Consider the following 57671-nt stretch of genomic DNA (forward strand, 5'->3'; position numbering starts at 1 on the left):
GCCGATCTCCGGCGGCGAGCACTTCCACAACCGCTACGAGTACGCCCGGCTGTTCGCCACCGACGCCGTCGACATCATCCAGCCCGACCTCTCCATGGCCGGCGGGTTCACCGAGGTACGCAAGATCGCCGCCATCGCCGACGAGCACGCCATGGTGGTCGCCCCGCACAACTCCAACTCGCCGCTGTGCACCACGGTTTCCGTGCACGCCGTCCTCGGAATGCCCAACTTCAAGATTCTTGAGACCTTCGACGGGCTGCTGGAGGACTACGTCTTCGACGCGGTGCGGGGCGCCCTGCCGGTGGTCGACGGGCACATCGACCTGCCCACCGGCCCCGGCCTCGGGGTCGAACTCGTGGACGAGGTGTTCGCCGAGCACCCGCCGAGCCACGGCTTCTGGAACATGTTCGCCGAGGGCTGGGAGAAGCGGGACCGCAGATGATCGTCGACGTGCACTCGCACCTGTTCGACTGCCCGGACCACGTCGGTGACCCGTTCGCCGCCGAGGCCTCGCGGGCGCACGGCGGTGAGGTCGACCTGACGGTGCGGTGGTCGGAGTACGCGGCCACCGCACCGGCGGACACCCGCACGATCGTCGTCGGAGGGAAGGCCCGCCGGTCCGGGCTGTGGGTGGACGACGCCGCGGTGGCCGCGTACGTGGCCGCCCGGCCGGACCGGCTCATCGGGTACCTCGCCCTGGACCCCACCCAGCCCGAGTGGCGCGACGAGCTGGAGCACGGGCACCGCGACCTCGGGCTGCGCGGCATCAAGCTGATGCCGATGTACGCCGGCTTCGACCCCGCCGACCCCGCCCACGACGACCTGTACGCCTACGCCGAGCGGCACGGCCTGCCGCTGCTGGTGCACACCGGCACCACCTTCGTCTCCGCCGCGCCGCTGCGCTATGCCCTGCCGGTGCACCTCGACGAGGTCGCCATCCGCCACCCCGAGCTGCGCATGGTGCTGGCCCATCTGGGCCACCCGTACGAGGGGGAGTGCATCGCGGTCATCCGGAAGCACCCGCACGTCTACGCCGACGTCTCCGCGCTGCACTACCGTCCCTTCCAGCTCTGGCACAGCCTGCGGCTCGTCCAGGACTACGGCGTGTGGCACAAGCTGATGTTCGGCAGCGACTACCCCTTCACCACGGTCGACGCCTCGATCGAGGGGCTGCGGGCGGTGGGCCGAGTGCCCGGCATCCCCGGCCTCGACCCGCTCGACACCGAGCAGGTCGAGCAGCTGATCCACCGCCCGTCACTCGACCTGCTGGGGTTGGCATGACCCGCGTCACGCCCTCCTTCGACCTGTCCGGCCGGCTCGCCGTGGTGACCGGCGCCGCGCGAGGGCTCGGCGCCGCGTTCGCGGTCGGCCTCGCCTCGGCCGGTGCCGAGCTCGTGGTGGTGGACCGGCCCGGTGTCGACCTCGGCCCGGTAGTGGCCGCGGTGACCGAGCACGGCCGACCCTGCCACCCGTACCCGTTCGACCTGTCCGACACCGCGGCGATCGCCGCCTGGGTCGACGGGCTACGCCGTGACCGCGGCCCGGTGCACATCCTCGTGAACAACGCCGGCGTGGCCCGGTTGGAGCACTTCAACGAGATCACCGTCGCCGCGTGGCGCGAGGTGATGCGGGTGAACGTGGATGCCGTCTTCTTCCTCGCGCAGCGCGTCGCCGAGCACATGATCGCCGACGCGGTGGCCGGCCGCATCGTCAACATCTCCTCGAAGAACGGGCTGGTGGCCGAGGCTGGGCTGGCTCACTACAACGCCTCGAAGGGCGCCGTCGAGCTGCTCACCCGATCGCTCGCCGCCGAGTTGGGCCCGCACGGCATCACCGCCAACACGATCGCTCCCGGCATGATCGCCACGCCGATCGACGGCGACTTCCCCCTGGACCGGCAGGCGTTCGAGGCCGCCTGGCAGGAGCGGATCCCGTTGCGCGGTGGCTATGGCACACCGGCCGACTGCGTGGGCGCGCTCCTGCTGCTGGCCTCCGACGCCGGCCGCTACATCACCGGCACCCATCTCGTCGTCGACGGGGGAGTGCTCGCCGACCAGATGCCCCGGCTGCGGTTCATGCCGCCGTACCGCAGCACACTCTGACCTCCCGCCACGCCGCGTCGGAGGTGCCCGCCCGTACCGCTCGGAAACCCGGTTCTGCCCTCTGGGGTGTGGTTCTGTGCGGCCCAGCCAGCCGACCGCGAGGCGTGGTGGCGGGCATGTTCCTGTCCTTCGGGTACCTGGTCTTGTGTCAGATCCTGCGGCTCGTGGGGCAAGGCCTGCGTCGCGAGCGGTCCAAGGATCTCCAGATTCTTGTGCTGTGTCATCAGGTCGCGGTGCTGCGCCGACAGGTCGCACGTCCGGACCCCGAGCCCGTCGACCGGTTGGTGCTGTCAGCCCTGTCGCGGCTGCTGCCTCGGTTCCGCTGGTCGACGTTCTTCGTTACCCCCGCCTTGCTGCGGTGGCCTCGGGCGAACGCGTACGCGGAGCGGTGGGCTCGCGGAGGGTCCACCTCTCACCGGTGCGGTGGTGGTTGCGGCCAGGGCCGACGGTGCAGGGGCAGGCGACGGCGTCGGTGAAGAGGTGGCGGAGGTGGCAGCGGTCCCTGGCCACCGCTGACAGCATGTTCGGTATTCCCTTGTCGGCCAGGTCGTCGGGCGCGTCGAGAAGGTGACATTGACGTAGGTGTCGGGTTCCCATTCCCAGCGGGCCTCGTCGTCGGTGTCGGCTTCGTAGTAGCCGTGGGTGCCGGGGCGGACGGTGACGGCGTACCCGCGTTGGTCGTACAGCCGGGCGGTGGACAGGCGCGGGTTCGACGTCGGCTGCGGGGTCGCGGCGGTGCGGGCGGCGACCTCGTCGACGGCGGGATCACCGGCCAGGACCAGCCGGAACTCGACGCCCATCGCTGCCCTCTCCTCAGTCTCGCCGGATGATCTGGTGGATCGTGCTGTCGGGTCTGACCATGACCAGTTCCTTCAGCCCGTCGATCGGTGTACGGCAAAGGACCGCGAAGAAGAAGCCGAGTTGATTGGCGAACCGCCCCTTGACCTACGGGAGGCGCTGCTCAAGCTCGGTAGGCACCCGAGCCGATCTGCACGTGCTCGATGCCGACGCGGCACCGACCGGTGCTGAGCCGTCCCACCGCTTCCTGTGCCGGGCACGCCGACCGCCGGTGCCGTCGGCCGGCGTCTGAAGCGGTCAACGGCCCGGGGCCGCGGGGAGGTGGTTACCGGCTATGCCCAACCGTAGACGGAGGTCGACGCCGGGAGCCAGCGGTGCTTCGTATGCGCCGTCCTCGGTGAAGAGGGCGGCGATCGCGTCCGGGTTCCGGGTGACCGCACCGGCGTGGACGTACCGTTCGAAGACTTGCTGGTGTATGAGTGCCACTCTCCAGTTTAGCCCGGTTACCCGTCGGACGGGGTGCAAGCGATTCTGATGATGGTTGAAAACCCGATCGATGCCGCCCCACTCGGTCGCCGCCCGGATCGCTCAGTGTCCGCCGCGGATCAGGTCGAGGGGGGCGGTGCGGATGCCGAAGTGCTGCCGCAGGGCGCGGCCGGCGGCGTGCAGCCCGGACATGCCGTGCACGGCCGGGCCGGGTGGGGTGGAGGCCGAGCAGAGGTACACGCCGGGCAGCGGGGTCCGGTACGGGTCCCAGCGGGCCGCCGGCCGCATCACCAGCTGCCACCCGGTGACCGCCCCGCCGGAGATGTCCCCGCCGACGTAGTTCGGGTTGTGTGCGCCGGCCTGTGCCGCCGGCACCACGTGGGTGGCCAGGATCAGGTCCCGGAAGCCGGGCGCGAAACGTTCCACCTGGGCGACGATCTGGTCGCTGACGTCGCGCGGGGAGCCGTTCGGCACGTGCGCGTACGTCCAGAGCACCTGCTTGCCGGCGGGTGCGCGGGTCGGATCGACCACGCCGGGCTGCACCGCGAGCACGTACGGGCGTTGCGGGTGCCGGCCGCGTACCACAGCGGTTTCGGCGATCCGGGCCTCGGTGGCCGAGCCGATCAGGTGCAGGGTGCCGGCGCGGGCGCATGCCGGCTCCGCCCACGGCACCGGCCCGGAGAGCGCGAAGTCGACCTTGCAGGCGGCCCCGCCGTACCGGAAGGAACGCAGACTGCGCACGTAGCCGGCGGGTAGCCGGTCGCCGGCGATGCGCAGCAGGCCGGCGGGGGAGACGTCGAGCAGGACCGTGCGGGCCGGCGGCAGCTGGGCCAGGTCGTCGATCCGGTCGCCAGTGACCACCCGGCCGCCGAGTTGCCGTAGTCGGTTCACCATCGCGTCGGTGATCGCCCGGCTGCCACCTGCGGGGACCGGCCAGCCGACCGCGTGTCCGAGGGTGGCCAGCAGCAGGCCGGCCCCGGCCGGGGCGAGCCGGCGCGGCGGGGCGATCGCGTGCGCCGCCACCCCGGCCAGCAGCGCGGCGGCCTCCTCGGTGCGGAACCGGGCCGCCGCGGCCGGGGTGCCCTGTTCCAGGGTGCGGATCCCGAGCAGCAGTGCGGCGAGCGGGTCGCGGGGCACCCGGCGCAGGTCGGACATGGCCGTGTCGACCACTCCCGACCAGCGTCGGACCAGCGGCCCGAGCAGGGACCGCCAGGCCGCCCCGTCGCGACCCAGCCCCTCGGCGGTGCGGTCCAGGTCCCGCCAGGCCAGCGCCGCCCGCCCCCCGTCGAGCGGATGGGCGTACGGGATCTCCGGCTGCAACAGCCGTACGCCGTGCGCGGCCAGGTCGAAGGCGCGGAAGAAGGGCGAGCCGAGGGCCATCGGGTGCACCGCCGAGCAGACGTCGTGCCGGAACCCGGGCAGGGTCAGCTCCTCGGTCCGGGTGCCGCCGCCGGTGGTGTCGGCGGCCTCGTGAACCTGGACGCTCAGCCCTGCCGAGGCGAGCACCAGTGCGGCGGCCAGCCCGTTCGGGCCGGAGCCGACCACCACCGCGTCCAACCCGCCGGCTGCGGTCTGCGCTCCCATGGTGTGCCCTCCCGCCTCAGACCAACGCCTGTTCCGCAGCCAGACTGGCGTAGAGCGCATCGGTGCGGACCAGCTCCGGATGCGAACCCACGGAACGGGCCGTGCCATTCTCCAGCACGACGATCTTGTCGGCGGCGAGGACCGTGGAGAGCCGGTGCGCGACCACGACCACTGTGGTCCGGCGGGAGACCTCCTGGATCACCTCGCGCAGGGCGGCCTCGTTGGCGGCGTCCAGTTGCGAGGTCACCTCGTCGAGCAGCAGCAGCCGGGGACGGCGCAGCAGCGCGCGGGCCACCGCGATCCGCTGCCGCTCGCCGCCGGACAGGGAGAGCCCCCGGTGCCGGATCGGGGCGTCCAGGTCACCGCCGAGCCGGTCCAGCAGGGTGCTGAGCCGGGTGGTCCGCAGCACCGCCCGGATCTCCTCGTCGGTGGCGCCGGGGGAGGCGTACGCGACGTTCTCCCGCAGCGTCCCGGCGAGCACCGCGACGTCCTGCTCGACGTACCCGATGGCGGCGCGCAGCTCGGCCAGCGGCCAGTCGGCCAGCGGCCGGCCGTCGACGAGGATCCGGCCCTGCTGCGGCTCGGTGAAGCGTTCGATCAGGGCGAGCACCGTGGTCTTGCCGGAGCCGGAGGGCCCGACCAGGGCGGTCAGCCCGCCCGCCGGCACGGTCAGGGTGAGGTCGCGCAGGGCCGGTTCGTCCCGGTCCGGGTACCGGAAGCAGACCTCTTCGAACACCACCTCCGCCGGCCCGCGGGCCGACCCCGCCCCGGTCGACGTGCTGGTCGGCCCGCCGGCTCCCGCCGGGGCACCGGTTCCGGTGGTCGCCGGGCTGGCTGCCCTGACCGGCGGCGCGGGGGGCAGGTCGATCGGTTCGGTGGGCAACGCGTCGATCTCGGCGATCCGGGTCAGCGCCGCCCGCCCGATCTGCAGGTAGGTGCCGGCCCCGACGAGCTGCATCACCGGGTGGCTCAGGTAGGCCACGTAGAGCAGGAAGGCCACCAGCGCCGAGACCGGCATCGCGCCGCTGGCCACCCGCGCGCCGCCGACCCCGAGGACCACCAGGAACGCGACCTGGATGGCCAGGCCGGCGCTGGTGCCCGCGACCGAGCCCCAGCGGGCCAGGCTCACCCCTTGCCGGTACGCGGTCAGCGCCGCCGCGTCGATCCGGGCCGCCTCGGTGGCCTCGGTGCCGGAGGCCTTCATGGTGGTGAACGCGCCCAGCGCCCGTTCCAGGGCGGCACCCATGTCGCCCACCGACTCCTGGGAGCGCAGCGCGGCGGCGCGGATCCGGGGCATCAACAACCCCATGATGACCACCAGCAGCACCACCACGACCGCGGTCACCCCGAGCAGGGCCAGATCGACCACCGCCATCAGCAGTACCGCGCCGAGCAGCATGACGCCGCCGGTGAAGATGTCGATCAGGGACTGGCTGGCGATCTGCCGCAGCAGCATGGTGTCCCCGGCGACCCGGGCCAGCAGGTCGCCGGGGGCCTGCCGCTGCAACGCCGGCACGGTGAGCCGCAGCAGGTGCCGGACCAGGCCGCGCCGCCCGTCCAGGGCGACCGCCTCGGCGGTGCGCAGGATCAGGTAGTTGCCGATCCCGAGCAGTACGGCGGCGATGATCACCAGCCCGGTCAGCACGACCAGCGCCCGACCCACCCCCTGACCGGCGGTGAGGCCGTCGATCAGCGCCTTGGCGGCCAGCGGCTGGGCCAGCCCGAGCAGGCTGGAGAGGAGCAGCAACACGGCGGCGGCCACGAACGGCCCCCGGTGTGGCCGGACGTACCCGGCGATCATGCGCAGCCAGTGCCGCTCACCGGCGGCCGGGGTGCTCACCGGTCACCCGGGGCGCGGTAGACGGTGACGTACATCGGTTCCGTGCCGGTGAACTCGTTGCCGGCCCAGTCGCTGTGCCGGGCCAGCGGGGCCAGTCCGGCCTGTTCGGCGTACCCGTCGACCTCGTCGGGGGTGGTGAGCCGGCTCAGCTCCGAGGCGATCCGGGACCGGCCCCCGGAGATCCAGATGTGCGCCAGGTGCCAGATCCCGTTCGCCACGTCGATGGTGGAGTACGACAGCAGCCCGGTGTCCTGGCCGGGGTAGGGCACGAAGAAGGAGTCCCGGGCCCGGCCCTGGTTGAGCACGGCCAGCGCGAACTGCGGGTTGTGGGTCTCCACCACGAGGATCCCGCCGGGGGCCAGCCGGGCGGCGGCGGCCTGCACGACCCGTTGCTGCTCCTGCGGGTCCAGCAGCATCGACAGGGTGCCGCAGACGCAGTAGACCAGCCCGTACCGGCGGTCGTCGGACCAGTCGCGGATGTCGCCGTGCACCGGCGTGACCGGGCGGGGCCGGTCGGCCAGGGCGGCCCGCAGCGCGTCGAGCATCTCCGGCGACGAGTCCACCCCCACGATCTCGCCTACCCGGTCGGCCAGCGGCAGGGCGATCCGGCCGGTGCCGACGCCGAGCTCCAGGGTGGGTGCTCCGCCGCCCGGGTGCAGGCCGGCGAGGTAGGCGACGGCCGGCTCCGCAGCCGTCCCGCCGGGGAAGAGTTGGTCGTAGAAGTCGACGAACTGGCGTCCGTAACCGCTGTCGGCGATCTCAGTCATCTCGGGGTGCCCTCCGGCAACGGTTCGAACGGGGAGACCAGCAGGTAGTCCGGCTGGTGGGATTCGTCGTAGCCCGCGCTGCGGGCGATCACGAACTGGAATCCCCGGGGTACGTCGGCCCCGGCGTACTGCCGGCGTACGGCGTGCGCGACGAAGTCCCGCAGCACCTCGTACGGCGCGGTGGCGGTGATCTCGACGCCGGGGGTGCCCAGGTGCACGATCAGATCGGCGCAGATGTCGAAGATCGCCTTGTCCTGCCGGCGTTCCGGGAACCAGACCACCTGCCGCCAATGCCGGCGCGGGATCTGGGTGGTCTCCACCCAGCGGGTCTGCGTGCCGTCGGCGGTGAGCACCCGGTGCAGGACGTGGAAGTCGTGCTGTGCCGGTTCGGGGGCGAAGAAGCGCCAGTTGCCGATGAGCAACCCGGGCACGTCGTAGCGGCGGAACCGGTCGAAGACCTGTTGCGGGTGCTGACTGAGCACGGTCACCCCGAACCAGCCGACCAGGCCGGCGGTGATCGCCGTGGTCAGTGGGCGCAGGTCGGAGCCGACCCGGCGGCTCATCGCCGGACCTCCGGCCCCGGCCCGGTGACGTCGTCGACGAACGCGGTGAGGATCTTGACGACCTCCGCGGACCGGTCGGCGTCGGTGAGGATCTCGTCGTGGTCGGCGTCGGCGATCAGGTGCCGCTCGGCCCGGGGTGCCGCGGCGGCGAACTCGTCGTGCAGGTCGGCCTGGACGGAGTCGGTCCGCGCGGTCCGTCCGGCCGTCACCACCACCAGTGGTACGTCGATCCGGGGCAGCCCGGTGCTCTCGTCTTCGAAGCGTTCCTGCACCACCCGCCACTCCCGCCGGGCGGCGGCCCAGAGTTCCGGGTCGCGGTACTGGGCCAGGGCGAGCGGGCGGACAGGCTCGGGCAGCCGGTCGATCCAGGGGGCCCGGGGCAGCAGCGAACCGAATCCGGCCCGCAGGGAACCGGGCATGATGGCCAGGGTGCTGGTCAGTGCCCGACCGCCCTCGGCCTGCCGCAGGGAACGGCGTAGTTCGGCGGGGTGGCTGGAGTCGACCAGGGCCACCCCGCGTACCTGTCCGCCGAGTTGTTCGGCGGCGAGCAGGGCCAGGTAGCCGCCGAGTGAGTGGCCGACCAGGACCACCGGGCGGTCGCCGGCCACGTGCCGGGTCAGCTCGACCAGGTCGTCGACCATGGTCTCGAACCGGTACTCCCCGGTGCCCCGGTAGCGGCTGGCACCGTAGCCGGCCCGCTGGTAGGTGACCGTGGTGAACCGGTCACCGAGCGGACCGGCGATCCGCTCCCAGTGCTCGGCGGTGGCGGCCATCCCGCTCTCCAGCACCACCAGCGGCCCGTCGCCGGTAGCCCCGCCGGACCGCCCCCCAGCCCCGCCGGACCGCCCCCCAGCCCCGCCGGACCGCTCCCCGGCAGGGGTGGTCCGGTCGGGTGGCGGGTTGCCGGCGTACCGGTAGGACAGGACGTTGCCGGCGGCGGTGGTGAAGGTGCGCTCGTCGCCGCGCCCCCGCTCGATCAGCCGACGCCGCCGGATTCGGGCGACCTGGCCGGCGGCGAAGAGCACCAGCCCGGCGGCCGTCGCCACGGCGGGCAGGGTGTCGTCGCGCCGGAAGCCGGCCGCGTCGCCGGTGCGTTCCCGTGGCCGGGTGGTGTAGGCGACCGCCGGATAGGTGGAGGTGAACGCCCAGAAGAACCGGCCGAGCCCCATCACCCGCGCGTTGACCAGGTGAAACGCCCCGGCGGTGGCGAGCAGGTACGGCGCGGGGCGGCCCTTCGCGGCGTAGGCCAGCGGGAAGGCGCACTCCATCGCCAGCACCCCGTGGGCGGCGAGTTTCGTCAGCCGGGGGTAGCGGCGCATCAGCTGCCAGACCTGCGGGTCGCCGTAGGTGAGGGTCCGGGTGATGCCGGGCAGGGCGCGTCCGCTGCGCCAGGTCTCGCTGGGCAGCTTGGCCCACCCGGAGACCGTGTACGACAGCACCGACTGCAGGGCGACGAACCAGAGGCAGGCGTCGACCACGGCGGGTCGGCGCTGGCCGGCGCGGGCGGCGGTGGTGAGCGCCTGGACCAGGAAGGAGACCTGGTCGGCGCCGTCACTGCCGTAGAGGTGCTGGGCGTGCAGCGCGGCCTGGCTGCCGGTGAGCATCGCGTTCGCGGCGACCCGCTGCCGGCGGTTGAGCGGCAGCCAGAGCGCGGCCGCCGCGACGGCCCGGCTGACGTGCAGCGCGGTGGCCACCCGGTCGTTGGCGGCCAGGTCCAGCGCCCGGGTCAGGCGGGGGGCGTGCTCGTGGAAGGTACGCCGGTTGACCGCCCAGTTGTTCGCCCCGCCCCGCTGCCGGTCCCGGCTGCGGGTGAGGTACTCCAGGCTGGCGAAGAGGTGGGTCACCGAACTGATCCGCTCGGTCCAGTTCAGCACGGCGGAGCGGTCGAACGTGGCGGGCGGCCGGAGCCGGCGGTGCCAGGGTGCTCTCTTCATGGGTCAGCGCTTCCTGATGGTGCGGGGAGGACCGGGGCGGGACGGGTGGGCCGGTGGACCGCCGCGGCGGTCCACCGGCCCGGGTACTGCTACCGCGATCGCGTCATCACTTCGGGACCGGCCTGGTCCCGCCGAGGTTGCGCCCGGCGACGTAGCCGGCGCCGAAGAGCGCCGCCACCGAGCCGACCAGGCCGACCCCGGCCGCCACGGTGACGATGGTGGCCGGAGTGGCCAGCACCGGCATCCCGCCGACCTGGTTGTATGCCTCGTCGCTGTGGATCGGGATCGTGGCGAGGGCGGGGTCCGCGTTCACCCTGTTGGCGAGAACGGACATGGATCACCTCCTGACTGGCGGTACGGGTTGTCGGGCGACTACTTCGGCTGGGGCCTGGTGCCCTCGGCCATGTTGCGGGCGATGCCCACCATGTAGCCGGCGTGGAACGCCACGGCGCCGACGGCGACGCCGAGCGCCACCGCCGTCGGGGTGGCGAGCACCGGGGTGAGCCCGGCCAGCCCTTGGGCGGTCCGGTCGGCCTCGGTGAGCTCACCGAACATCTCCAGGGAGATGTCGTTGGTGTGGTCGACAAGTGCGGTCATCTGGTTCACCTCCCTCGAAAGCTCTCAGCCAGTGTGAAAGGCGGCGCGCAGGCCGTTCATCTCAGCTAAATTCCTGAGTCGCTAGGATGTCCGAGGGGGTCGCCGCCGTCAACCACGGAGAACGGGGTCCACCCGATCCGGCGAGGGGAGGTCACCACATGGGCCACCCGACCACGGGCACCCTCGCCGAGAAGATCAACAGACTCTTCGCGGTGATCCGCCGACCCGACCGGGAGCAGTACCGCAACGAGGAGGTGGCCACCGCCTGCCGCGAGGCCACCGGGGAGAGCTTCTCCACCACGTACCTCTGGCAGTTGCGCAACGGCCGACGGACCAACCCCACCAAGCGGCACCTGGAGGCCCTCGCCCAGTTCTTCCAGGTGCCGGCGGCATACTTCTTCGACGACGAGCAGAGCGCGCGGATCGTCGAGGAGCTGGAGCTGCTCGGCGCGCTGCGCGACAGCGCCGTCCGGCAGATCGCGCTGCGCGCGGTCACCCTCTCCCCGGAGGGGCTGGACACCATCAGCGACATGATCGAAGCCATCGGGCGGCGGGAGGCACGCCGCGCCGGGCCGGCCGGCGTGGAGCTGCCCGGGCCCGGTACGGGCGGTCCGGTGGAGCGCGATGGCGGTTGATCGGGGCATGTGGCGCCGGTGCCAACGGATCGTCGACGCGCTGTCGATCCCGACGCCGTTCGAGCCGACCCGGTTCGTCGACGCGCTGGCCCACCAGCGGGGCCGGCCGGTCGAGCTGGTGCCGATGCCCGGTGGGGCCAGTCAGTGCGGTGCACTGGTCACCACCGACCAGGCCGACTACCTCTTCTACGCCACCAGCACCACCCGGCTGCACCAGGAGCACATCCTGTTGCACGAGGTCGGGCACCTGCTCTGCGGCCATGTCGACGACCGCTCGCTGGCCGCCCTGCCCGCCCTGTTGCTGCCGAACCTCTCCACCGACCTGGTCCGCCGGGTGCTCGGCCGTTCCGACTACTCGGCCGCCCAGGAGCAGGAGGCCGAACTGGTCGCCTCGATGATCGCCCAACGCGCCCGCCGGGGCCCGACCGGCGGCGCCGGTCCGGTCACCCCCGAGGTCGCCGACGGGCTGGCCCGACTCGGCTCGATCTTCGACACCGGCTGACCAGGGCCGGGCACCATGCTGACCTGGCTCAACTTCACCGCCCTGGCGCTCGCCATCGTGGTCGCCGCCTACAAACTCATCCCGGTACCCGGCCGTCGGCGCGCCGCCGGCACCCGGTACCTCTCCGCCTTCTTCCTCTGCATCGGCCTCGGCCTGGCGGTGATGGCCCACCCGGTCCTGATCGCGATCAGCCACGTCGAGCCGGTGCCGAACCTCAGTCGACTGCTCGGCAACGGCCTGGAGATGCTCGCCGCGTACTTCCTCGGCGCGCTCGGTCAGAGCATCGCCCGCCCGGCCGGCACCCGGCGCTGGCTGCGCCGGCACGGTGTCCTGCTGGTCGGCGCGGTCCTGGCGATGGCGGTGCTGCTGGCGAACGCCGACACCACCTTCACCTTGAACTTCGTCAACGCGTACTCGCGGGATCCGGTCGTCGTCGGCTACCTCGTGGTCTTCTTCAGCTACATCGCGGTCTGCCTGGTCACCTTCATCACCAGCGTGGGCGGCTACCTGCGCCACGTGCCGGCCGGCGTACTGCGGACCGGACTCAGCTTCGTGGTCACCGGCACCGCGCTGGGCATCGTCTGGGCGGCCTGGTCCGGGGTCCGGCCGGTGATCACCCTCCTCACCGGCCGATCCCTGGCCACCACGCTGCCGATCGGCGCCACCCTGGGCTCGGTCTGCATGCTGCTCTGGCTGATCGGGGCTACCCTGACCGCCTGGGGCGACCGGATCACCGCGCCACTGCGTTGGCTGCGTGCGCTACGCCGGCTGCGCCGGATCGACCCGCTCTGGCGGGCGCTGCGGGCCGCGCTGCCGCAGATCGACCTCAACACCAGCGGCGGCTGGCGGTTGCCCGGCGCGGAGTTTGCGCTCTACCGGCGGGTGATCGAGATCCGCGACGCGCAGTTGACGCTGCGCCCGTACGCCCATCCGGACGTGTCGCGCTGGGTCGGCCCGGCGGCGGACCCGGCCACCGTGGAGGCGGCGGTGATCGCCGCCGCCCTCGTCGGTCACGCGCACGGCCGGGACTACCGTGCCGAGCACCCGTTCCAGGACGTGGACGCCTCACTGGCCTCGGAGAGCGCCTGGCTGGCTCGGGTGGCCCGGCAGTTCGCCAGCTCGGCGGAGGTGGCCCGGGTCCGCCAACTCGCTGCCGCCGAAGCCACCAGACCCCAGAACGCCGACCAGGCGTAGCCCCCTGGCAATCGGGTTTCGGCTGGCCGGTGAAGCTGCGCTGTCCCTTCGCCCGGGTCAACCTCGGCGGTCCCCCGGGCGCACCGGGCAGAACCGACAGCCCCGGTTTGCCGTGCCGCCAGCGTGGCTGCCTGATCACAAGACGCATCGCCAACGGTGACTGCACGCATCGACCGAGCACTGTCCCGGCCTGATCGCCGCGACGGGATTCGCTGATCTGCCGCCGTGCTGCCATCGGCCGCCTCGTCGAACATGTCGCACTCGCAGAGGTGTGCGTACTGGGGCATCGGGCGAGCACCAGCGGACCTGCAACTCCTGATAGATCGATTGCAACACCAGCCCGCCGACGTCGGCGAAGGACCGTGTCGAGGACGGCAGGGCCAGGGAGTCCCGGCACACCGGTCACCCGGACGTACGGCATCGGGGTCGCACGGCCCTACGCGATGTCGAAGAGTTGCTTCAGCCGGGCCTGGATCAGCGGTTGGCCGGCGGTGGAGACGTCGTAGTGGCCGGCTCCTTCGAGTACGGCGAGGTTGACGTCGTTGTCGTTGATCAACATCGTGTTGACGGTGTGGTAGGTGACCGTGGCGGGGCTGGTGATGTCGTCGGTCCCGTACAGCCAGAGGATCGACCCCGGCAGTGTCGAGTTCTCCAGCCTGCCCTGGTTCTCCGCGTAGAACCGCCTGTTCTCCGGCAGGGAGTTCGGGGTGTCGCCACGGATGCCTGGATAGGTGGTCAGCCGGTGCGTCGGGGACGCGTTCAGGTAGTTCTGGATGTCCCGTTTGACCAGGGCGTTGAGGCCGTCCAGGCAGGTGCGCCAGTTCTCGCGGTAGAACCTCAGCATGTTGGGGCCGTAGATCGTGGCGGGGTCGATGTCGTAGCCGGCGTAGCGTGCGGTCCTGGTGAAGTAGATGGTCTCCGCGTTGGCGAAGACGAGTTGTTCGATCTGGTGCTCTGTCGGCGGGAGTCCGGATCGCGCGGCCGTCTCGATGTCGTTCCACAGGACCCCGTTCATCGCGGGCACGTCCGGTACCGGGGCGAGGGTGATGGTGCCGCGGTACTTCAGGTCGGGGTCCGCCATCGTGGCCCGGTCGGAGTAGTACGCCGCGGCCAGAGCGGCGAAGCCCCCTTCCGACCAGCCGGCCGGCACCCACTGACCCGACAGCCGGTCGCCGAGGAGCCGCTGTGCGGCCACCGCGGCGTAGACCATCGAGTTTCCCTCGCTCGACAGCTCGTAGTAGCCGTGCCCCTCCGTTACACCGTCTGCCACCGGGCCGAGTCCCTCGTAGTCCGGGGCGACCACGGCGATGTTCATGCTCAGGATGGACGCCAACAGGGCGGCGTTCGGCCCGTCGGCCCACCGGCCGTGCTCCTGGAGTTGCACGCTCGGCGCGCACTCCGGGGCCCACCCGACGGTGCCGTGCCCCCACACCACCAGTGGCCACCCGCCGGGCGGGGGCGCCTGCGTGGGCAGGAACAGCATGGCGGTGGCGTTGATCTGGCCACCCCGGATGCCGGGCATGCGGTAGACGACGAGTTGACCGTCGGCCACGTCGGCGATCACCGACGGCACGTTCCGCAGCGGCGTGGGCGTGCCGACCACGTCCCCGTCGGAGGACACCTCGACGGCGCCGGTCGGACCACCGTCGGCACCCCACGCCGGGGCGACGGGGATCAGTAACCCCACCAGCAGCGCGACGACCGGGAGTCCGCGCCGGACGCGACAGCGCCGTCCGCGTGATCCGATGGGGCAGCTGATCATCGTGCTCCCGTCGTCGTGAGTTCCCGAGACCGCTCCCGCAGGAGGTCGTGCCCCACCGCCACCGACGTGACCCGTCGCGTCGTCCGCGCACCACCGGCAGGCCCCCGGCGGTCGGGAGGACTGCCGTCACGTGTGACGGGTCCGCGGACCTGATCCCTCCGGTGCCTACGGGTCGAGAATATGCCGGTGCGGTCGGGTCAGAGGGGTTTTCCCGGGCCGGCCCGAGGCAGGCGGTGACGACCGGCCCGTCCGACTCCATGACCATCCACCGCGCAGTGGGGTACTGCCGGTAGCCGTCGGGGCTGAGCTCGTCGAGAGCCAGCGAGCCGGCCTGTAGCGCCCTGCCGATGCAGCTACTCGCCTACATGGCCGCTGTGTCGAGAGACGACGACTCCCGCCCCTGGTTCGGGCGGGGCCACCACGCCCTCGCCGAGTTCGCCCTCGGCCGCGGGAAGGTCGGACCCATCACCCGGGCCGACATCAAGGCCATCGAGCGGGCCATCGGTGCTGGTCGCCGCCGGAGCGATCAGCACCGACCGGAAGGCGTCCATCCGGCGGGACGGCACCCACACCGTCCGGTACCGGCTCCACCTCGACATCCCCCACGTCCCCCGGAAACCGGGTGACAGAGGAACCAGGAGGAACCACGAGGAGCGAGACCACCCAGGAAGAAGACATCGCCGTTCGTACGGACCTTGCTGTGGGGCGCGCACGCGACGCCGGCTGCCCGAGAATCAGCCGGCGAATGACACCGGCTTCGGCAGGGAGCGGGCCCGCGCCTACGCCCGGACGCCATCCGCCGTGCACAACCCTCCGTCCACCGCCTCAAGCAATGGCGTGGCCTGGCCATGAGCACCGGCAAACCGCCATAACCCTGATCTTTCAACCTCTTGCACGAAGTCCTACCGACCCGGGTCGCTCCGTTAACCGGCTTGGCGCTGAAGCCGATGGTCGTCGGCGGTGGTGAGCCAAGAGCCGTCGCCGAACGGTTCGTAGTCGTACTGTTCCCCAGGCAAGGGGGCCAGCTGCCCTCGGACCGCGCCGGTTCGCGGATCGACGATGTACCGCTCGAACCCCTCCTCCTCATCGTCGGCCTCGCCGACGACTGTCACAACGGCGGTGTCGTCGCCGAGGTAGCAGCCAACCCACTCGACGAACACGCCGTCGCGATCACGTCCGAGCGACTCCGCCGTTACTCGCGCGACGACTGCGCCGTCGGGATACGCATGGAAAGCGGCATCATGCTGATCGTGGTCCACAGTCATGAAATGGCGGCCGTCCGGCGCTACGGCGACAAGGACGCGATCCGGCCATGGATACTCGGTCAGCTCGATCCGACCGTTCTCGAAGCGACCCCGGTAGATCAGCGAGCCATCCTGTCCTTCCCCCACACTCAGCAGCATGTGCCTGCCGTCTGGATGGGTGAAGTGTCTGCCCCCGTGACCGGCCGAACACAAGTCCACCTGCGCCACCACCCGGCCGGTGCCCGCGTCGACGGCCAACCACTGATCGGCGCCGGTACCGCGCGCCATCGCGTCAGGTCGGAACACCCACACGATCATTCCGTCCAACGAGTAGGCGCAGCAGGTATGGGCGATGGGCCACGGTGCCGCAGCGGGGATGAAGTCGAGTTGCCACAGCCTCCGTCCGGTACGGTCGATACACGTCACGTGGTCGGGCATCGCGTACACGGCGCGGCTCAGGTCGGGTGCTATGGCATGGTCGTCCAACTCCATGTGCGCCCCAACGGGAAAGGTCGCCGCGGGCACCACGTCCGACACCGGCGCTGAGCCGACAGGAATCTCGTAGGCCAGCACAAGTCCATCCCGGTACCGGGAATGCACACGAGATCGCGTCATGGCGCAGGACGGTAGCCGACCCGAAGGCGGGACTCGTGACCGACGTACCAGCCCAACCTCGCTGGACTTCGATCGTCGAGGCGGGGGCCCTCTCAGCGGCACGACCGGCCCCTCCTCCCACGCGGCCGCAACCTGATCCAGTTCGGGATCATGGGCGGTGTAGGACGCAGATGACCTTGCCGAGGATCGTCGCGTGGCCGCCCGGTAGTGGGGGTTGCGGGGGACGAGTTCGGTGCGTCCGTTGCGGGTGCGGTACTGCTGTGATGCTGCAAACCCACGCAATGATCCCATCCATCGCTTTCTCCATCGCGTCAGATCGAGCGACCAACAGCCATACGGGTAACCACGCCTTGCCAGGGCCGAGCATCGCTAACCCGCTGCGCCCCCAGCCGCAGGATCGCCTCGTGCGGGACCACCACGCCCTTCGGCGTCCCGGTGGAGCCGGAGGTGTACATGACGTACGCGGGATGCCGGACGGTCACCGGCACCGGCGCGGCCCGGTCGGCGGCCCCGGCCAGCGCGGCGGCCAGGTCAACTGTCGGCACCCCGGCCGGCATGTCCTGCACACCCCGGCTGGCACAGGGCGGAGCCGCACGCCGCTGTCGCGCAGGATCGTCCGGCTGCGGGCGGGCGGCTGGGCCACGTCGACTGGCACGTACGCCGCCCGGCGCGCAGCACGGCCAGGAACGCGGTGACCGCGTCCGCGCCCCGCTCGGCGGTCACGGCGACCCGTCCCCGGCCGTACCCCCGCCTCGACCAGGTGCCCCGCGAGCCCGGCGGCGGCGTCCAGCTCGCCGTAGCGCAGGCTCTTCCCGCCGTGTCGGACGGCGACCGCCTCCGGGTAGGCGCGCTTGAGCGCGGCAATCGCTCGCTCACCGCGCGCGGTGCCTGCGTGTGATGCCGGCCGACGCAGGTGGGTCGAACAGGATTAGCCACCTCATGAAAGCCGTCGCTGACACTGGGGCGGGTGCCCTTAAGCACGTTGGCCCGTACCGTCCTGCCGACGGACGTGTCCTCACCTCACCCGTGAGCCTCCCCATCACCTCGTACCGGCCCAGTGCTCTGTCATCGACCGGCCAGCGCCGGGGGCAGACCGGCAGCCCCCGCCCCCGGGCTCAGGCTCCCTCGTCACCTCGTCAGGACGGCAAAGTCCTCGTGCGGGTGGTCTGGGTCGATCTCCGCGTACCACTGGGCGCCGGTCACCCGTATCCGCCTCGACTGCTTGCGGTTCCACTCCACCCGCATGCCGTGCCTGCGGAGCACCGGAAAGGCGACCTCGTCCAGGAACCGTTCCAGGTCGGCCTGGTAGCCGGCCTGCTGCTCGGCTTCGGACAGGGCGGCGTAGGCGTCCTCGTCGAAGTCCGCCGGTGGGTAGACGCCGTAGCCGAGGTAGACCTCGCCGTCCTCGCTCGCGACCAGCGACTCCGTGTCCTGCTGGTGATACCAGAGGTATCCCTGCCAGTGCCGGGAGTCGTCCCGCTCGTCGTGGATCTCCGCCGCCGCGCAGGTGCCGCAACAGCTGAAGTCCTCCCTCGCCACCACGCCGAGCGCGGTGAGCTCCGCGAAGGCGCTGGTCAGATTGCTGCGCACCTCGCCCCAGCCACGCTGCTGTTCCCGCCGAACGGCCACGGCGGTGGCGTACGCCGCGCTGAGCTCCTCGTCGGTCGCACCGTGGCGCTGCTCGTCATCGTCGAAGTAGTCCAAGAACTCGTCGGCGTCGTCCTCGCCGCGCACCACGAAAGCCCAGATCTCGTCCTCGATCTCCGCCCGGCCCGGCTCCGCGATCCGCTCGGGCAGGAACCTGACGCCCTCGGGACGATCGTTGTAGATCCACTCAGTCACAGCGACGATCTTCACACGGACCTGCGACAGTGCCGCACTGGCACCTGCGCTGTCGTGCCCTGCGGTACGAGCCCACCCACGCCTTCGACCGACGACCCACCCCAGCCGACGCCACCGCAGTCGAACCCGCCTCAGCCAGAATCAACGTGGCGCCTTCGCTGGGGGCGTTCCGAGCGGACCACCGGCTGACGAGTCAGTTGGGCGGAGGAGGACACTCCAGCACCGCGATCGAGTTTCCGGCGGACAGCCCCAGGTGCGGGTGCCCGGAGAAGATCCGGACCGCCTCGTCGTGCGAGGCCGCTCCCACGATCGTGTAGCCGGTCGTGGCGTCGACGAGGTCCTCGATCCCCTGTGCCGTGACCAGCTTCTTCGCGTTCACCGGAGCGCCAGGGTCGACGAGCGCCTTCTCGTTGGCCTGTGCCCATGACGCCCAGGCGTGGAGGAACTCAGTCTGCTGCTGCTACCCAAGTACAACCTGGCTCAGCGTGCATACACCAGTATCGAATTGTGGAGGTCTTTGTCTTCCTCGACCGGCGATCTCCTGGCGGTCGGCGAGTGTCGAGCGATGTTCTGCTGTGCATCGGGTGTCCGCCTTTGGCGGTTGTCGGCGAGGTTTCAAGTCGTGGAGTGTGCGGCGTGGCTTTCGCCGCTGTGCTGGCTGTCGGCTCTGGGTGCGGGGGCGGTGGGTGATGTTCGGCAGGGGTTCAGCCGTGGTGGGTGGCGGGTCGTCGTCGGCGTCGTGGGCCGTCGTCGGGTGTGGTGGGGATGCCGAGGCGGCGTTCGACGATGCGGCGGCGGATTGTGCCTGCCGACTGTTGTATCTCGTCGGCGAGGGTGGTGTTCCGGTAGCGGCTGTAGCGGTAGAGGACGGTCAGCAGGCTGCTGGCGAGGAGGGCGATCACCAGGGTGGCGGCGGCCATGAAGAGCCAGGCGCTCCGGCGTCGGTCCGACAGGTGGGGGGAGACGGCCACCGCTGTGGCGGTCAGGGTCGTCACCGCCCAGCCGAGTACGAGGGTGGTGGTCGTGCGGTGTTCCCGTAGCCATCGGCGGGGGTCACGGTCGCGGCGTTGGCGCAGGGCCGGTAGGACATGGTCCAGCAGGAGCGTCAGGGCCCGGTCGAGCGCGGCCGGGTCCGCCTGTTCGGCCTCGGTGTGCTGGTGGACGACCCGGCGGAGGGTGCTGCGGATCTTGACGGGGTCGTTGGCGGGGATCTCGTCCGGTGGCCACTGCTCGTCGAACCGGCGTTGCCGGACGCTGCGGATCGCGGCCCAGGTGACCATGCCGGCGGGGATCGGCATGCCGAGCAGCCAGCCCAGGTATCCGGGCCAGCCGGCCTCCTGGGTGGCGGTGTTGATGCCGTAGCCGCCCACCGCGGCGACGAGCACGGCGGCGACCGGCTGCTGGACGCTCCTGACGTATTCGTGCTCGCGCATCCCCTGGACCAGTGTGTTCACCCGTTCGAGCCGCTGCCGCAGCAGGTAGGTGACGAAGGTGCTGACGAGGACCGTGGCCATCACCGCCACCGACCACACGGCGGCGGCGAACAACACCGGCGGCTCGTCGGCGGACGGCGCGGCCGCCAGTGCAAACCAGGTCACGTACGCCGATGTTAGGCGATCGGACAAACCGGCAACGCCTGCTGCTGACGGTGATCCGCTTGTCGGTCGTGCCCTTACCGCCCGGCATCCGACAGAATCAGGCCTGCCTCCTAGGATGATCTAGGCGATGTGCGGTTCAGGTCATCCCGGGTCGGGCGGCGTCTTGGCTGTGCTGAGGGGGTGCGGTCCCCGCTGATGTCGGCGTGGCTCCCGCCGGGCCGCTCCGCCGCGCGGCCGGTGTCGCCGAAGGACGACTCCTCGGCCGCTGACCGCCGGGCGAACGCCCGCAGCAGGCCCCGCAGCTGGAACACGATGTGGCCGTCCTGCCGCTCGACGTCCAGGAGCCCGGCGTCCAGCAGTTCGGTGAGCGCGTCCTGTGCGTCCTGCTCGGCGACGCCCAGCAGGGGCGCGCACATCCAGTCCTGGAAGCGCAGGTCGTCCAGCCGGCTGACGCGCCGCAGCAGGCCCCGGGCCAGCGGGGTGAGACCCTGCCAGATCTCGTTGACCATCGCCACCAGGTCCAGACCGCCGTAGGACAGTTCGGTCAGCCGGCGGTGGTCGTCGTACAGGCGGACGATCAGGTCCCGTACCGGCCAGTGCGGTTGGCTCTTCAGCCGCCCGGCGGCCAGCCGTAGCGCCAGCGGCTCACCGGCGCACAGGTCGGCCAGCAGGGCGATGTCGGCCGCCTCGGTGTCGACCCGCTCCTGGCCGACCGCCTTGGTGAGCAGTTCGACCGACTCCCGGGCCTCCAGTGGGCCGATGGTCAGCGTGGTCGCGCCGCCGAGCGCGGCCAGCCGGGTCCGGCTGGTCACGATCACCGAGCATGTCGGGCCGCCGGGTAGCAGCGGCGCCGCCTGCTGCCCGCTGGCCGCGTCGTCGAGGACCACGAGAAGCTGGCGGTCGCTGAGCAGGTTGCGGTACATGTCCGTCCGTTCCTCCAGGGTGTCGGGTACGGCCCGGCCCGGCACGCCGAGCGCGCCGAGGAAACGGGCCAGCACCCCACCGGTGTCGGCCGGGCGGGCGGTGCCGCCGAGCCGGGCGAACAGCTGGCCGTCCGGATACTCCTTGTCGAGGGCGTGGGCGACGTGCACAGCCAGGGTGGTCTTGCCCAGCCAGGGCCGGCCGGCGAGGATCACGATGGGCACGGCACGGGACCCGGCGTCGCGCGGTCCGCGCAGCGCCGTGCGCACCCGTTCGATCAGGTCCCGCCGGCCGGTGAAGTCGCCGATGTCAGCCGGTAGCAGGCGGGGCACGGCGGCCCGCACCGGTATCGGACGGGACGCCTCCTCCGGCTCCAGCAGGTCGGCCAGTTCTCCGGCGAGAATCGCCCGCTCCAACCGGTGCAGCTCGGCCCCGGGCTCCAAGCCGAGCTGCTCCACGAACAGCTGCCGGCCGACCCGGTAGGTGTGCAGCGCCTCGGCCTGCCGTCCGCTGCGGTACAGCGCGATCATCAACCGTGCCCGCAGCCGCTCACGGAACGGGTTCGCCGCGACCAGTTCGGCCAGCCCGCTGGCCAGCTCGTGGTGCTGGCCGAGCCGCAGTCGCACGTCGACGTATTCCTCGATCACCGCCAGCCGCCGTTCGGCCAGCTGGGTGCCGATCGACTGGACGAGTTGGCTGCGTACGCCGACCAGCGGGACAGCACCCCGCCACAGCCGCAGGGCGTCACGGAGCGCGTCGACCGCGTCGTGCGGCCGGCCCTGGCCCAGTAGCCGCCGGCCGGTAGCGACCAGATCGTTGAACTCCAGCAGATCCAGTTCCCGGTCGGTGCACTGGATCGAGTAGCCCGGCGGGCGGGTCACGATAGCGTCGGGCCGGCCGCCGGCGGTCATGGCCCGCCGGATGGCCGAGACGCAGATCCGGACCTGCTCCTTCGCGGTCCGTGGTGGCGTGTTGTCCCAGACGGCGTCCACGAGGCGCTCGACGGTCACCACCCGGTTGGGTTCGAGTAACAGCATGGAGAGAACGGTCCGCTGCCGAGGCGGGAACGACAGGTGGCCGGTCGTGCCGACGACCTCCAGTGGACCGAGAACGCGGAACCGCACGAATATGCTCCCTCTTTGAGATGAGGTGGCTTCGGCGCGTCCATCGCAAAATTGGCGATACTGCGCTGAAGGATCCCCCGTGCCGGCGGCATCTCGGGCTTGAGCCGTCTCTGGGAATGGTCGCTCGCCGATAGGCTCATCCCATTCATTCCGGACAAGCAGCGGACGCCTGGACCGTACCCGCAGGTCGTACCTGCGTGTCCAGCAAATCTTGCGGACAGCAATGGACGCGGTGGGAATCCCGCGCGGCAGTCGCCACGCTGTTTGCGCAAATATTCGATGAACCACGGATGCGGTGACGCCGGTACTCCAGCCGCACTTTGCCCGCATTGAGGTTTCGGCAGCTCATCGGCGTGATCGACGCCGGGACGGCGTCAGCCCGGTAACTGTTGGCGCGATTCGCGCACCGGTCCGGGCGGGCAGAGCCGCGCCGGCGGGTGCTGACCTACCTGGTCGGGTTGTTGTCGCCCCTGGCGACACGGGACGGCTGGACCTTGGCCGAGGCCGCCGGCGATGCGGCGCCGGACCGGATGCAGTGGCTGCTCGACCGGTCAGGGCGCGGTCGCCGACCGTCAGATTGGTGACTTGCGGCGCGGCGCGGTCCGGATCACGACCGCTGTTCGCCCAGCACGCTGGCGACGACCTTCCACACGTCGGCGTCGCCCAACAGCCGCTCGCGGTCGACCCCGAACGACGTGCCGCGCACCGGATCCACCGGCAGCGTGTGATCCCGCGAGGACAGGAACATCGGAGTTCCGACCCGCAGATCCAGTCCGCCCTGGGCGGCCAGGAGCAGGTAGGCCATGTACGCGGCGAATCCGTCGGTGAGCTCCCGGCGGATGACCTCGCCCAGGGACAGTCGGTCGGCGATCCCTGACATGAGTTGGTCGTACCGGTCGATCAACGCCGTGGCGACCCGCGGCAGGTCGTCCCGGCCGGTGGCGAGCAACTCCTGCGACCACCGCCGGGCATCGTCCAGCTCGCCTTCGGCCAGGTAGGCCGCGGAGGCCTGGACCGACGACACGAACTGGTCGCGGAGCGCGTCGTCCTGGACGGCGGCCGCGTCGAACAGCAGGACCGTGGGCGGTGTCGCGCCGGCCGTCGCGCTGACCGCGTCCGCGACACGTGTCGCCAGGGCGGTTCCGGCGCAGAAGCCCAGCACGGCCCGCACCGGGCGACGGGTCCCGAGCGCCTCGCCCACCCACTGTGCGATGTGCGCGTCCAGTCGCGAATCCGTGTGGAGGCCCGACCAGGCGAGATGGAGGAAGCACAACTCGACGGGTGCCCCGGCGGCCAGGTCGGAGAAGCCGGCTGCTGCCCGCCCGCCCGGGAAGTCCAGGCACAGGACCAGGTCACGCCCACGATCGCACAGTTCCCGCCACGTCGTCAGCTCCACCGTCCACCCTTTCACTCGATCGCCAGCGCCCAGGCAACCCAGGGACGATATCGATCGTGTATCGCCTGGCGATCGCCTGCGCCCGTTCCGGGAGTGCCAGGGCGTGCCACCGGAGGACGGCGGGACTCCCGTCGACCGGGAAACCGGGCGAAAGACCCGAGATCGGCAATCCGGGAGGGCGGGAAGGCGACGCATTCTCCGGTGCCGATATCTATCGGATAGCCCACCAATACCGGTGCGCAGAACAACAGACAGATGGCTGATGTGTCGCACAGAACGAACACGGCGGATCTCCCGCCTCACGAGGGCGTCGATGACCCGACCACACCCTGCAGGACGACCAAGGAGGGGGTGACCGCGCTGTTCACCGCGTTGCTCGGCCGCGAGCGGGTCGGTGTCGACGACAACTTCTTCGCCCTCGGCGGCCATTCGCTGCTCGCCGCGCGACTGGTAGCGTTGGTGCGCTCGGACTTCCAGGTGGAGATGACGCTCCTCGATCTGTTCGACGACCCGACCGTGGCCGGTGTCGCGGCCTTCGTCGACCGGGTCTCCGGTGATCCGTGCGAAGGCGAGACGCGATGACCATCCGCGCACTCATCTGCGACGAACTGCCGGTCGTCCGGGACGGCATGCGGACGCTACTGGACGCGGTGCCGGACATCGACGTGATCGGGACGACCGACAACGGCATGGAAGCGATCATGCTGGCGCGCACCGCACGGCCCGACGTCGTGGTCACCGACCTGAACCTGCGGATCATCTCCGGCCTCGAGATGATCCGCCGGCTCGGCAAGGAGGACCCGCCGCCCAACATCGTCGTGTTCACCGCGTCCGACGCCGACAAGACCGTCAGCGACGTCCTGCACGCGGGCACGAGCTGCCTGCTCGGCAAGGACGCGAGCCCGCAGGAACTGGTCGCCGCGATCCGGGCGGCGGCCGCGGGTCGGGCCATGCTCGCCCCGAACGTCGCGCAGCGCCTGGTCACGTGGTTCCGCGAGCAACCGGACACCACGGCCCCGCCGCAGTATCCGGAGGTGACCGACCTGACCCCGCGTGAGCGGGAGGTGACACAGATGGTGGCTCGGGGTATGTCGACCGAGGACGTGGCCCGTGAGCTGATCATCGGCGTGGCCACCGTGCGCACACATCTCTACCGGGTGCGCACCAAGCTCGGCGTCCGCGACCGCGCGCAGCTCGTGTCACTGGCCTACCGGTCCGGTCTCATTCAGTCGGATGGGCGAGGTACTGACCTGGAGAAGCGGGCGAGCTGACCTCGCTGTCGAGGGCGGTCAACCGCGACGCCGGTGGGACACCATCGCGCGCTCGTTGTGGGCGAGGAGCTCGACCGTCCGGTCCAGCCGGACGGAGGCGCCGGCCAGGCGCCGGCAGGCCAACGTCCGGGCGTCCGGATGGCCGAGTCGCTCCGCGGCGCGCAACGCGACCTGCCAGATGTCCACCCGGTCGCCCCGGTGGCCGCCGTGGGTCAGGTACGCGTCCAGGCTCCAGGCCAGGTGCCAGGCGTGGGCGGCGAACCCGGCGCCGATCGCGTGGTGCAGCACGGTCTGGAGCACGGGGCGTCGCTCGTCGAACCAGGCCGTCGCCGGCGACCGGTCGGTGTACCGCAGCTCGGGGGTGACGCCGGCGGCCGGCGGGGCGAGCGGCACCGGGTCCGGGTCGTCGCCGGTATCCAGCAGGGTCGCGGCGGCCCGCGCGCTGTGCACGTAATGGTCGAGCAGCCGGACCGTCGCGGCGCGCCGGGCGTTCTCGAGATCGGTGTGCGTGGCGAGGTCGCCGGCGTAGGCGCCGACCAGGCCGTGCAGCGCGTACCAGCCCGGCCCCCGCTCGGTGACCAGGGCCGCCTCGCTGAGTTCGGACAGTCGCAGGGTCGTCTCGGCCAGCGGGAGGGCGGCCAGACTGGCGGCCGCGGCCGTGCTGACGTTCCGTCCCGGGTGCAGGCTCAGCAGCCGGAACAGCCGGGCGGACGGCGGGCTGAGCGTCCGGTACGACCAGGAGAACGCCGCCTCGAGATCGGTGGCCGGATCGCCGGCGGGCGCGTTCGGTTCGCGGCCGCCATTGAACAGGCGGACAGCCAGCGTGTCCAGGGCCACGCCGGGGTGGTTCAGCGCCCGGGCGGCGACGAGGACCAGCGCCAGCGGCAGCCCTCCACACCGCTCGACGACGTCGCGGACCGCGCGCGGCTCGGCGGCAACCCGGTGCGGCCCCAGGCGGCGCGCCAGCAGCTCGCCGGCCGCCTCGCCGGCCAGGACGTCGAGCCGCACCGACCGGGCGCCGTCGGCGGCGATCAGGCCGGCCATCCGACTCCGACTGGTCACCAGGACCAGGCAGCCCGAACTCGCCGGCAGGAGGGGCCGCACCTGCTCGACCGCGTGGGCGTTGTCCAGCACCACCAGCATCCGGCGGTCGTAGAGCAGGGAACGGTAGAGTGCGATGCGCGCCGCGGCGGTCGCGGGAAGCTGTCCGGCCGACACGCCGAGGGCGGTCAGGAAGTCCCGCACGACCGCGTCGGGGGACATCGGCGGCCCGTCCGGATCACACCCGCGGAGGTTGACGTACAGCTGCCCGTCGGGGAAGCGACCGGCGACCTGGTGGGCCCAGTGCACGGCCAGTGCGGTCTTCCCCACCCCGGCCATGCCGCCGACGACCGCGACCACCGCGCAGCCGGCCGGTACGTCCTGCGCGATCACCGCGTCCAACGCGGCCAGCTCGGACGTTCGGCCGCTGAGGTGGGACACGGCGGGCGGCAGCTGGTGCGGTACGACCGGCGGGCACGGCTCGGGCGGAGCCGGTTGGTAGATCCGCAGTGTCTCGGAGGGCTGGATCTTCCGGCAGCTGAACGCGTGTTCGACAGCGCTGTAACGGGGCCGCCAGAACTCCTCCACGCCGGTGGTCAACGACAGCTGGGCCAACTGCCCGCGATCGGCGCTGTATTTTCGGACGGCTTCCACGAGCCCCTTGACCACGTCCCAGTCGGGCAGCCGGCGAACCTGTCCGGACAGGATCGCTCCCAGCTGACTCTTGCTGATGCCCACCCGGGCGGCCAGGTCACGCAGGCTGGGGCCGCCCGCTTGGAGTCGGAGTTGCCGTAGGTCCAGGCACAGGTGCTCTAGCGACTGAAGCGACAGGTCCATGGCATCGCGGCCTCCTATGTCCGATGCTGTAGAACGCTCGGAGCGACTGACCCACGCGATCGCCTGCGTGTGCAAACGTCGATGTCCGGCGCCTGTCCGGACATCGAATCACACGTGCGTGCCCAACGTGAATGCTTGTCCGGCTGAAGTGTTCCCACACACGGCGGACGGTTTCGACCTACGGGCGAGGACCCGACCCGCACCGGCGATTGTGCGGGCGCCGGCCGGAGGACGTTCCGCAGGCGGCCGCCGTCCGGGCCGGTTCTCCCACCAGCGAAGGGGCCGCGTGCCCCGCCTACGCGGAAGCTGACCCCGAGGACGTTTCGGGGTCAGCTCCGTACGCCGTCGTCAGGTCTGCCGGGTGGCGGCCTCGGCGTCGGCGAGCTCGCCCGGGCCGGATCCGTTCTGGTCGGGCTCGGGCGACGACCCGGTCGCCGAGTGGCCGGCCTGCTCGGCCTCGCGGAGTCCTCGCGTCGTCACCCGCGAGGCGAACACGAGCGCGGCGAGCGTCAACCCGATGCTGGCGCCGATGAACGTGGCCGACGTTCCCCGCCAGTGGGCCAGCGCCCCGCCCAGCAACGCACCCAGCGGTACGACGCCGAGCACGATCAGGCGGTAGGCGGCGGTGACCCGGCCCAGCAGCTCGTCGGGTACCGAGGCCTGCCGCAACGTACTGACCACGATCTGGTTCATCGCGGTCGCCACCGAGCTGCAGAACAGGAAGATTTCGACGAGGACGACACTGCTGCTGAGGCCGAACGCGGCGTAGGTGGCTGCGGGCACCAGGGCCGCCAGCCAGGTCACCGGTCCACCGCCGATCGTCCGGACCAGCTTCGGCGCGATCAGTGAGCCGGCGATGGAGCCCACCGCCGGTACCGCGATGAAGACGCCCCACCAGGCCGGTGTGACGCCGAGCGGCCCGGTCGCCACGAGCACGATCAGACTGCCGGTGGCCGCTCCGAAACCGTTGATCGAGGCGGAGATGAATGCCACCCGACGCAGCAGCTTGTGGTTCCAGAAGTAGGACCAGCCGGCCCGGATGCTGCGCACGATGGAGCCGGGGGTGGGCCGGGAGCTGCTGACGTTGCTCGCCGTCGGCAGCAGCCGGGGCAGCGTGATCAGGGCCAGCGCGGCGATCGCGAACAGCCCGGCGCCGGTGGTGAACACCAACCATGCCGACACCGCGAACAGCAGGGCGCCCACCGGCGGACCGACGAACGTGTTGATGGCCGACTGGACGGCGAACAGGCGCCCGTTCGCCCGCTCGAGGTCCTTGCGTTCGACCAGGCGCGGCGGAACCGTCAACGCCGCGTTGTCGACCATCGTCTCGGCCGCGCCGGAGAGGAACACCGCCAGGTAGAGGATGACGATGCTGTGCAGGTGGGCGAGCAGCGCCAGGACGAGCAGACCGAACGCGACCGCCCGGAACACGTTGCCGACGACCATGATGAGGCGTCGATCGATGCGGTCGGCGAGCTCACCGGACGGCAGGGTGAACAGCAGCCACGGCAGGAAGTTCGCCACGGTCATCCCGCTGATCAGCAGCGGGTCCCGGGTGATCGCCACCGCGAGCAGCGGCATGGCCGCCGACACCAGGCCGTCAGCCGTGTTCGACAAGCCTTGCGACAACCACAGGCGGTTGAAATTACGCCCCAGGCCCATGTGCACTCCTCAACAGGTTATCGAAGGTCTTTACGAATCAGCGCCCGGTGTTTCAGCCTGGGCTCGACGACGGTGAATCCGCAGGCCTCGAACGTGGTGACCCGGCCACGGAAGCTGCGCGGGTCGATCCGGGTCGCCGGGTCCCGGTCATCCTCGGGATAGGCCTCGATCAGGTCGGCCTTCTCGTCCCGGGCCCACTCCACGGCCCGGTTGATCAGTATCTGGAGCAGTCCCCGGTGCCGCTGCTCACGCGCCAGGTAGACGCAGACGATGGACCAGATGCGCTCCGGGTCGTCCCCCGGGAGCAGCTTGGCCGCGCGGGAGGTGCGCAGTCGCGCGAAGCCCAGCCGGGGACCGACCCCGATCCAGCCCACCGGTACCTCGTCGATCGAACCGAGGACTCCGACCCGCTCGCCGGCGGTGATCAGCTCGGCGAGGCGGTCCCGCCGCGCCGCGGAACGGCATGCGGAGTAGTCCTTGCGCTCCAGTCGGAAGTACTGGCAGAAGCAGTGTTCGACGAGCCCCTTCGGGCCGAAGAACCGGTCCACCCTGGACCGGTCGCCCGGGCCGACCACGGTTGCCACGAGGTCACTCACGCGTCCTTCTCTCCGCGGCGTTGGTGCCGCCTATCTCCAGCTGACCGAGAGCGGCAGGCTCACGACGCCGTTCAGGAAGTTCGACACGAGATGCCTGGGCTCACCAGCAAGGGAAACGGATCGCACGCTCTCGCGCCAGAGATCGAAGAATGTTTTCATGCCGGCGATGGCCACATGCTGGCCGATGCACCGGTGAACACCGAAGCCGAACGCGGTGTGCTGGTTCGGGGACCGGTCGGGGACGAACCGGAACGGCTCCGGGAACACCTCTTCGTCGCGGTTCGCCGAGCCGAGCCACGCGGTGACCAACGACTCCGCCGGGACCTCGGTTCCGGCGAGCGTCACGTCGCCGGTGGTACGCCGCAGCACGTGGTTGATCGGGCTGGCCCACCGCAGTGCCTCGTCGACGAACTTCTGTTCCGTGCGTTCCTGGCAGGTGAACCAGGACCACAGGTCGTCGTCGCCGGCCAGCAGGATCAGCATCTGATTGATCGTCTGGGGTATGGTCGGGTTCGCCCCCATCAGGAACGCGTAAGCGTTGAGCAGGGCGACGTCCCGGCCCGGGTCCTCCACCACGCCGGCGGTCCGCGGACACCGGCCGATCACCGAGTCACCCGCCGGAGCGTCTTCCAGGACGTCCCCGAGCACGGTCATGATCGTCGTGTGGGCCTCGAAGAGGTTGAGACGACGTTGGTACGCCGATTCGCCGGCGTCCGTTCCGCCCATCGCGCGTACGGTCGCCCGGCCGGTGACCGGCCACTCACTCGTGGGAATGCCCATCAGCGCGCCGGTGACCGTCATCGGCAGGGTGACCATGTCCGCACAGAAGTCGAACGATTCACGGCCCCGGATGGTGTCGAACAACTCTCGCATGCGCTCGTCGATCCCCTGCGCGAGCCGCTGCGTCGCCGGCACCGTCATCAGCGGGGTGAAGATGCGCTTGAGTTCGGAGTGGACCGGGGGGTCGGTGAGGTGGATCGCCGCCCCGGCCGCGACGTCCCCGTCGCCGCGCACGCTGAGCATCGTGCTGTACGCCGAGGAGAACGCCGTGTGGTTGCTCAGCACCTCCCGGACGTCGGCGTGCCGCACAGCCGCGAAGAACTCCTGCCCGTCGGGGGTGACCTGGCGGTGGAGTCCGCCGCGCGCGCGCATCTCCCGCCACGCCGCGTGCATGCCCTGGTCCGAATACCGCGACTCGTCGTAGAGTTCCGCCGCTCCGGGAGTGTCGAGATCGACTCGCATCAGCACCTCTCCTTGCCTGACAGGGGGTCGAGCAGCCCGATGTTCTCCGCGCAGCGCATGTAGAAGCACGACGCGACCGACCACTCCGTGATGCCTCGGGCGCCCATGACCTGCATCGCGGCGCGTAGGAGGCGGACCATCGCGTCCTGCTGGACCAGCTCGAACCGCCGGAGCGCGCTCTCGTCCAGTTGCGCCGCCGTGTTCGCGATCTCGTACAGGCGCGTGCCCACCGCGTGCATCTCGGCGTACGACCGCACGAGCGGGAACATCAACGCGTCGAGGTCGACGAGGCGCCGGCCGAACTGCTCGCGGCCGGACGCGTGCTCCCAGGCCGTGCGGAACAGCCCGACGCCGAGGCCCAGCACGTACGCCGCGTGGCGTACCCGGTCCTGGCGGGAACCGGTCGGACCGGGCCGGTAGGCGTTCTCGTAACCGAGGTACCCGAGGCTCAGGCTGATCGCGCACCCGGCGGTGAGGCCGAGCCCGAGACCGCCCTCGTCCTCGGGGCGTTCCATCCGGTCGAATCCCAGCTCGGCCAGGGTGTCCGCCAGCGCCGTGCGGCGGGTCGGCGAGTAGGCGAACAAGGGCTGCGCCCGGATGCCGGCGCCGACCGGTTCGAGGACCTCCACCAGGGTGTCGACCAACTCCGGCCCGAAGCGTCGGGGGATCTCGCGACAGCGGCGGGAGTACTCCTCGCCGAGGTCCACCTTGATGGTGGACAGCATGATCTCCGACGAGCCGGCCGAGAGGGTGAGCCCGGGCGACTCGGTGAGTCCGGAGTACAGCTCCTCGCGGACGAGGTCGTCTAGGTCGGTCCGGTCTGCGAGCGTCCGCCAACGACGGAGTACCTCGTGCCCGACCTGCTGGCAGGTCTCGCTCGTGTACAGCTTGGCCACGGCGGTGTCGGTCGCCGCGACATCGGGGCGCAGGAACACCTCGGTCGCCGCGCGCGCCACCGTGGTGGCGCACTCGACCTGTCCCTCGAGCAGTTGGAGGTCGTCGGGTCGGCCGGTCGCCGCACGGAGCGCGGTCAGCCACCGGGCCGCCCGGACGACGTGGTCGATGCCGGTGCGTTCGATGGCCAGGGCACCGTCGAGCAGCCCCCACCCGCGGCCGTCCGCACCGATCCGCCGCCAGCTGTCGACCTCGACGTCGCGGAACGTCACCCGGCACATGCGCTCGGGCTGGATCGTGTCGACGAGCTCGACGGTCACGCCGGGTGCGGCCAGGTCGACGACGAAGAGGGTGATGCCGTCGTACTTGTTGCCGTCCGCCCCGGTGCGCGCGGCCACCAACGCGGAACCCGAGATGTCGCTGTAGATGCTGTACACCTTGACGCCGTTGATGACGTACCGGTCGCCGCGGCGCTCGGCCCGCGTCCGGAGCGCGGCGAGGTCGCTGCCCGCGCCCGGCTCGCTGTAGAGCACGGTGGCGAACTCCTCGCCCCGGCTGATCCGCGGGAGCAGCTCGCGTTTCAGCCGGTCGGAGCCGGATTTCAGCACGAAGTAGCCGACGATCTGCACGGTGAGCGCGTACACGAGGTCGGGCAGACCGGTCGCGATGAACCGCTCGAACAGCTCGACGGCCACCCGCGTCGACGTGCCCGAGCCGCCCAGCTCGCGCGGCCAGTCCGGGGTGAGCAGACCACGCCGGCCGAGTTCCCGGTACGCCTCGGCGATGGCTCGCCCGTCCATCCGCCGGGACCGGATCACGAGGTCGCGCCACCGGGGCGTGTCGATCAGCTCGGTCAGCGACGCGAACAGATCGGGCGCGACGTTCCCGTGGTCCGTGCCCGTGTCCGCGACGGTGCCCGTAGTCGCAAGACCGTATCGGATGGTCTTTTCGATGGCGGCCAGGTTCTCGGGATCGTTGAGCAGGTCGTAGTGTCCACCGGCCAGGTCCTGGAAGTCGACGTCGCCCGAGGTCGTCTCCCGCCAGTCCGACTTGGAGGACTCCGTGGCGCGGATCGAGACGATGTCGAGATCGCCGGGTGTGGGCCACCAGGTGCCGATGAGACGGGAGTTGTGCGCGAAGATCTCGAAGCGCTCCGAGAACGTCTCCATGTCCATGCCCAGGGCCTCGGCGGCCGCCGTCGGCGAGTCGGACCGCCACTCGCCGGCCTGACCGCCCGACCTCAGCGCGTCGCCGACGAACTCCCGCAGCCGCCTGCTCGGCGTGGGCTCCTCGTATTCTCTGAACCGCCACGTCGAGTCGAGCAGGACCACCTTCGGGCGGATGCCCTGTCGTGCCAGCAGGCAGGCGATCTCCCAGGCGAGAGCGCCGCCGAAGGACCAGCCGCACACCACGTCGACGTCGGGACACCGGTCGCCGAAGCCCGCGACGTACCGCCGCGCGAGTTCCTGTATCGACGGGGCCGGCTCCCCGTCGACGAGGACCTCCAGCGACGCCTCCAGTCCGACGCACCGGTAGTCGCGCAGTCTCCGCACCAGCGGCTGGAGCGCGAGGAGGCTGCCGCCGACCGGATGTGCGAACAGGAGGACCCGCTCGGCGTGTTCGAGTTGACTCATCTCGACGAGGCCGGGTACGCCGGTCGCCGTCGACCTCGTACCGAGGTAGGTGCTGAGGCGCTTGCTGTGATTCATGCCGGCCTACTCGCTTGCCAGGAGTCGGGCCACGTCTTCTTCGCTCATCTGCTCGATGGCCTGCTCGAGCTCCGCGGGCGACAGGCTGGCCAGCCGGGCCCGCTCGACCTCCAGAGCCATGCTCTGCACGCTCGAGTCGTTGAAGAACACGACCAGGGAGATCGTCGTGGAGAACAGTTTCTTGATCTTCGACATCAGCTGGACGGCCTGGAGGCTCGTCCCGCCCAGGTCGAAGAAGCTGGCCGTCTTGGAGAAGTCGACGCGGCCCAGGATCGGCCCGAACGCCTCGGTGAGCATCGTGCGTTCGATGTCGTTGAGCTGCTCCACGGGCGTGGACTCGGCGGCGGCGTCGACGCTGACGGCGGGCAGCGCCCGCTCGTCGATCTTCCCGCTCGCGTTGATCGGCAGCTCGTCCATGATCACGAAGCTGCTGGGCCGCATCGTGGACACGAGGCGCTTGCGGCAGTGTTCCCGCAGCACCGCCTCGGAGACGGTGCCGCCCGCCCCGGTCGCGCAGTACGCCACGACCCGCTTCTGATCCCCGTCCGGCCGGACCTGTACGTACACGTTCTTGATCCCGTCGGCGGCGCGGAGCACGCTCTCGATCTCGCCGATCTCGATCCGTACACCATTGATCTTGACCTGTCGGTCGAGCCGCCCGACGTACACGAGTTCGCCGCTGCCGTTGAGCCGAGCCAGATCGCCGGACAGGTAGACCCGGGCCGTCGGATCGGGACCGATCGGGTCCGGGATGAACTTCTTCCGGTTGTCCTCGTCCCGGCGCCAGTAGCCCGACGTCAGTCCGACTCCGCCGAGCGCAAGCTGTCCGATGACCCCCTGGGGCACCGGCCGGTGGTGGTCGTCCAGCACGTACGCCGTGTGGTTGTCCATCGGCCCGCCCATGGGCAGGGCACCCGGCGACAGCGGCTCCCGCAACTCCTTGACGATGCTGGTGACGGTGCACTCGGTCACGCCGTATCCGTTGAAGATCCGGCGGCCCTTGCCCCACGCCCGGACGAGCTCGTGGGAGAACGCCTCGCCGCCGACGAACACGATGCGCAGGTCCTGCAGCGGTGCCGGATCGAGCAGCTTCATCACCGACGGGGGCAGGTCGGTCACGGTGATCCGGCGCTCCTGCAGGAACTGCTGGACATCCGGCATGCTCAGCCGCTGACCGGACGGTACGAGGTGGAGCGACGCGCCGCTGAGCAACGCACCGAACATCTCGAAGATCGAGACGTCGAACCCGCAGGACGCGTAACCGAGGACCCGGTCGTCGGGGGAGAGCTCGAACAGCGTCCGCACGTTGCGGATGAAGCCGAGGATGTTGTCGTGGCTGATGAGCACGCCCTTGGGCGTTCCCGTGCTGCCCGAGGTGTACATCAGGTAGGCGGTCGCGTCCTCGCCGCGGGCCACCTCCGGTCGCCCGGCGGGGGGCTCGGCGTCGGCCGGCAACCGCCGTTCCAGTGCCGGTGAGATCCCGGCCGTGGTCGCGTCGCAGATCACCTGCAACAGGTCGGCGTCGTTGATGATCGCCTCGATCCGGCCGCGTGGGTTCATCGCGTCGATCGGGACGTAGACCGCGCCCAGTGACATGAGGGCCAGCACGGCCGCCGGGAAGTCGGGCGACGGTTCGAGCGCGACGCCCACCCGGCTGCCGGCGCCGACCCCGGCCGCGCTCAGGTGGGCGCGCAGTTGGTCGACCCGGCGCAGCAGCTGTCCGTAGGTCAGCTGCGCGGTGGGGGTGCTGACCGCCACGCGGTGCTCGTGCTCGTCGACGACGTCGCGGAAGTGCGCGAACACGCTGCCGGTGGGCGCCGGCGTCCGGGTGCCGACGCCGAGGTGGCCCTGTAGCGCCCGGGCCTCCTCGTCGGAGTCCCAGAGCCGCTGCATGCTGACGTCCGGCGCGGCCAGCGCCCGGCGGAGGAACCCGACGAACGCCCGCTGCATGGCCTGGATCGTCGCCAGGTCGAAGATGTCGGTGTTGTAGACGGTGTTGACGTCCAGGTCCTCGTCGGCCTGGTTGAGCGTCCACTGCTGGAAGAACTTCGCGCGCGTCGTCTCGGGCAGGATGCCGGTCAGCGAGACGCCGTCGAGGAGCTGGAGCTGGTCGGTCCACTCGTTGATCGTCAGCGTGTACTGCAGCAGCGTCGACCGGGAGGAGTCCCGCTGGACGTTCGTGTGCGCGACGATCTCCTCGAGCGGAAGGTAGCCGTGCGCCTGGGCGCCGCGCAACCGCTGCTGGACCCGCGCCAGGCACTCCTGGAACGTCTCGTCCGGTGCGACCGGGCAACGCAGCGGCATCATGTTGATGAAGAAGCCGATGGTCCGTTCGGTCTCGATCTCGCCGCGGTTCGCGTTGGGCATCCCGAAGATGACGTCCTCGGATCCTGAGTACCGGTGGTACACGCAGGCCATCGCCGTCGCGTACACCGTCGCCGGCGTGGTGGACAGGGCCAGGGCGAGGCGCTTGACGTCGGCCGCGACCCCCTTCCAGCTGCTCGTCTCCGAGCTGCCGGCGTAGGTCGCGTCGGGTGGCAGCGGACGGTCGCCGGGAATGTCCATGACCTCGACGTCGCGCAGGGTCTCCGTCCAGTAGTCGACGCTGGCCTGCCAGGCCCCGGCCTGCAGGCGCTTGCGCTGCCACGCGCTGAAGTCGGCGAACTGGACGGCCGGTGGTTCGATCTCCGGCGCGACACCGACCCGACGGGCGTTGTACTCCCGCACGAGTTCGTCGAAGAAGACCGCCGACGACACACCGTCGAAGATGATGTGGTGGAAGACCACGCTGAGGAAGTGAAGGTCATCACGCACGGTGATCAGATCGAACTTCCACAGTGGAAACGTCGTCAACGTGAAGCGGGTCTCGGCGCGTTCGACGAGGATCCGGTTCGCTTCGGTCTCGGAGTCCGCGTACGACCGCTCGACGGCGACCTCGGGATTCTCGACGATTCCCTGGAAGTACTGGTCGTTCTCGACGAGGACGTACGTCCGCAGCGCCTCGTGGCGCACGACGATGCCGGCGAGCGCCGCGGAGAGGGCGTCGGCGTTCAGTTCGCCGTCGAGCCGGAACGCGAACGCGACGTTGTAGGTCGTTTCGCCGGGTTGCAGCTGGTCGACGAACCACAACGTGTTCTGCGAGTAGGACAGCGGCACGTTGTCGCGATCCTGTCGGGGCTGCGGCCCGCCGGTGACCCTCGCCCGCGCGTTGGCCAACATCGTGGCGAGCGACTGCTTCTTGTCGCCGGCGACACTGTCCGGCGCTGATCTCACGTCTGAAGTCACGCGAAGCTCCCGTTCAAGTTGGTCGCATCGATCGTCGGAGAGTCTTCTCGGGAACCGGTGTGCTGATCGCCGTCCGACCGGACGGGCAGGTGCGCCAGTTCCGAGATGGCAATGGACAGCACGTCGATGCCACGCAGGTAGTCCGACAACACGATGTGCTCGGTGTCGGCGTGGTCGAGCCGGCTGTCGCCGGGGCCGTAGGTGGCCATCGGGACGTCCCAGACCTCGGCGAGGGTGTTCATGTCCGAGGTGGCGGTCTTCACCAGGAACCGCGGCTGGCCGTGCAGCCGCCGGATACTGGACACCAGCGCGCGCGCCACCGGCGTGGACCGGCTCGCACGGCAGGCCGCGACCGAGTTCAGCACCTCGATGTCACCGGCCGGCAGGCGGTCACGCAGGTCGCGGACCAACGCTTCGGCGTCGTGGCCCGGTGGGGTGCGGATGCTGACGTCGACGGTCGCCGTGGTCAGGTCCGCGTTGAGCTGGCAGAGCGTCGCGCCCGGCCGATCGAACACGCCGAGGCTGGCGTCCGGCCCGAGCAGGTCGACCAGCGCGGTCCAGCAGGCGACAGCCAGGTCGGAGGCCTTCGGTGCCGGGTTGCTCGGGTGTGTGGACGGAAGCCTGACCGTGTAGCGCAGGTCGAGTTTGCCCTTGTATCCGAGCACCACGCTCGACCAGCCGCTCGGTTCGCCGACGATCAGTGCGTCCGGCTGTTCGTGGGTGACCCGGATCGCCATCGCCCCGCGTGAGCACGGGGTCTCCTCCTCCACGGCGCCGACCACGACGAGCCGGCCGGGGAAGTCGACCGCGCTGGCCGCGGCGCAGATCATCGCCGCGAGGGGCCCCTTCGCGTCGACCGCGCCCCGGCCGTAGAGCTTGCCGCCCTCGGAGTGGACCGGGATCTCGCCGGGGATGGTGTCGAGGTGTCCCAGCAGCATCAGTGTCGGTCCCTCGCCGCGTTCGATCACGCCGATGACGTTGCCGACCGCGTCGATGTGGGACCGGAAGCCCAGGACCGCCATGGCGTCGGCCAGGAAGTCGGCAAGCGCGCGTTCCTGGTAGGAGGGGGAGGGGACCTCCAGCATCCCGCGCAGCAGGCCCACGGCGTACGTCTCGGTGACCGCGCCGGACGAGGTGAATGCGAAGTTCATCGAGATCCTCGCTCCAGTAGATGTTCCACGATGCGGTCCGCGACGTCGACGCGGTCGCCGAGTGCGGACTGGAAGCCGGAGAACTCGACCCGGTGGTTGACCTCCAAGACCAGCAGCCGGCCGTCGCTGTCCTCGATCAGGTCGACGCCGGCGATGTCGGCGCCGACCGCGGCGGCGGCGTCGGTCGACAGCTTGGTGATCTCGGGTGTGGGTTCGCACGGCCGGGTCCGTCCGCCGAGCGCAACATTGGTCCGCCACATCTCGCCGACCCGGTAGACGGCGCCCAGCAGTTCACCGCCGACCATGATCGCCCGGATGTCCCGGCCGGGTTTGTCGACCAGTTCCTGTACGTACCCGAGGTGCGACTGGGGGCCGGGCAGCGCGGCGACGTACTCCAGTACGCCTTCGGCGGCGGCGCGGTCGGGTAGCCGGACCACGAGCCGGCCCCACGACCCGACCAGCGGTTTGATCAGCGCTGGATAGCCGATGGCGTCCAGCGCGTCGAGTGCGGCCTCGGGGGTGAGGCCGAGCGCGGTGCGGGGCACCGGCAGCCCGGCCGCCTGCAACGCCATGGTGGTACGCCACTTGTCCCCGCAGAGCGCGGTCGCGTCGGCGCTGTTGACCACGTCGATGTCGGCCGAGGTGAGGCAGCGGGCCGCGTACTCGGCCCGAACCTGGCCGATCTCCCGGTTCAGCACGAGTTGCCAGGGCAGGTCGCGCTGCCCGGCCGCGAACCAACGCCGCCGTGTGTCGACCTGGTCGAAGGCGACACCACGCCGATCGAGCGCCTCGAACAGTCGCTTCTCGTCCGCGCCGACCCGGCTGGCCAACACGGCGATCCGGCCGTCGTCGGGATGCTCTGGTATCGATGGCACCATGACCTCCGTAATGGGACGGCACAATTCGGCTGCTCCGTGACGCTACGGGCGACTCGATCTCGAACGCGTCCGCGCGAGGTTCATCCGGGACGACGCGTTACATTGACATTCGTGCCCGCGGGGTGCGGGTTTCGCTTACCTGATCCGCGCCCGGCCTGTACGACAATGGACCACGTTCAATGCGTCATAACGGAAGGAATCACATGGAAAGCACCCCGGAACGGATGTCGGTGCTCGCGCTGTGGAGCGCCCCGCGCAGTCGCTCCACCGCCTTCGCCCGGATGATGGCGGAGCGGAACGACCATCTCGTGGTGCACGAACCGTTCTCCCAGGTGGTCGACTTCGGTGAGGCGAAGGTGGGTGACCGGGTCGCGCGCACCGAACAGGAGGTGCTCGACGCCCTGCGCGCGGTCGCCGCCGAGCGGCCGGTGTTCTTCAAGGACACCATGGACTTTCGCTACCCGGCGCTGCTCGCCGATGTGGCCTTCCTGAAGGCCGCCACCCACACGTTCATCATTCGCCACCCGACCGAGGCCATCGCCTCGCACTTCGCCCTGAACCCGAAGCTCGGGCGCGACGAGATCGGCTTCGCCTGGCTGTGTGAGGTCTTCGAGGCGGTGCGGTCGGCCACCGGTACGACGCCGACCGTGATCGACTCGGACGACCTGCTGGACCGGCCGGAGGACACCGTGCGGGCGTACTGCGCGGCGGTCGGCATCCCGTTCGTGCCGGAGGCGTTGAGCTGGCGGCCGGGCATGCGGCCGGAGTGGCAGGCGACCGGCCGGTGGCACCAGTCGACCAGTCGGACCACGGGTTTCGGGCGGAAGGGCGGCGCCGGTGCCGGGGTGGTCGACGGGAATCCGGTGCTGCGGGACTACCGCGATTACCACCTGCCGTACTACGAGCGGTTGCGCGTGGCGGCGCTCCGGCCCTGACCGCCGGCGGTGCGGCCGGTGACGTGGTCGCGGGTGTGAGGGTCGTGCCCCACGCGGCCCGGCGCGACGGTGTGGAGTGCTCGGTGGAGGCGTCGGTCGCCACCGCGGTGGAGCCGGTAGCGGGTGGTGTCGCCTGACGAGGCCGGCAACGGTGACGCGCCGCCCGGGGCGGCGCACGCGGCATCGGAGCGGACGCGGCCGGGGCGGGGCCAGGCCAGCAGAACCGCGAGGAGGTCCACAGCCTCGCGTCGGTACCGCGACGCAGTGGCCACCGACACCTCGCCACCCCCGAGGTGGGGGAGGCTGCCGCCGTTGCGCAGGCGGGTCAGGGGCCATGCGCCTGTTGCTGCGGGTGCGGCCCGCGCGCCGGCGCCACCGGTCGCGGATCAGCTCGGTCAGGCGGGTCCGGTTACGCGTGGACAGCGGGAGGATCGACACGCGACCCCCTACCTGCCCGATCGGCCGCCCTTGACCACGACGAAAAGGGTCCGATAGTCAGCTTGATTACCCGGAGAGTGCATCGAAAGGTCAATCGGGACATTCGCGGTAATCATTATGGAGACGAAATGAGGGATTCGGCCGCCTAGATTGGTGTCACCGAAGGGTGTTCCAGTGAGGGAGAGACATGCTCGTCTCCAGTGCCGTTTCCCGCCGGTGCGATCCGGTCGACATATCCGAGCACCGCAACAACGTCGCCATCTCGTCGGCGACGGCGACCAAGGCCGGCCACTTCAACGTGTGGGGCAACTCGTTCGCCGCCGAGCACCTGCCGGCCGGCGAAAGCCTCGTCCACGTGGCGGGCGTGCCCTTCCACTTCCCGCCGGTGTGTGCCGGCCCTGACAACGTCCGCTGCGAAGGACAGTTCATCGCCGTGGCGCAGGGCCGTTACGACTGGGTGCACGTTCTGGCGGCGGCCGAGCGGCGCTGCGAGGACACCGTGGAGCTGAACTTCACTGCCGGCCCGGTCGACGCCGAGTGGCTGCGGGTCTCCGACTTCTGGGCGGCACCGGCCTGGTTCGGCGAGCTCCTGGCGTTCCAGAGCCCGGTCATGCACTACCCGCACCACGTGCAGCAGGGCGTGCCGGCCGTCATGTGGGCCCAACGGGTGCCGGTCACCCGGCGTGCCGACCTCGTCGGCATCCGCCTGCCGCGTAACGCCGCGATGCACCTCTTCGCGGTCACCGTCCAACACGCGGAGGGCGATCATGACCAGTGACGTGACGGCCCGGACCTACCTGATCGCCGAGCCTGAGCTGTGGTGCCGCGACCTGATCAGCTGCCTGCAGGCCACGTTCGGCACGCTGGTGGCCCGGTGGGGTGCCGACCCGTTGGCCGTGCTCGGGGCGGGTTGGCGGTTCCTGCACCTGCCGGGCGACGTCCGGTTCGACGAGTTCTACTACCCCTGCCCGGACGGCGACCTGGGCGCGGCCCTGGCCCCGCACCACGAGCTGCGGGCCCGCTGGTGGCAGCCGGCCGACGAGGACGACGTCTGGCGGGAGGTGCGCGAGTCGCTGGCCCGCGACCAGCCGGTCATCGCCGCGGTGGACAACTTCTACCTGCCGTTCCGGCCCGCCTACGGCGACGTGCACGCCGCTCACCTCGTGGTGATCTATGGCTTGGACGAGGACCGCGGGCTCGTGTACGTCTCGGACGCGATGCCGCCGGCCTACCGCGGGCCGGTCCCGCTCGGGGAGTTCCTGAACAGCTGGGGTTCGGCCAACCCGGCCGACGTGCAGGACGCGTTCTTCAGCGACTCGCGGATCGGCAGGCGCTGTCTCGACGTCCGGCTCGACGCCCCACCCGCGCCGCTGACCCCCGAGCTGCTCCACGGGTACCTGCGCGTCGACGTCGACGACTTCACCACCGCCACCGCGGCCCGTAACGGTCTCGCCGGGTTCGACGCGTTCGCCGGAGAACTCGTCGACCGGTGCCGGGCGGGGGACGCCGCCGCGCTGCGCGAGCTGTACCCGTTCGGTTGGGGCATGCAGGCGCAGGCGTCGCTGCACGGGGAACTGCTGCGCCGCTGCGGCCGGGAGTGGGGCGACCCGGCCCTCGCCGGGGCCGGACGGGCCGTCGAGGCGGTCGCCCACGCCTGGACCGGGCTGCGCATCACCGGCGCGCACGGGATCGCCGATGCCCGGGCGGTCTCCGCCGACATCGCTCACCACGCCACCGTCCTGCGTGGCAAGTACGCGTACGCCGTCGACGCCGTCACCGCGGCGATCTGACCACCCGGAGAGGCAGCGATGAGCAAGCTGGCAGCGTTCGGCGGCACGGCCGCCGTACCGAAGGACCGGCGCGGCGTGGACTGGCCGCTGATCGAGGACGAGGACCGCAAGGCCGTCCTCGACGCGCTCGACGGCGGCCGGCTGGTGTCCAACACCGAAGGCGTCAACCCGGTCGCCACCCTCGAGGCGAACTGGGCGCAGCGGTTCGGCTTCGACCACTGCGTCGCGGTGTCCACCGGTACGGCGGCGCTGTCCCTGGCGCTGGCCGCGCTGGGGATCGGACCGGGCGACGAGGTGATCGTGCCCGCGCTCAGCTTCATCGCCACCGGGCTCGCCCCGGTACACCAGATGGCCGTTCCCGTGTTCGCCGACGTCGACCCGGTCACGTTCAACCTCGACCCGGACGATGTCGAGCGTCGGATCACGCCGAGGACCGCGGCGATCATCCCGGTGCACCTGCACGGCGCGCCGGCCGACATGGACCGGCTCCTCGACATCGCACGCCGGCACGGCCTCGCGGTGATCGAGGACGCGGCCCAGGCCCCCGGTGCGACCTACCGGGGTCGGCCGGTCGGCGGGATCGGTGACGCGGGAGCGTTCAGCCTGCAGGTCACGAAGAACATCCCGACCTGCGGCGAGGGCGGCCTGCTGGTGACCGGCCGTGCCGAGCTGGCCGAGGCGGTCCGCCGGGCCCGGCAGTTCGGCGAGGTGATCGAGAGTGGCCGCGACCGCGACTACGTGTCCCACGGCCTGGGCTGGAACCACAAGATGAACGCGATCCAGGCCGCGTTCACCACCGCGCAGCTCGCCCGGTTCGACGGGTACGAACGCCAGCGGCAACGCAACGTCGCCGAATTCCTCGCGCGGCTCACGGCGCTGCCCGGCCTGCGCGTACCGACCGCGCTCCCGGACACCACACATGTCTGGCACATCCTGCGGTTCCGGTTCGAGCGGGCCGGGTTCGGTCTCTCCGACGACGTACGGCCGGTGGCGCTGCGCTCGGCGCTGCGGCGGCTGCTGCGCGCCGAAGGTGTGCCGATGTCGCAGTACCAGCTGATGCCGCTGCCCGACCAGAAGGTGTTCGTCGACCGCGTCGGGTTCGGCGCCGGCTATCCGTGGACCGTGACCGGCGGATCGGCCCCGGGCGCGGACTACCCGGTGGCCCGGGCCATCATCGCCGACTCCCTCGCCCTGCAGAAGCGTCACCTCAATCCGGGATCGGGCGAGCTGCTCGGCCACTACGCGGACGCGTTCGAGAAGGTCTGGGCGAACCGGGACGCGGTGGCGACGCTCGCGGCGGCGGCGTCATGACCACGGCCCAGGACACGCTGGAGGCGGTCGCCGCCCGCATCCGCACCCACGTCGTCGACATGTGCGCGGGGCCGGAAGGCGGCCACCTCGGCGGCGCCTTCTCCTGCGTCGAGGTGCTCAGCGCGCTGTACTTCTCGGTGCTCAACGTGGACCCGCGGCGGCCGAACCACCCGGACCGCGACCGCTTCCTGCTCAGCAAGGGCCACGCCGCGCTGGCCCTCTACGCGACGCTCGCCGAACGGGGTTACTTTCCGGTCGGGGAGCTCGCCGGATACGGACGGCCAGGTAGCCGGTTGATGGGTCATCCGGTGCGGGCGGTGCCCGGGGTCGAGCTGCCGACCGGGTCGCTCGGCCACGGTCTCGCGCTGGCCTGCGGGTTCGCGCTGGCCAACCGGTACGCCGGCCGTGACTCACGCAGCTTCGTGCTGCTCGGCGACGGCGAACTCCAGGAGGGTTCGGTGTGGGAGGCGGCCATCGCGGCCGCGTCGCTGCGGCTGGACCGGCTGGTCGCCGTCGTGGACCGCAACGGGCTGCAGCTGACCGGCCCGGCCGAGCGGATCGCGCCGATGGAACCGCTGGCCGAACGCTGGCGCAGCTTCGGCTGGGCGGTCCGCGACGTGGACGGCCACGACGCGAACGCGCTGGCCGACCACCTCGCCACCGCACCGTGGGAGCCGGGCCGGCCGAGTGTGCTGATCGCCCGCACGGTCAAGGGGCACGGGCTCTCGTTCCTCGCCGGGCGGCCCGACAGCCACTACGTGACGCTGTCGCCGCGCAACCACGCCCGGGCGCTCGCCGCGCTGGCCGTCCCGGACGCCGCCCGATGAGCCGCGCGGTCCGGGAGGCGTACCGGGACTGCCTGCTCTCCCTGCTGGAGCGGCATCCGGAGGCGATCTGCCTGGACACCGACACCGGTCTGTTCCGCCCGGAGCACGTCTCGGCGGCCGGGGACCAGTACCTCAACCTCGGCATCGCCGAGCACAACCTGATGGGGATCGCCGCCGGAATGGCCGCGTGCGGGCGCATGCCGTTCGTGAACACGATGGCCGCGTTCGCCGCCTCGCGCGCCCTGGAGGCCATCAAGATCGACATCGCGTACAACCGGCTGCCGGTCCGCATCATGGCCACCCACGGCGGTCTCGCCGCCGGCCACCTCGGCCCGACCCACCAGGCCCTGGAGGACCTCGCCGTGCTGCGGGTGCTACCCGGGATGACCGTGGTGGTGCCGGCCGACGCGGCGGCCGTGGAGGCGTTCGTCGCGCAGAGCCTGAGCCTGCCGGGACCGCTCTATGTCCGGCTCGACCGTAAACCGTCGCCGCCGCTGCCGCCGGCCCCTGCGCCGGTCATCGGTCGCGCGCAGACGCTGCGAACGGGCGGGGACGCCGTCCTCGCGTGCTGCGGCCCCTACCCGACGCTCGCCTGCCTCGCTGCGGCGGACATCCTCGCCGGGCACGGCATCGAGACCACCGTGCTGAACCTGCACACGGTGCGGCCCCTCGACACCGGGACGCTGATCGAGGCGGCGCGACCGGCCGCGCTCGTGGTCACGGTCGAGGAGCACTGGCGCAGCGGCGGCCTCGGCGGCGCGGTGACCGAAGCCCTGGCCGAGGCCGCGCCGACGAAGGTCCTGCGGCTGGGGATGCCGGACCAGTTCGTCGACACGGTCGGCAACCAGGAACACCTCCTCACGCACTACGACATCACCGCGGAACGGATCGTGACCATGGTCCGCACCGCACTCGACGCGACGGCTCGCCTCGGGACCCACCAGTGAAAGGACGTCACCCATGACCACCATGTCGGCCTGCCCAGAATGCGCGGACGAGGTGCCGATCAGCGATGCGGTACGGCTCAACGAGATCGTCGAGTGTGCCGGCTGCCGCAACGAACTGGAGATCGTCGCCCTGACTCCGGCGGTGCTCGCGCTGGCCCCCGAGATCGAAGAGGACTGGGGCGAGTGATCCGCGTCGCTGTCGTCGGCGCGGCCGGATTCATCGGCGGGGAGTTGCTGCGACTGCTCGTCGGGCACCCCGAGGTCGAGGTGACGGCTGCGGTCTCCTCCCGGTTCGCCGGAAAACGGGTCGACGGGGTCCACCCGAACCTGCGATCCGCCACAGAACTGCTGTTCTGCTCGGCGGACGACGTGGACGAGTACGAGACCGTCTTCCTGGCCACGCCGCACGGCGCCGCGATGACCCAGATCGACCGCTGGATAAGACACACCAAACAGGTCATCGACCTCACCGGCGACTTCCGGCTGGACGACACCGAGGTCTTCCAGCGCTACTACGGGACTCCGCACGCCGCGCCACACCTGCTCGGCGAGTTCGTGCCGGGAATTCCGGAGCTGCACCGGGAGCGCCTACGCGGCGCCGACCTGGTCAGCGTGCCCGGATGCATGGCGGTGGCCGGCGTGCTCTCGCTGTACCCGATCCGGGACATGATCGGACCGGACGCCCGGCTGGACGCGCGTACCGGGTCCAGCGGATCCGGGGCCACTGCCGGCGACGGCAACCTCCACGCGTTCCGCAGCGGGGCGATGCGGGTGTTCGCGCCGACCGGACACCGGCACGAGGCGGAGATCGCCCGGCACGTCGGCGTGCGGGTCACCATGACCGCGACCGGGGTGGAGGCGGTGCGGGGCGTGCAGACGATCTGTCACGTCACCCCGAAACCCGGCGTCGACGCGAAGGCGATACGCCGGGCGTTCCGGGAGCGGTACCGCGACGAGCCGTTCGTCCGGCTGGTCGCGCAGCAACGCGGCCTGTACCGGTACCCGGAACCGAAGATCCTGTCGGGTTCGAACTTCTGCGACGTCGGGTTCGCCTTCGACGAGGACACCGGCCGGCTGACCACCATCGCGGCGCTGGACAACCTCATGAAGGGCGGCGCCGGCAACGCGGTCCAGTGCCTGAACATCCGCATGGGCTGGCCGGAGACCCTCGGCCTGTCCTTCCCCGGCCTGCACCCCGCCTAGGAGAGCCGTGACCAGACTGCTGACGGTCGTCAAGTGCGGCGGGAATCCGGCCGTGGACTCGACGAGCATCTGTGCCGACGTCGCCCGGCTCGTCCACCGGGGCGAGGCTGTCGTCCTGGTGCACGGCGGCTCCGGCGAGATCGCCCGGCTGGCCGGGAAGCTGGGCGTGCCGCAGCGCACCCTGGTCGCCCCGGACGGGGTGTCGGCCCGGTACACCGATCCGGCGATGCTGGAGGTCGTCGTGCTCGCGCTGGCCGGGGCGGTCAAGCCGGCGATCGTCGCCGCGCTGTCCGGCCTCGGGGTGCCCGCCGTCGGCCTCACCGGCCTCGACGGCGGCATGCTGCGGGCCCGCCGCAAACCGGCGGTCCGGGCGGTGGTGGACGGCCGGACCGTGCTGGTGCGGGACAACCACAGCGGCCAGATCGGCACCGTCCGCACCGAGCTGCTGGAAGGCCTGCTGCGGTCCGGTCTGGTGCCCGTGGTGTCGCCGCCCGCCATCGACGAGCACGACCACCCGGTGAACGTCAACGCCGACCGCGTGGCGGCGGCGCTCACGGTGGCGCTCGGCGCCGACCGGCTGGTGCTGCTGACCGGCGCACCGGGCGTACTCGCCGACCCCGGGGACGACACCAGCGTGCAGAGCACCTACGAGGTGCCCCCGACGGGCGCTCCCGGACCCGTCGCCGGCGGCGGCATGGCGCTCAAACTCGTCGCCGCCCGGGAGGCGCTGGCGGGCGGGGTGGCCTCGGTGCGGATCGCCGACGGACGGGTGCCCGATCCCATCAGCCGGGCCCTGGCCGGGTCCGGAACAACGGTGACCATGGCCGGTGCCTTGTCGGTGGCCGGCCGGTCCGCGCGAAAGGGGAACTGACGATGGACCGCACCTACCTCGTGGTCGTCAACGACGAGGAGCAGTACTCGATCTGGGACGCCGACCGTGAGCTGCCGGCCGGGTGGCGCGGCGAGGGCTTCCGCGGCCCCGAGGCCGACTGCCTGGCCCACATCGAGGAGATCTGGACCGACATGCGTCCGCTGAGTCTGCGCCGTGCCATGGAGTCGGGCGCCTGAACCGCGACGCCACGAATCAAGCCGCCACCACCAGAGGAAGCGTGCGTGATGATCCTCGATCAGTTCCATTCCCGCGTCACCCAGGCGCCGGATGCGATCGCCGTGCAGGACGGCGACCGGCGGCTCACCTACCGGGAGTTGGCCGGACACGCCTGCGGGCTGGCGGTCCGGCTCACCCGGCGTGGAGTGCGACCGGGTGACGTGGTCGCCGTCTACGTCGACCGGTCCGCCGAGATCGTCGTCGCCGAGCTGGCCGTGCTGCTGGCCGGCGCGGCCTACGTACCGCTCGATCCGGCCCATCCGACCACGCGGACCACAGAGCTGCTGGGCCTGGCCCGGGCCGCCGCCGTGATCACCACCCGGCCGTTGCTGTCGGCCGGCGTGGAGCTCGACGATCCCGAGGTCGTCGACCTGGCGCAGGCGCCCACCGAACGCTACGAGCCGGTCCCGCGACCGGACGACGACGCGCTGGCCTATGTCATCTTCACGTCCGGCTCGACGGGCCGGCCCAAGGCGGCCGCGGTTCGCCACGGCGGCCTCGCGAACCTCATGCGCTGGCACGAGGATGCCTTCGGCCTGGGCCCGCAGGACCGCACGACGCTGCTGTGCGCCCCCGGATTCGACGTCTCGGTGTGGGACACCTGGCCCACGCTGGCGGCCGGCGGCACGCTGGTGGTGCCGCCCGCGGCCGTGCGCGCCTCGCCGCCGGACCTGGCCGCCTGGCTGGCCGACGAGCGGATCACCGCGACCTTCCTGCCCACGCCGCTGGCCGAGGCGGTACTCGACGTGCCGTGGCCGGCGCACAGCGCGCTGCGGTGGATGCACACCGGCGGGTCCGCGCTGCAGCGCGGCGCGTCGCCCGGCCTGCCGTTCACCCTGGTCAACGTGTACGGCCCCGCCGAGTGCACGGTGGCCGCGACGACCGCCGTGGTGTCGTCGGACGGGCCGGTGCCGCCACCGATCGGCGTGCCCGTCGACGGCGTGCGCTGTCACGTGCTCGACGGCTTCGACGTGGTGCCCGACGGCGAGCCCGGCGAGATGTGCCTGGCCGGCGCGTGCGTGGCCCGCGGCTACCTGAACGCTCCGGCCTTCACCGCGCGGTCGTTCGTGCCCGACGTCACAGTGCCGGGCCAGCGGATGTACCGCACCGGCGATCTGGTCCGCCGCCGGCCCGACGGGACCTTCGAGTACCTCGGCCGGCTCGACGACCAGGTCAAGATCCGTGGATTCCGGATCGAGCCCGGCGAGATCGCGGCCGTCCTGCGGCAGCACCCGGCCGTCCGGGAGTCCTACGTGGCCGCCCAGCGCACCGGCTCCGCCGACCCGGTGCTGCACGCCTACGTCGCCGCGGACGCCACACCGGCCGAGCTGATCGCGTTCGTGGCGGCCCGGCTGCCCGACTACATGGTGCCCGCCGCCGTCGTCGTGCTGCCCGCGCTGCCGATGACGGCCAACGACAAGGTGGATCGGGCCGCGCTGCCCGCGCCCGACCGGGTGGCCGCCGGCCTGGCCGGGATGACCGCGCCGCATCGCACGCCGACCCAGGGCGCGGTGGCCAGGATCGTGTCCGACCTGCTCGGTGGCGTGGCGGTCGGCGCCGACGACGACTTCTTCGCCCTCGGCGGCACCTCGCTGCTGGTCGGCCGGCTGGCGACCCGGATCGCCGTCGAGCTCGACGCGAAGCTCAGCCTGGCCGAGCTGGCCTGCGCCCGCACGATCGCCGCGTTCGCCGACCTGGTCGACGAGCGGACCGGCCGACCAGAGGTGGACACCGGCCTGGACCTGAACTCCCCGGTCCCACCGACCCCGCCGCCGATCGCCCCGGCCGGCCGCGGTCGGCTCATCCCCCTGTCGTTCCAGCAGGAACGGGTGTGGTTCTTCGCGCAGCTGGCCCCGGACAACATCGCCTACAACTTCCAGGCCACGGTGTCGCTGCACGGCGACGTGGACACCGGTGCCCTGCGCGCCGCGCTCGACGAGATCGTGCGCCGGCACGAGATGCTGCGGACCGCCTTCGTCAGCGTAGACGGCGTCGCGGTGCAGCAGCCGGTCGCACGCGTGGGCACGCCGCTGCGCGTGTTGGACGTGCCGCGCGAGCAGGCCGACGACGTGGTCGCCGCCGAGCTGGCCCAGCCGTTCGACCTGGCGAGCGCGCCGCTGGCCCGCTGGCTGCTGCTGCGCCACGGGGACGGCGAGAACACGTTCGTCCACGTCGAACACCACTTCATCCACGACGGCTGGTCGCTCGCGGTGTTCCTGTCCGAACTGTCGGCGCTCTATCCGGCGTTCGCCGCCGGTCAGCCGTCGCCCTTGCCGGAACTGGCCGTCCAGTACGCGGACTACGCGATCTGGCAGCGGGAGTGGATGAGCGGTGACGTGCTGAAGGCCCACGTCAACCACTGGACCACCCGGCTCGCCGGCGCGTCCGCCCTGTTGGAGCTGCCGACCGACCACCCGCGGCCGCCGGTCATGAGCCTGCGTGGCGCGGCGCCGCGGATCAGGGTCCCGGCCGAGCTGGCCCGCGCGCTGCGCGCGTTCAGCCGGCAGCACCGGGTGTCGCTCTTCTCGACCATGTACACCGCCTTCGCCGCCCTGCTGCACCGGTACACCGGGCAGCAGGACCTGCTGGTCGGCACCGGCATGGCCAACCGGAGCCTGCCCGAGATCCAGCCGCTGCTCGGCATGATCGTCAACACGGTGGTGCTGCGGACCCGGCCGCACGGCCGGATGTCGTTCACCGACCTGCTCGACCAGGTCCAGGAGACCGTGCTCGACGCGCTGGCCTGGTCCGACACCCCGCTGGACACGGTGATCAACGCGATCGGGCCGGAACGCGACTCCTCGCGGCTCCCGCTGTTCCAGGTCATGTTCAGCTTCCACGACTCGGCCGTGCCCGACCTCGACTTCGGCGGGCTCACCGGTGCGGTCACCGAGCGGGCGAACGGCTCGGCCAAGGCCGACCTCAACATCATCGTCGTGCCGCGCGGGGCGCAGCGGGTGGGCCGGGAGTCCCGGCCCGAGGACGACGACCTGAACCTGATCTGGGAGTACTCGACCGACCTGTTCGACGCGTCGACCATGTCCCGGATGGCCGAGCACTACCTGAACCTGCTCGCCGGTGCCCTGGCCCGACCGGACTCCGCGATCGACGGGCTGCGGCTCATGCCGGACGACGAGTCGCGGCGGCTCGAGCAGTGGAGCCGCGGGCCCGCGGTGGCCGACACCGAGCCGGGTCGGACGATCCCCGCCCTGTTCGCGGCCCAGGTCGCGATCCGGCCGGACGCGACGGCGCTGGTCTGCGGCACCGGATCCATGACCTACGCGGAGCTGGACCGGCGCAGCAACGCCCTGGCCTGGCGGCTGCGCCGCCGCGGAGTGGTCACCGACGTGCCGGTCGCGGTGGCGATGGAGCGCGGCCCCGACCTCGGGGTGGCCCTGCTGGCCGTGTCGAAGGCCGGCGGCGCGTACCTGCCGATCGACGCGGGCAGCCCGGCGCCCAGGGTGGCGGCCATGATCGCCGCCGCGGGCGCCCGGCTCCTGCTGGCGAAGCGGGCCACCGACCGGGTCGAGATGCCCGGGGTGGACACGGTGTACGTCGACGCCGAGCCCACCGACGCCGCCGACGAGTGGACGGCACCACCGGACCTGTCCCACCCGGACAGCCTGGCCTACCTCAGCTTCACCTCGGGCTCGACCGGCGTGCCGAAGGGTGTCGCCGTGCCGCACCGCGGCGTGGCACGGCTCGTCCACGACCCGTCGTTCGCCCCGCTCGGCCCGGGCCAGCGGCTCCTGCACCTCGCCCCGGTCGCGTTCGACGCGTCCACGTGGGAACTGTGGGGCGCGCTGCTGACCGGCGCGACGACGGTGATCGCGCCGCCCGGCCCGCTCGGGCTGCCGGAGATCGCCGCCCTGCTGCGCACCGCCGACGTGACGGTCGCGTGGCTCACCGCCGGCCTGTTCCACCAGCTGGCCGAGGCGGATGTCGAGGCCGTCGCCGGGGTACCCGTCGTCCTGGCCGGCGGCGACGCGCTCAGCCCCGCCACGGTGCGCGCCGTGCTGTCGGCCCGCGGCGGCCGACCGCTGGTCAACGGGTACGGCCCGACCGAGAACACCACGTTCACCACCTGCCACGTGCTGACCGACCCGGACCAGGTGGCGTCGACGGTGCCCATCGGCCGTCCGATCCAGGGCACCTCCGTGCACCTGTTCGACGAGAGCGGTCAGCCGGTGCCGATCGGTGTGACCGGCGAGCTGTTCACCGGTGGGGACGGTCTCGCCCGCGGCTACGTCGGCAACGCCTCGGCCACCGCGCGGGCCTTCGTGCCCGATCCCCACGGGTGCGGCACGCGCCTGTACCGGACCGGGGACCTGGCCCGTTGGCGCACCGACGGGACGCTCGAGTTCGTCGGCCGCGCCGACGACCAGATCAAGATCCGTGGTTTCCGGGTCGAGCCCGGCGAGGTCGCGTCGGTCCTGCGCACGCATCCGGACGTGGGCGACGCGGTCGTCCTGGTGGCCGGTCAGGGCGCGCAGCGGCACCTGATCGCGTACGTGACACCGGCCGACGGTGTCGACCCGGGCCTCCTACGGCCGCCGTCGCTGCGCGACTTCCTGGTCGGTCGCCTGCCGGAATACCTGGTACCCACCGGGTTCAGGGCCCTCGACCGGTTCCCGCTCAACGCCAACGGCAAGATCGACCGGGGCGCGCTGCCCGCGCCGGAGGTCCAGACCCGCGGGCAGGTCACCCCGCCACTGGGTGACACCGAGGAGCGGTTGGCCGACACCTGGCGGCGGCTGCTGCCCGCCCACGGCCCGTACGGCGGCGCCATCGGCCGCGACGACAGCTTCTTCGCCCTCGGCGGCAACTCGCTCCTGGCGTCCCGCCTGATGTTCCGGATCCGCGAGGTGTTCGACGTCGAGCTGCGCATGGCCACCTTCTACGAGAAGCCCACGCTCGTCGACTGTGCCGCCGCGATCGACGCCGCCCGTGACCGGACCGCGACCGTCGCGGCGCGACCGGCCACCATCGGCCGCCAGGACCGCCGTGCCTACCGCGCCCGCGCCCCGAAGCCGCCGCCGGGCCGGAAACTCGCGCCGCACCTGGTCCACCTGGGTGGCGACTGGGCGCTGTGGCGGACGGTCTGCCTGCGGGCGGCCGGTTTCCCGGCCCACCTGCTGGCCGGCCTCGGCGCCGCGGATCTGGCCGAGGCGGCGGACGCCGTCGTCGCCGTGGGCGAGCCGGCCAGGGCCACCTACTCCGCCGAGTTCACCGCGGCGGTGCGACGCCAGTCCGCGGTCCTGCACGAGGCGGCCAGCCGGCCGGCGCTGCGGGAAGCGGTCGCCTGGCAGAACCGGCACGCGCTGACGACCGGCCTCGATCCGGTCGTCCGGCGTGGGCCGGAGCCGGCCAAGCGGGACACCAAGGCCCGGCAGCACGAGGCGCTCATCGCGAGTTACCTGCAGCGGTACTGCGCGAAGAACGACACCATCGGCTTCTTCGGCCCGGTGGATTGGTCGCGGATCGACGACGGCGCCGGCATCCGGATCACGCACGATCCGGCGGGGCGGTTCCTGGCCGAGCGCATCACCTACCTGGAGGGCTGGGCGGTGGCCGCGGTCCTGGCCGGCCACACCACGGCCCTCCGGCCCTGGCTCGTACCGCGGTGGATGCCGTTCGTCGGCCTCGACGGCAGCCAGCTGCGGGTGCCGCTGGCACCGCCGGTGCCGCTGACCCCGGCCGAGGCGGCGGTCCTGCGGGCCGTCGACGGCGCGCGTGACGCCCGCGCGGTCGCCGCCCTGGCGCTCGCTGACGAGTCCGCCGGGCTGCGTGACGTCGAGGAGGTCTTCGCCGTGCTGGCCCGGCTGGCCGACCAGCGCCGGCTGGCCTGGCAGGTCGAGATCTCCCCGCCCGACATCCATCCGGAGCGGACCATGCGGACGCTGCTGGCCCGGGTCACCGACGGCGACGTCCGGGCGGCGGCCACCCGGGCGCTCGACGAGCTGACCGCCGCCCGGGACGAGCTGGCCGGGGCGGCCGGCGACCCGGAGGGGGTGGTCGCGGCCATGGCCGGCCTGGAGGCGACGTTCACCCGCCTGGCCGGCGTCCCGCCCACCCGACGGGCCGGCGAGCTGTACGCCGGTCGCACGGTCGCCTACGAGGAGTGCCGGCGCGCCGACACCGTACGGCTCGGCGCCGACACGCTGGACGGTCTCCGGGAGGCGTTGGCGCTGGTGCTCGACAGCGCCCGGTGGTTCCTCGGCGACTGCGCCGAGGCGTACACCGCCCATTTCGAGGCGGCCTACCGGAAGCGGGCCGCCGCGCTCGGCACCGACGTCGTGCCGTTCGCCGACTTCTGGCTGCTCGTCAACGACGCCCTGTTCCACGGGGCGTCGACCCTCATCCAGCCCGCGGTGACGGCGCTGCAGGAACGCTGGTCGGCGATCCTCGATCTGCCCGAAGGCTCCCGGCGGGTGCAGCTGCGCTCGGCCGACCTGCGGCGTCGGGCGGCCGACCGGTTCCCGGCCCCGCCGCGGCCGTGGCCGACGGCTGTGTTCCACAGCCCGGACCTGATGATCGCCGGAGCGGACGCCGCCGCCGGCGGCCGGCTCACCTGGGTGCTCGGCGAGGTCCACCCCAGCAAGGTCACCGCCCGCTACGGCACGTGGCTGGAGCTGCACGACGACCCGGACGGCTACCACGCGGCCATGCGGCACGACCTCGCCGGACCGGTCGTCTGGCAGGCCGAGACGGCCGAGGTCGGCGGCAGCGCCACCCGCCAGGCCGGTGCGTTGGTGTCCCCGGGCGACCGGTGGCTCGTCTGGTCGCACGACGCCAACGGCTACGACCCGGCCACGACCCTGGTCGTGGGGGACTGCGACGTGATCGACTCGGCCACCGGGCTGCGGGTCCGGCACCGCGACGGCACATTCGAGCGCGACCTGCTCCCGGTCCTCGGCGACCTGATCATCGCCGTGATCATCAACAGCTTCGACCCGGTGCCGCCCGCCGCCCACACGCCCCGCGTCACCGTCGACGATCTCGTGATCGGTCGGGAACGGTGGACGTTCGCCGCCGCCGACCTCCCGTTCGCCGGTACGGCCGACGAGAGCGCCCGGTACCTGCAGGCCCGGGCGTGGGCGACCGGCCACGGACTGCCCCGGCACGTGTTCCTCCGGTTCACCGGCGAGCGCAAGCCGATCTACGCGGACCTGACCAGCCTCGCGTCGATCGACCTGATCTCCCGGTCGGTGCGACGCTGTCGCCGCCACGGCCGGGCCGAGGCGACGGTGACCGTCGTGGAGATGCTGCCGGAACCGGATCAGGCCTGGCTCGTCGACGCCGACGGCCAGCGCTACACCAGCGAACTGCGCCTGGTCGCAGTCGATCAGAAGACCGCTGAGCAGAGTCAGGAAGGCTGAGGCGTGGCTATCTACGAGCTCCCGACGTCGTTCGCCCAGCGGCGGATGTGGCTGCTGGTCGAGATGGACCCCGACCTGCCCACGTACAACATCTCCTGGGCGGTGTGGCTGGACGGTCCGCTCGACGTCGACGCGCTGCAGGGAGCGTGGGACGCGGCCCTGGCCCGGCACGAGTCCCTGCGCACCACGTTCCGCCACGAGGCCGGCGTGCCGGTGCAGATCGTCGACGACGAGCCCGAGCCGCGGCCGCTGCTGATCACCTCGGTCGAGGATCGGCCCGACGGCGAGCGGGTACCGGCCGCCCAGGCGCTGATCCGCGACATGGCCGGCATCACCTTCGACGTGGCCACCGGGCCGCTCGCCGTGGCCACCCTGGTCCGGATATCGCCGCAGGCCCATGTTCTCGCGGTCGTGGCCCACCACATCGTGGCCGACGGCTGGTCGTTCCGGGTCCTGTTCGACGAGCTGTCCACCGACTACGACGCGCTCGTCGGCGACGGTGCCCCGATCGTCGCGGAGCCGGCGATCCAGTACGCCGACTACGCCGTCTGGCAGCTCGGGCACGCCGAGGACGGCGGGTACGCGTCGGCCGGCCGGTTCTGGCAGGACGAGCTGGCCGACGCGCCGTCGGCGCTGTCACTGCCGACCGACGAGCCGTATCCGGACCGCCAGACCTTCGCCGGCCGGTCCATCCACACCACACTGGACACCGGCCTGGCCGATGCGCTCCGGCAGCTCGCGGCCCGGCAGGGCACCACGGTGTTCGCCGTCCTGCTGGCCGCCTACGCGGTCGTGTTGTCCCGGCTGACCGACAGCGACGACCTGGTGATCGCCGTACCGATGGCCGCCCGGACCCGGCCGGAGACGGAGACGATGGTCGGCCTGCTGATGAACACCGTGCCGATCCGGGTCCGGATCGACCGGGACGCCACGCTCGGCGACCTGGTGCGATCCGTCCACCTCGCGACCGCGCGGGCGCTGGCCCACCAGGAGCTGCCGTTCGAGCGGATGGTGGAACTGCTGCGCCCCGACCGCGACCCGGCCCGGTTCACGCTGACCCAGGTGATGTTCGCGATGGAGGAGTCCTGGGCCGTCCCGGACCGCGGCGGGCTTCACTGGCGGCCCGAGCTGGTGGAGAACGGCACCGCGAAGTTCGAGATCGAGCTGACCGTCACCGAGGCGGCGGACGCACCCCAGCTGCGGGTCAACTACAACAGCGACCTCTTCCACGACGCGACCGGCCAACTGGTGACCGACGGCTTCCAGGCGGTCCTGCGCTGCCTCGCCGACGACCCGGACGGCGTCGTCGCCGACGCGGAGATCATGTCCCCCGATCTGTCGGCCCTGGTCACCGACCGCTGGCCGGACGGCGGCCCGCACCTCGACCCGGAGGCCACCGCCGTGGCCCGGTTGTCCGCGGCGTGTGCCGGCGACTCGGTCGTCGTCACCGGCAGCGACGACGAGCTGACCGGCGCGCAGGTGCGCGACCGGGCCGGGCGGATCGCCGCCGCGCTCGCCGACCGGGGTGTCGGCCCGGCCGACCGGGTGGCGATCCTGCTGCCCCGCGGCGCCCGACTCCTGCCCACGGTCCTCGGCGTCTGGTCGACCGGCGCGGCCTACATACCGCTGGACCCGATCTATCCGCAACAGCGCATCGCCATGATGCTGGCCGATGCCGGGGCGGCCGCGATCGTGGTCGACAGCGGCGTCGCGGGCGCGCCGGCCCTCCCACCGACGGCGGCGCCGATACCGGTCGTGGACCTGGCCGCGCTCCCGGCGGACCTCGAGCGGCCCGAGCCGGTACCCGACCGGCCGCCGTCGGCCCCGGCCGTGACCATCTTCACCTCGGGGTCGACCGGCCGGCCCAAGGCGGTCACCGTGACCCAGGGCGGCATCGCGGCGCTGCTCGACGCGGTCGTGCCGATGCTGGCCCTCGGCCCGCAGGACCGGTTCGTCGCCGTGTCGACGTTCGCGTTCGACATCGCCCTGGTCGAGCTGCTCGCGCCGGTACTGGCCGGCGGACGCGTCGCGGTCGCCGATACCGACCAGGTCAAGGACCCGACCCGGCTGCGCGAACTGCTGATCGACAGCGGCGCGACTGCCATGCAGGCCACGCCGGCCGGTTGGCGGATGCTCGTCGACGCCGGCGGCATCCCGGACGCCGTGACGCTGCGGATGACCGCCGGGGAGCCGCTGCCCAGGGACCTGGCCGACGTGATGGGCGCCGGCCCGGGAGCGCGCGTGTGGAACCTGTACGGCCCGACCGAGACGACGATCTACTCCGGCGGTGACGTCGTCGCCGGATCGCCGGCCCCGATCGAGATCGGGTCGATCATCGCCGGCACCCGGCTGTACGTGCTCGACGCCCGGCAGCGGCCGGTCCCGCCCGGCGTCTTCGGGGAGGTCTACATCGGGGGAGCCGGGGTGGCCCACGGCTACCACGGTGCACCCGGGATGACCGCGGCCCGTTTCCGGCCCGACCCGTTCGCCCCGCGGCCGGGTGCCCGCCTGTACCGGACCGGTGACGTCGGCCGGTGGCGCCGGACCGGCCGGATCGAGCTGGCCGGCCGGGCCGACCGGCAGATCAAGATCCGTGGGTACCGGATCGAGAGCGGCGAGGTGGAGGTGGCCCTACGAAGCCATCCCGACGTTGCCGAGGCCGTGGTGTCGGTGCGGGGTGGCGGTGACGACGTGCGCCTCATCGGCTACGTCGTCACCGGGAACGGCGCCGACCGGCCGCCCGCCGGGCTGAGCGAACACCTGCGGCAAACGCTTCCCGACTACATGGTCCCGGCCGCGTACGTGGTGCTGCCCGAGCTGCCGCTCACCCGCAGCGGCAAGGTCGACTACCGCAACCTGCCCGAGCCCGACTGGAGCGCGTCGTCGAGTCAGGAGTCGGTCGCGGCGCGCACCCCGGTCGAGGCCCGCCTGGCCGCAATCGTGGCCGAGCTGTTGCTGCTGCCGGCGCCGGTGGGCGTACGGGACAACTTCTTCGCCCTCGGCGGGCACTCGCTGACGGCGGCCCGGTTGATGGCCCGGATCCGCGCCGACTACGGCATCGACCTACCGATCCGGACGCTGTTCTCCGATCCCACGGTCGCCGGTCTGGCCGCCACGATGGCTGCCGGCCGGCCCGGCTGACCCGATCGATCGGTCGCTGATCTTCAACTTGGCGGCAACAGGTGGCTCGACGACGACTCAGCCTGCTGACAGGGTCACCGCAGGCATGCGGCCGGCGGCGGCCCTGCGCGCGCTGTCTCGACGAGGTCATGGACGCGCGATCACTCTGTCGGCACGCGCAGTCACCGCCACGCGTACTCGACGAGCGCGAGCTGAGCCGTGGTGCCGATGAGCGCGTACTGCGGTCCGAACAGCTTGTCGTTCTGCACCAGCAGGTGCCACTGGGCTCGCAGTCTGGTCTCTCAGAAGAGAGTTCCTCTGCCGTGTCCTCCTTTATGTCCAGGCGCACGTGGGCGGTTCTCGCCGTCATCGTCGCGGCCGACGTTCTGGATCTCCTCAGCACCACCGTCACCAATGTCGCGGCACCGGCGATCTTGCGGGACCTCGGTGCCACCGACTCGCTGGCGCCATGGCTGGGTGCCAGTCACACGCTCACGATGGGGTCGCTGCTGATCGTCGGTGGTCGGTTCGGCTACCGCCCGG

At 71.6% G+C, this 57671-nt stretch carries 45 protein-coding genes and 2 pseudogenes (2 of these 47 running past the window's edge); 22 read left to right on the forward strand and 25 right to left on the reverse strand.

Annotated elements, in window-relative coordinates; all coding sequences use genetic code 11:
* The 3 genes in view from OHQ87_RS04685 to OHQ87_RS04695 are tightly spaced (each overlapping or abutting the next) and all read left to right on the forward strand, a layout consistent with a single transcriptional unit that may run on beyond the window.
* Positions 1–442, forward strand: partial view of a mandelate racemase/muconate lactonizing enzyme family protein gene (locus OHQ87_RS04685; protein ID WP_328345261.1) — the 3' end only. 746 nt of this gene lie to the left of the window's left edge; only the last 442 of its 1188 coding nucleotides appear in the window; its start codon lies off the left edge, out of view; the stop codon is at positions 440–442.
* A complete protein-coding gene (locus OHQ87_RS04690) occupies positions 439–1281 on the forward strand; it encodes an amidohydrolase family protein (protein WP_328345263.1) in 843 nt (280 codons plus the stop codon). The genes OHQ87_RS04685 and OHQ87_RS04690 overlap by 4 nt, the downstream gene beginning before the upstream one ends.
* Entirely contained in the window at positions 1278–2102 is an 825-nt protein-coding gene (locus tag OHQ87_RS04695) for an SDR family NAD(P)-dependent oxidoreductase (RefSeq protein ID WP_328345265.1), read from the forward strand. Before OHQ87_RS04690 ends, OHQ87_RS04695 begins: the two co-directional genes overlap by 4 nt.
* A gap of 501 nt (positions 2103–2603) precedes the next feature.
* Here the strand turns inward: OHQ87_RS04695 and OHQ87_RS04700 are convergent.
* From OHQ87_RS04700 to OHQ87_RS04735, 8 genes and pseudogenes are all read right to left on the reverse strand, one after another.
* A pseudogene (locus OHQ87_RS04700) lies at positions 2604–2902 on the reverse strand (SitI3 family protein); the annotation flags it as partial.
* 586 nt (positions 2903–3488) lie between these two features.
* Positions 3489–4970 (reverse strand): phytoene desaturase family protein, encoded by a 1482-nt coding sequence (locus OHQ87_RS04705; RefSeq protein WP_328345267.1) that lies wholly within the window; start codon positions 4968–4970, stop codon positions 3489–3491.
* A gap of 16 nt (positions 4971–4986) precedes the next feature.
* Complete coding sequence (locus OHQ87_RS04710; RefSeq protein WP_328345269.1) at positions 4987–6810, reverse strand: ABC transporter ATP-binding protein; 1824 nt, start codon at positions 6808–6810, stop codon at positions 4987–4989.
* On the reverse strand, positions 6807–7577 hold the full coding sequence (locus tag OHQ87_RS04715; RefSeq protein ID WP_328345271.1) for a class I SAM-dependent methyltransferase: 771 nt from the start codon (positions 7575–7577) through the stop codon (positions 6807–6809). The genes OHQ87_RS04710 and OHQ87_RS04715 overlap by 4 nt, the downstream gene beginning before the upstream one ends.
* A complete protein-coding gene (locus OHQ87_RS04720; RefSeq protein WP_328345273.1) occupies positions 7574–8140 on the reverse strand; it encodes a DUF5819 family protein in 567 nt (188 codons plus the stop codon). Before OHQ87_RS04720 ends, OHQ87_RS04715 begins: the two co-directional genes overlap by 4 nt.
* A complete protein-coding gene (locus tag OHQ87_RS04725) occupies positions 8137–10074 on the reverse strand; it encodes an alpha/beta fold hydrolase (protein WP_328345275.1) in 1938 nt (645 codons plus the stop codon). Before OHQ87_RS04725 ends, OHQ87_RS04720 begins: the two co-directional genes overlap by 4 nt.
* 106 nt (positions 10075–10180) lie before the next feature.
* Positions 10181–10408 carry a hypothetical protein gene (locus OHQ87_RS04730; RefSeq protein WP_328345277.1) on the reverse strand — a complete coding sequence of 76 codons (228 nt, stop codon included), beginning with the start codon at positions 10406–10408 and terminating at the stop codon, positions 10181–10183.
* Between the two features lie 38 nt (positions 10409–10446).
* Positions 10447–10671: a hypothetical protein gene (locus OHQ87_RS04735; RefSeq protein WP_328345279.1), complete on the reverse strand. Its 225-nt coding sequence runs from the start codon at positions 10669–10671 to the stop codon at positions 10447–10449.
* 158 nt (positions 10672–10829) lie between these two features.
* Between OHQ87_RS04735 and OHQ87_RS04740 the strand changes: the two genes are divergently transcribed.
* From OHQ87_RS04740 to OHQ87_RS04750, 3 genes are read left to right on the forward strand one after another with little or no spacing between them, the layout of a single operon-like run.
* Complete coding sequence (locus tag OHQ87_RS04740; RefSeq protein WP_328345281.1) at positions 10830–11306, forward strand: helix-turn-helix domain-containing protein; 477 nt, start codon at positions 10830–10832, stop codon at positions 11304–11306.
* Complete coding sequence (locus OHQ87_RS04745) at positions 11296–11808, forward strand: hypothetical protein (RefSeq protein ID WP_328345283.1); 513 nt, start codon at positions 11296–11298, stop codon at positions 11806–11808. The genes OHQ87_RS04740 and OHQ87_RS04745 overlap by 11 nt, the downstream gene beginning before the upstream one ends.
* Positions 11809–11823: 15 nt before the next feature.
* A complete protein-coding gene (locus OHQ87_RS04750) occupies positions 11824–13002 on the forward strand; it encodes an MAB_1171c family putative transporter (protein WP_328345284.1) in 1179 nt (392 codons plus the stop codon).
* A 436-nt stretch (positions 13003–13438) separates the two neighbouring features.
* Here the strand turns inward: OHQ87_RS04750 and OHQ87_RS04755 are convergent, their stop codons facing one another.
* The 7 genes from OHQ87_RS04755 to OHQ87_RS04785 all read right to left on the reverse strand — a co-directional run bounded on the left by OHQ87_RS04755 (position 13439) and on the right by OHQ87_RS04785 (position 22438).
* Positions 13439–14689 carry an alpha/beta hydrolase family protein gene (locus tag OHQ87_RS04755; RefSeq protein ID WP_328345285.1) on the reverse strand — a complete coding sequence of 417 codons (1251 nt, stop codon included), beginning with the start codon at positions 14687–14689 and terminating at the stop codon, positions 13439–13441.
* Positions 14690–15687: 998 nt separating this feature from the next.
* The gene (locus OHQ87_RS04760) at positions 15688–16581 is read right to left on the reverse strand and encodes a hypothetical protein (RefSeq protein ID WP_328345286.1); all 894 of its coding nucleotides are present in this window, start codon (positions 16579–16581) and stop codon (positions 15688–15690) included.
* A gap of 353 nt (positions 16582–16934) precedes the next feature.
* A complete protein-coding gene (locus tag OHQ87_RS04765) occupies positions 16935–17168 on the reverse strand; it encodes an AMP-binding protein (RefSeq protein ID WP_328345288.1) in 234 nt (77 codons plus the stop codon).
* A 583-nt stretch (positions 17169–17751) separates the two neighbouring features.
* Positions 17752–18465 carry a DUF6891 domain-containing protein gene (locus OHQ87_RS04770; protein WP_328345290.1) on the reverse strand — a complete coding sequence of 238 codons (714 nt, stop codon included), beginning with the start codon at positions 18463–18465 and terminating at the stop codon, positions 17752–17754.
* A gap of 193 nt (positions 18466–18658) precedes the next feature.
* Complete coding sequence (locus tag OHQ87_RS04775) at positions 18659–18844, reverse strand: hypothetical protein (protein WP_328345292.1); 186 nt, start codon at positions 18842–18844, stop codon at positions 18659–18661.
* A 325-nt stretch (positions 18845–19169) separates the two neighbouring features.
* Positions 19170–20063, reverse strand: a complete 894-nt coding sequence (locus OHQ87_RS04780) for a hypothetical protein (RefSeq protein ID WP_328345294.1) — start codon at positions 20061–20063, stop codon at positions 19170–19172.
* A 110-nt stretch (positions 20064–20173) separates the two neighbouring features.
* Complete coding sequence (locus OHQ87_RS04785) at positions 20174–22438, reverse strand: AfsR/SARP family transcriptional regulator (RefSeq protein ID WP_328345296.1); 2265 nt, start codon at positions 22436–22438, stop codon at positions 20174–20176.
* Positions 22439–22494: 56 nt separating this feature from the next.
* Here OHQ87_RS04785 and OHQ87_RS04790 point away from each other — a divergent pair.
* Positions 22495–22659, forward strand: a pseudogene (locus tag OHQ87_RS04790) (IS701 family transposase); the annotation flags it as partial.
* A gap of 56 nt (positions 22660–22715) precedes the next feature.
* Here the strand turns inward: OHQ87_RS04790 and OHQ87_RS04795 are convergent.
* Positions 22716–23504: a hypothetical protein gene (locus tag OHQ87_RS04795; protein ID WP_328345298.1), complete on the reverse strand. Its 789-nt coding sequence runs from the start codon at positions 23502–23504 to the stop codon at positions 22716–22718.
* Positions 23505–23855: 351 nt separating this feature from the next.
* Here OHQ87_RS04795 and OHQ87_RS04800 point away from each other — a divergent pair, with 351 nt between their 5' ends.
* Together OHQ87_RS04800 and OHQ87_RS04805 are read left to right on the forward strand one after the other, a co-directional pair.
* Positions 23856–24086 carry a phosphopantetheine-binding protein gene (locus tag OHQ87_RS04800; protein WP_328345299.1) on the forward strand — a complete coding sequence of 77 codons (231 nt, stop codon included), beginning with the start codon at positions 23856–23858 and terminating at the stop codon, positions 24084–24086.
* Entirely contained in the window at positions 24083–24775 is a 693-nt protein-coding gene (locus tag OHQ87_RS04805; RefSeq protein ID WP_328345300.1) for a response regulator transcription factor, read from the forward strand. Before OHQ87_RS04800 ends, OHQ87_RS04805 begins: the two co-directional genes overlap by 4 nt.
* An 18-nt stretch (positions 24776–24793) precedes the next feature.
* Here the strand turns inward: OHQ87_RS04805 and OHQ87_RS04810 are convergent, their stop codons facing one another.
* From OHQ87_RS04810 to OHQ87_RS04845, 8 genes are all read right to left on the reverse strand, one after another.
* On the reverse strand, positions 24794–26653 hold the full coding sequence (locus OHQ87_RS04810) for an NB-ARC domain-containing protein (RefSeq protein WP_328345301.1): 1860 nt from the start codon (positions 26651–26653) through the stop codon (positions 24794–24796).
* Positions 26654–27001: 348 nt separating this feature from the next.
* Positions 27002–28315, reverse strand: coding sequence for an MFS transporter (locus OHQ87_RS04815; RefSeq protein WP_328348746.1), 1314 nt, complete (start codon positions 28313–28315; stop codon positions 27002–27004).
* Positions 28316–28332: 17 nt separating this feature from the next.
* Positions 28333–28911 (reverse strand): GNAT family N-acetyltransferase, encoded by a 579-nt coding sequence (locus OHQ87_RS04820; RefSeq protein WP_328345303.1) that lies wholly within the window; start codon positions 28909–28911, stop codon positions 28333–28335.
* Positions 28912–28941: 30 nt separating this feature from the next.
* Positions 28942–30237: a cytochrome P450 gene (locus OHQ87_RS04825; RefSeq protein ID WP_328345305.1), complete on the reverse strand. Its 1296-nt coding sequence runs from the start codon at positions 30235–30237 to the stop codon at positions 28942–28944.
* The gene (locus OHQ87_RS04830) at positions 30153–32756 is read right to left on the reverse strand and encodes an acyl-CoA dehydrogenase family protein (protein WP_328345308.1); all 2604 of its coding nucleotides are present in this window, start codon (positions 32754–32756) and stop codon (positions 30153–30155) included. The genes OHQ87_RS04825 and OHQ87_RS04830 overlap by 85 nt, the downstream gene beginning before the upstream one ends.
* 6 nt (positions 32757–32762) lie before the next feature.
* Entirely contained in the window at positions 32763–36041 is a 3279-nt protein-coding gene (locus OHQ87_RS04835; protein WP_328345310.1) for a non-ribosomal peptide synthetase, read from the reverse strand.
* Positions 36038–37192, reverse strand: coding sequence for a M20/M25/M40 family metallo-hydrolase (locus OHQ87_RS04840; RefSeq protein ID WP_328345312.1), 1155 nt, complete (start codon positions 37190–37192; stop codon positions 36038–36040). The genes OHQ87_RS04835 and OHQ87_RS04840 overlap by 4 nt, the downstream gene beginning before the upstream one ends.
* Entirely contained in the window at positions 37189–38067 is an 879-nt protein-coding gene (locus OHQ87_RS04845; RefSeq protein ID WP_328345314.1) for a RimK family alpha-L-glutamate ligase, read from the reverse strand. The genes OHQ87_RS04840 and OHQ87_RS04845 overlap by 4 nt, the downstream gene beginning before the upstream one ends.
* A gap of 206 nt (positions 38068–38273) precedes the next feature.
* Between OHQ87_RS04845 and OHQ87_RS04850 the strand changes: the two genes are divergently transcribed.
* Positions 38274–39005 carry a hypothetical protein gene (locus OHQ87_RS04850; protein ID WP_328345316.1) on the forward strand — a complete coding sequence of 244 codons (732 nt, stop codon included), beginning with the start codon at positions 38274–38276 and terminating at the stop codon, positions 39003–39005.
* On the opposite strand, the gene OHQ87_RS31325 is transcribed toward OHQ87_RS04850, so the two are convergent.
* On the reverse strand, positions 38969–39283 hold the full coding sequence (locus tag OHQ87_RS31325; RefSeq protein ID WP_442930680.1) for a transposase: 315 nt from the start codon (positions 39281–39283) through the stop codon (positions 38969–38971). The genes OHQ87_RS04850 and OHQ87_RS31325 overlap by 37 nt on opposite strands.
* A 347-nt stretch (positions 39284–39630) precedes the next feature.
* Here OHQ87_RS31325 and OHQ87_RS04860 point away from each other — a divergent pair, with 347 nt between their 5' ends.
* From OHQ87_RS04860 to OHQ87_RS04915, 12 genes are all read left to right on the forward strand, one after another.
* Entirely contained in the window at positions 39631–40221 is a 591-nt protein-coding gene (locus OHQ87_RS04860) for a hypothetical protein (RefSeq protein WP_328345318.1), read from the forward strand.
* Positions 40211–41233 carry a BtrH N-terminal domain-containing protein gene (locus OHQ87_RS04865; RefSeq protein ID WP_328345320.1) on the forward strand — a complete coding sequence of 341 codons (1023 nt, stop codon included), beginning with the start codon at positions 40211–40213 and terminating at the stop codon, positions 41231–41233. The genes OHQ87_RS04860 and OHQ87_RS04865 overlap by 11 nt, the downstream gene beginning before the upstream one ends.
* Before the next feature lie 18 nt (positions 41234–41251).
* A complete protein-coding gene (locus OHQ87_RS04870) occupies positions 41252–42544 on the forward strand; it encodes a DegT/DnrJ/EryC1/StrS family aminotransferase (protein WP_328345322.1) in 1293 nt (430 codons plus the stop codon).
* Entirely contained in the window at positions 42541–43371 is an 831-nt protein-coding gene (locus OHQ87_RS04875) for a transketolase (RefSeq protein WP_328345323.1), read from the forward strand. The genes OHQ87_RS04870 and OHQ87_RS04875 overlap by 4 nt, the downstream gene beginning before the upstream one ends.
* Positions 43368–44318, forward strand: coding sequence for a transketolase family protein (locus OHQ87_RS04880; protein WP_328345325.1), 951 nt, complete (start codon positions 43368–43370; stop codon positions 44316–44318). The genes OHQ87_RS04875 and OHQ87_RS04880 overlap by 4 nt, the downstream gene beginning before the upstream one ends.
* 13 nt (positions 44319–44331) lie before the next feature.
* Positions 44332–44505 carry a lysine biosynthesis protein LysW gene (locus OHQ87_RS04885; RefSeq protein WP_328345326.1) on the forward strand — a complete coding sequence of 58 codons (174 nt, stop codon included), beginning with the start codon at positions 44332–44334 and terminating at the stop codon, positions 44503–44505.
* The gene (gene argC / locus OHQ87_RS04890; protein ID WP_328345328.1) at positions 44502–45521 is read left to right on the forward strand and encodes an N-acetyl-gamma-glutamyl-phosphate reductase; all 1020 of its coding nucleotides are present in this window, start codon (positions 44502–44504) and stop codon (positions 45519–45521) included. The genes OHQ87_RS04885 and argC overlap by 4 nt, the downstream gene beginning before the upstream one ends.
* 7 nt (positions 45522–45528) lie before the next feature.
* Positions 45529–46392, forward strand: coding sequence for a [LysW]-aminoadipate kinase (locus tag OHQ87_RS04895; protein ID WP_328345330.1), 864 nt, complete (start codon positions 45529–45531; stop codon positions 46390–46392).
* Between the two features lie 2 nt (positions 46393–46394).
* Positions 46395–46589, forward strand: coding sequence for an MbtH family protein (locus OHQ87_RS04900; RefSeq protein WP_328345332.1), 195 nt, complete (start codon positions 46395–46397; stop codon positions 46587–46589).
* A 48-nt stretch (positions 46590–46637) separates the two neighbouring features.
* Positions 46638–54008, forward strand: coding sequence for a non-ribosomal peptide synthetase (locus OHQ87_RS04905; protein ID WP_328348747.1), 7371 nt, complete (start codon positions 46638–46640; stop codon positions 54006–54008).
* A gap of 3 nt (positions 54009–54011) precedes the next feature.
* Positions 54012–57149, forward strand: coding sequence for an amino acid adenylation domain-containing protein (locus OHQ87_RS04910; RefSeq protein WP_328345334.1), 3138 nt, complete (start codon positions 54012–54014; stop codon positions 57147–57149).
* A 128-nt stretch (positions 57150–57277) separates the two neighbouring features.
* Positions 57278–57671, forward strand: partial view of a hypothetical protein gene (locus OHQ87_RS04915; protein ID WP_328345336.1) — the start only. 443 nt of this gene lie beyond the right edge of the window; 394 of the gene's 837 nt are visible here — the first part of the coding sequence; it begins with the start codon at positions 57278–57280; its stop codon lies off the right edge, out of view.

The organism is Micromonospora sp. NBC_00421 (assembly GCF_036017915.1).
Taxonomy (GTDB): domain Bacteria; phylum Actinomycetota; class Actinomycetes; order Mycobacteriales; family Micromonosporaceae; genus Micromonospora.

What these genes read in the sequence shown, in the direction of transcription:
- OHQ87_RS04690 (WP_328345263.1), top strand. Translation starts at nt 439, where the DNA reads ATGATCGTCGACGTGCACTCGCACCTGTTCGACTGCCCGGACCACGTC.
- OHQ87_RS04695 (WP_328345265.1), top strand. Translation starts at nt 1,278, where the DNA reads ATGACCCGCGTCACGCCCTCCTTCGACCTGTCCGGCCGGCTCGCCGTG.
- OHQ87_RS04705 (WP_328345267.1), bottom strand. Translation starts at nt 4,970, where the DNA reads ATGGGAGCGCAGACCGCAGCCGGCGGGTTGGACGCGGTGGTGGTCGGC.
- OHQ87_RS04715 (WP_328345271.1), bottom strand. Translation starts at nt 7,577, where the DNA reads ATGACTGAGATCGCCGACAGCGGTTACGGACGCCAGTTCGTCGACTTC.
- OHQ87_RS04720 (WP_328345273.1), bottom strand. Translation starts at nt 8,140, where the DNA reads ATGAGCCGCCGGGTCGGCTCCGACCTGCGCCCACTGACCACGGCGATC.
- OHQ87_RS04725 (WP_328345275.1), bottom strand. Translation starts at nt 10,074, where the DNA reads ATGAAGAGAGCACCCTGGCACCGCCGGCTCCGGCCGCCCGCCACGTTC.
- OHQ87_RS04730 (WP_328345277.1), bottom strand. Translation starts at nt 10,408, where the DNA reads ATGTCCGTTCTCGCCAACAGGGTGAACGCGGACCCCGCCCTCGCCACG.
- OHQ87_RS04735 (WP_328345279.1), bottom strand. Translation starts at nt 10,671, where the DNA reads ATGACCGCACTTGTCGACCACACCAACGACATCTCCCTGGAGATGTTC.
- OHQ87_RS04740 (WP_328345281.1), top strand. Translation starts at nt 10,830, where the DNA reads ATGGGCCACCCGACCACGGGCACCCTCGCCGAGAAGATCAACAGACTC.
- OHQ87_RS04745 (WP_328345283.1), top strand. Translation starts at nt 11,296, where the DNA reads ATGGCGGTTGATCGGGGCATGTGGCGCCGGTGCCAACGGATCGTCGAC.
- OHQ87_RS04750 (WP_328345284.1), top strand. Translation starts at nt 11,824, where the DNA reads ATGCTGACCTGGCTCAACTTCACCGCCCTGGCGCTCGCCATCGTGGTC.
- OHQ87_RS04785 (WP_328345296.1), bottom strand. Translation starts at nt 22,438, where the DNA reads ATGCGGGCAAAGTGCGGCTGGAGTACCGGCGTCACCGCATCCGTGGTT.
- OHQ87_RS04805 (WP_328345300.1), top strand. Translation starts at nt 24,083, where the DNA reads ATGACCATCCGCGCACTCATCTGCGACGAACTGCCGGTCGTCCGGGAC.
- OHQ87_RS04810 (WP_328345301.1), bottom strand. Translation starts at nt 26,653, where the DNA reads ATGGACCTGTCGCTTCAGTCGCTAGAGCACCTGTGCCTGGACCTACGG.
- OHQ87_RS04815 (WP_328348746.1), bottom strand. Translation starts at nt 28,315, where the DNA reads ATGGGCCTGGGGCGTAATTTCAACCGCCTGTGGTTGTCGCAAGGCTTG.
- OHQ87_RS04830 (WP_328345308.1), bottom strand. Translation starts at nt 32,756, where the DNA reads ATGAATCACAGCAAGCGCCTCAGCACCTACCTCGGTACGAGGTCGACG.
- OHQ87_RS04840 (WP_328345312.1), bottom strand. Translation starts at nt 37,192, where the DNA reads ATGAACTTCGCATTCACCTCGTCCGGCGCGGTCACCGAGACGTACGCC.
- OHQ87_RS04850 (WP_328345316.1), top strand. Translation starts at nt 38,274, where the DNA reads ATGGAAAGCACCCCGGAACGGATGTCGGTGCTCGCGCTGTGGAGCGCC.
- OHQ87_RS04860 (WP_328345318.1), top strand. Translation starts at nt 39,631, where the DNA reads ATGCTCGTCTCCAGTGCCGTTTCCCGCCGGTGCGATCCGGTCGACATA.
- OHQ87_RS04865 (WP_328345320.1), top strand. Translation starts at nt 40,211, where the DNA reads ATGACCAGTGACGTGACGGCCCGGACCTACCTGATCGCCGAGCCTGAG.
- OHQ87_RS04870 (WP_328345322.1), top strand. Translation starts at nt 41,252, where the DNA reads ATGAGCAAGCTGGCAGCGTTCGGCGGCACGGCCGCCGTACCGAAGGAC.
- OHQ87_RS04875 (WP_328345323.1), top strand. Translation starts at nt 42,541, where the DNA reads ATGACCACGGCCCAGGACACGCTGGAGGCGGTCGCCGCCCGCATCCGC.
- OHQ87_RS04880 (WP_328345325.1), top strand. Translation starts at nt 43,368, where the DNA reads ATGAGCCGCGCGGTCCGGGAGGCGTACCGGGACTGCCTGCTCTCCCTG.
- OHQ87_RS04885 (WP_328345326.1), top strand. Translation starts at nt 44,332, where the DNA reads ATGACCACCATGTCGGCCTGCCCAGAATGCGCGGACGAGGTGCCGATC.
- OHQ87_RS04900 (WP_328345332.1), top strand. Translation starts at nt 46,395, where the DNA reads ATGGACCGCACCTACCTCGTGGTCGTCAACGACGAGGAGCAGTACTCG.
- OHQ87_RS04905 (WP_328348747.1), top strand. Translation starts at nt 46,638, where the DNA reads ATGATCCTCGATCAGTTCCATTCCCGCGTCACCCAGGCGCCGGATGCG.